We start from the raw sequence: 57,671 nt of genomic DNA on the forward strand, positions 1-57,671 counted from the left end.
CACGATCAGCAGCATCAAGATCAGCGAACTGATGATCAGATCGCGCTGCTGCAACGCCAGATCGCCGGATGGCGACATAAGCACCGTATGGCATCCCGAAAGCGGGACAAGGCCAAGCAGGAGCAGTCTTCGGAGAGCCTTCATGGACATAACCGGCGACGCAACTGAAAAAGGAAAGGGGTACTGCTTGCGGGAACAAGGTACGCCGAACTGCAGGCCACGTGCAATTGTTCTGATCACTTTCGCGTGCAACAACCAACTCTGCACGTTCCCACCGGACGCAAATATGTAAAAAAAGCGCACGGTTTGTACGATTCTCGCATTCGATCGCAAAGTCACGCGACATTTTGCCCTCCTTTGCGCGCGGCACAGCAAAGCTATCGCGGCGACTCTAGCCATCACGCTGCGACAGTGCCATGCTGTACCTGCCGCACCCTCCCTTGACCGAGCAACGACGATGTCGACGACGTTTGAGGATCAGCGCGAACCGGGCGATTTCAGCCATGAAGACATTGGCCGTATCCACGCCCAGGCCAAGGTGGCGCCGGGCGAGATCGCCATCGGCGTGGTAATCGGGCGGACGTCCGAATACTTCGATTTCTTCGTCTTCGGCATCGCCTGCGTGCTGGTATTCCCGACGGTATTCTTCCCCTTCGAGAGCCGCCTCGACGGCATGCTGCTGTCCTTCGCGATCTTCTCCCTGGCGTTCATCGCCCGTCCGTTCGGCACCACACTGTTCATGACGGCCCAGCGGCGCTGGAGCCGCGGCACCAAGCTCACCATTGCGCTGTTCCTGCTCGGTAGCGCCACCGCGGGCATGGCCTTCCTGCCCGGCTATGGCGTGATCGGCAGCTGGGCCATCGGCCTGCTCGCCTTCTTCCGTTTCCTGCAGGGTATTGCGCTGGGCGGATCGTGGGATGGCCTGCCTTCCCTGCTTGCCCTCAACACGCCACCGGAGCGACGTGGCTGGTACGCGATGCTGGGACAACTCAGCGCACCGATCGGCTTCATGATCGCCAGTGCATTGTTTCTGTTCCTGCATGCGGAACTCGCCCAAGACGATTTTATTGACTGGGGCTGGCGCTATCCGTTCTTCGTCGCCTTCGCCATCAACGTCGTAGCGTTGTTCGCGCGCCTGCGTCTGGTCGTCACCGAGGAATACACGCGCGCCATGGAAGAGCGCGAGCTGGAGCCGATCGGCATCATTCCGATGATCGAGCGACAAGGCTACAACATCTTCGTCGGCGCCTTTGCCGCGTTGGCGAGCTATGCGTTATTCCATCTGGTCTCGATCTTTCCACTGTCGTGGATCACGCTCGGCACGACACAATCGGTCAACGAAGTACTGGCAGTACAAATCGTCGGTGCGGTTGCCGGCATTTTCGGCATCATTGCATCCGGCATCGTCGCTGATCGCATCGGCCGGCGTACAACGCTGGGAACCGCCGCAGCGCTGATCGGTGTCTTTGCGCTGTTCGCGCCATGGTTGCTTGGCGGCGGCAAGGCTGCACAAGATGCCTTCATCCTGATCGGATTCCTGTTGCTCGGTTTCTCTTACGGGCAGGCAGCAGGCAGTGTGACCTCAAACTTTGAAATACATCTTCGCTATACCGGCGCGGCCTTGACCTCCGATTTCGCCTGGCTCATCGGTGCGGGATTCGCGCCACTCGTGGCGCTTGGCCTGTCTGCGCGCTTCGGCCTCGTTGCGGTAAGCGTGTACCTGCTCTCAGGCGTCGCATGCACGTTGCTCGCGCTGCGCGTAAATCGGGCGCTGGCGGCAAAGGAATAAGCACGTTGCCCGGTCGTTATGTAGTCGCCTGCATAGCCCATCGAACGCTGCTTCTCATCAGAATGTGATGCCTATGTGAAGACGTCTGGACGGCCAAATCTGGCCGTCTGCACTATTCATGCGCACTTTTGCGCGTATGCTAAACGCAGACTGGGTGGGGAGCGGAGCATGGATGAGGTATCCGTCGACAACCGTCGTCGCTGGGAAACCTGGGTATTCGTATTCCTGACCGTGGTACTCGCTCCGGTCGTCGCGGTTCTTTTTGTTAGCGCCTGGGGATTCACAGTGTGGATCTGGCAGATGTTCAACGGACCACCCGGTCCGGTGGGACATTGAGCCATGGACAACCTCAAGGCACGCCGCGCCTTCTTGTTTGGCCGCCGTGCTGCGACAGCAGCGGTACGGCCGCCGTGGTCGTTGCCCGAACAAGATTTCCTTGATCGCTGCACGCGCTGCAACGACTGCGTAAGAGCCTGCCCCACTCACATCATCGTCATCGGCGACGGTGGCTTTCCAGTCGTCGATTTCTCCCGTGGCGAATGCACCTTCTGCGGCAACTGCGCGAGCGCCTGCACCGCGGGTGCTGTTGATGCCGGTGATCAGACACCATGGCATCTGCAAATAACCGTCAGCAAACAGTGTCTCGCCAAGCACGACATTTTTTGCATGGCCTGCGTCGATGCCTGCCCAGAGCAAGCCATTCGCCTGCACTACGCCGCCTCGGTACCGACTCCGGAAATCGACACCTCACGTTGCACCGGTTGCGGCGCATGTATCGCGATCTGCCCGCCTCAGGCCATTTCCCTTCACCCTAGTGAAACGGTGACCACGCCATGAGCAAGGAATGGCATATCACCAGTTTTATCGTCACCGCGCGTCCCGAGCGGATCGCCGCAGTCATGGATGCTGCACTGAAACTCCCGCAGACCGAACTCGCCGTGCAGGAAGGTGCCCGGATGGTGCTGGTCATGGAAGGTGAACACCGCGGCGACATCATGGATCGCGTCGATACGCTGCGCGATCTCGAAGGAGTCATCACCGTCAATCTCGTTTATCACCACGTTGAAGACAAAGATTCTCTGGAAGAGGAGCTGCATGATGAGCGTCACACGACGTGAATTCGTCAAGCTGACCGCCGCCACCACCGCCGCTGCCGCCGCCGGCATTGCGTTTCCGGCGGGCGCACAGTTGGCGAATCCGGAGTCATCCACATTGCAGTGGGCCAAAGCGCCCTGTCGCTTTTGCGGAACCGGCTGTGGTGTCAATGTCGCCGTCAAAGATGGCCGCGTGGTCGCCACGCATGGCGATGAACTATGCGAAGTCAATCGCGGCATCAACTGCGTGAAGGGCTACTTCCTCTCCAAGATCATGTATGGCAAGGATCGACTGACCAAACCGCTGCTGCGTAAAAAGAATGGCATCTACGACAAGCATGGCGATTTCGTCGAAGTGAGCTGGGACGAAGCCTTCGACCTGATGGCCGAAAAGTGCAAGCAGGTACTCAAGGACAAAGGTCCCACGGCTATCGGCATGTTCGGCTCCGGACAATGGACGATCTGGGAGGGCTATGCCGGCAACAAGCTGATGAAGGCCGGCTTCCGCTCCAACAATATCGACCCCAATGCGCGTCACTGCATGGCCTCGGCCGTCATGGGCTTCATGCGCACGTTCGGCGCGGACGAGCCGATGGGTTGCTACAACGACATCGAAGCCGCCGACGCCTTCGTGCTATGGGGCTCGAACATGGCGGAGATGCACCCCATCCTGTGGACACGCGTGACCGATCGGCGTCTGTCCAATCCCAAGGTAAAGGTGGCTGTGCTTTCCACCTTCCAGCATCGTTCGTTCGACCTTGCCGACATTCCGATCGTGTTTACGCCGCAAACCGATCTGATCATCCTCAATTACATCGCCAACACCATCATCAGCAGCGGGCGCGTCAACCAGGACTTCGTCGGCAAGCACGTGCGCTTCATGCTCGGCAACACCGACATCGGCTACGGACTGCGCCCTGACAATCCGCTGGAGCTGAAGGCCAAGAACGCCAAAGATCCAGGCGGCGGCCAGCCGATGACATACGAGCAATTCGCTGAGTTCGTCAAACCGTACACGCTTGAATATGCCTCCAAACACGCCAACGTGGACGAAGCCTGGCTCAAGCAACTGGCTGAGCTGTATGCCGATCCCAACATCAAGGTGACGAGCTTCTGGACCATGGGTTTCAATCAACACACGCGCGGCGTGTGGGCCAACAACATGGTCTACAACATCCATTTGCTGACCGGGAAAATCGCCACGCCGGGCAACAGTCCATTCTCACTGACCGGCCAGCCTTCCGCCTGCGGCACCGCACGCGAAGTCGGGACGTTCTCACACCGACTGCCCGCTGATCTGGTCGTTACCAATCCGAAGCATCGCGAGGAAGCCGAACACATCTGGAAACTGCCGGCGGGCACGATCATCGGTGAAGTGGGTTATCACGCCGTGCAGCAGAATCGCATGCTCAAGGACGGCAAGCTCAACTGGTACTGGGTGCAGTGCAATAACAACATGCAGGCGGCAGCCAACCTGGACGAGGAAACCTATCCCGGCTATCGCAATCCCGACTGCTTCGTGATTGTCTCCGACGCCTACCCCACCGTGACCTGCGAAGCGGCAGACTTGGTGCTCCCTGCTGCCATGTGGGTGGAAAAAGAAGGCGCTTACGGCAACGCCGAGCGCCGCACGCAATTCTGGCATCAGATGGTGCAGGCACCTGATGACGCGCGCTCGGATCTTTGGCAACTCGTCGAATTTTCCAAGCGCTTCAAGATCGAGGACGTCTGGCCGGAAGAGTTGATTGCCAAGATGCCGGAAGTCCGCGGCAAGACGCTCTACGACGTGCTGTATCGCAACGGTAATGTCGACAAATTCCCGTTGGAGCAATGCGACCCGGCTTATGCCAACAACGAAGCCAAAGCCTTCGGCTTCTATATTCAGAAAGGACTGTTCGAGGAATACGCTGCATTCGGCCGCGGCCACGGCCACGACCTGGCACCATTCGACATGTACCACAAAGCGCACGGCTTACGCTGGCCGGTGGTCAACGGCAAGGAAACGTTGTGGCGCTACAAGGAGGGCAGCGACCCTTACGTCAAACCGGGTACTGACTGGGATTTCTACGGCAATCCTGATGGCAAAGCCGTGATCTGGGCATTGCCTTACGAACCGCCCGCCGAATCGCCCGATGCGGAGTACGACCTGTGGCTGAGCACCGGGCGCGTGCTGGAGCACTGGCACTCCGGTTCGATGACCATGCGCGTGCCGGAGCTTTACAAGTCCTTTCCATCGGCAGTGTGCTTCATGCATCCGGACGATGCGCAGAAGCGTGGACTGCGACGCGGCGATGAGGTGCGCATCGTTTCACGGCGCGGCGAGATGTTATCTCGCGTAGAAACACGCGGACGTGATCGCGTCCCGGTCGGCCTGGTATTCGTACCCTGGTTCGATGCGGCCCAGTTGATCAACAAGGCCACGCTCGACGCGACCGATCCCATCTCCAAACAGACCGACTACAAGAAGTGCGCCGTTAAAGTCCTTAAAGTCTGAGGAACATGCCATGCGTAGTGCGCTGTTCTGGATCATCGCCGTGTTTCTCGTTGGCACGTTGATCGTGGTCACGATGCTACCTCACATCCATCACGAGGAGACCGCGACGCAAAGTCCGCCCGCTTCCGCACAAAGCGCACCGGTGGCGAGGCAAGTGGCGTCGAGAGCGACCGTGCCACCGGAAACCAATACCCCGGTTGCTACCAACCTCGACGCATTGCGCCGCGGCATCCCGATCAACCAGGAAGCTATGCCACTGCCAATGGCAGCTGTCGAAAACAACGACGTGCCGCGCGAACGCAACTATCCGATGCAGCCACCCACCATTCCGCACAGCATCGACAATTATCAGGTGGACAAGAACTACAACCGCTGCCTGATGTGTCACACGCGTGCCAACGCTGCAAAATTCAACGCACCCGCCATCGCCGCTTCGCACTATGTAACGCGCGAGGGCCAGGTACTCGCACAAATCTCGCCGCGCCGTTATTTCTGCACGCAATGCCATGTCCCACAGACCAACGCCAAGCCTCTGGTAGGTAACACCTATCAATACGACACCGCGGTGATTCAGGCCGCCGCCAAGAACGGGCAATGAGGCACCGACATGCGCGCCTTCCTCCGCAAATGCTGGCAGATCCTTTCCACGCCAAGCCTCCATTTCAGCCTTGGTTTTCTTACCTTGTGCGGTTTCGTCGCAGGCATCCTGTTCTGGGGCGCCTTCAATACGGCGCTCGAATACTCCACGACCGAAAAATTCTGCGTCTCCTGCCATGAAATGCATGACAACGTGTATCAGGATCTGAAAACGACCATCCACTGGTCCAACCGGTCCGGCGTTCGCGCCACCTGCGGCGACTGCCACGTACCACACGCATGGACACCAAAAATTGCCCGCAAGATGCAGGCATCCAAGGAGGTGTGGGGATGGCTGTTCGGCACCATCGATACGCGGCAGAAATTCCTCGACAACCGGCTGGAACTGGCCGAGCACGAATGGGCACGACTGAAGGCCAACGATTCGCTGGAATGCCGCAACTGCCACAACTTTGCTTCGATGGACTTCACCCGGCAAAGTCCGCGCGCTGCGGCGATTCACAAGGCGGCGCTGTCAGGCCCCAATCACCAGACCTGTATCGATTGCCATAAGGGCATTGCGCATCGATTACCGGACATGACGGGCATACCGCAAGGCTTTACCCCTCAGGTCGAGTAGCGCATGCTTTCTATCCGGAAGCGGCCTCGCCACGAGATAGTTATGCCTGATGAAATGCACGCCCTCGTCGTCATGGGCGTTTCCGGTTGCGGCAAATCGACCGTGGCTTCGGCCATCTGCTCACGCACTCATGCGTCCCTGATCGAAGGCGACGACTTTCATCCCGCACAGAATGTCGAAAAGATGCGCGCGGGCATTCCGCTCACGGACAACGACAGGCAGGGTTGGCTGGAACGATTGGTGCGCGAAGCCAGTCATCGACTGGTCGCCGCGGAGCGTGTCGTACTGACATGCTCCGCGCTCAAACGTGACTATCGTGAGACGCTGCGGCGAGGCATTCCCGAACTCGGCTTCCTGTTTTTGGAACTAAGCGAGGCTGAAGCAACGCAGCGCGTAGCCAGCCGCGCAGGACATTTCATGCCTGCCACGTTGGTGAAGAGCCAATTCCGCGATTTGGAACCACCCCGCCACGAAGCGCAGGTACTTACCGTTTCTGCGACCCGGTCACTCGCCAGCATCGTCGATGACGTCGTCCAATGGTGGCCGCTGCCGGAAAACCGTTGAGGCTACGGTTGCGTACATGCCTGTCGATGGCGCATCGGCCAAGGCACCCATTTCAGATTGACGCCAAACGTGCCCAGCACGATCAACGCCAGGCCCGCCATCTGCAACGGCACCAGGCGGTGCCCGTAGATCAGGTAATCCAGCAATAGCGCAACCATCGGATACACGAAGGCCATCACCGCTATCGTCACCACCGGCAGACGCGGATAGGACGAATAGAACAGCACATACACGATGCCGCTGTGAATCACGCCCAGCCCCACCAGCCATCCCCAGTGCCAACCCGCATGGAACACATCCGGACTGGAAAAGCCTGCCAACATCGCCACACCCACCCAGCACTGGATCATCACCAGCGCGAATGGGCGCTTCTTGCCTACCTGCCGGGACATCAGCAATGACGCCCCACACAGCACTGCTGACAACAAAGTCAAACCGATGCCGGTGAGGTAATTCGCATCGGCGTTGCGCCATATGCGCAAAGGATCGGCTGAACAAACGACACCCGCAAAGCCGATCAACGTCCAAAGCAGATCGGCGGGGCGCGTGCGCTCGCCCTGCAGCAACGCCGCCAATATCAGCATGACGAACGGAAAAAAGTGATAGACCATCGTCGCCACGCCGATCGACGAACGCGCCATACCGGCAAACAGCGCCACCCAGTTCAGCACCAGCAACACGCCACTGAGCAAGGCTCCGCGCAGCAGCACGCGATCCTGCAAGACGCCACGCAAATGCCCTCGCGCCAATCCCCAGGCAAGCAGAAACAAGCCGCCGAACAGGCAACGATAGAACACGGCGGTGACCGCATCTTCACCGCTTTCGTGGACGAACACACCCACGGAACCAATCAATAGCTCGCCAAGCAGCAAGGTGCCTAGCGCTGTGCGGCTGCCTTCCTGGGCCGATACCTGCGTCATGGTGCTTCCTCTCTCCGATGGGAGGCCAGCCTAGAACGGCCCACACAACCATGACAGATGCAGATAAGATCGATTTCGACCGATACAGATGGAATGCCGTCGTGCTGCTCTACGAACAACTGGCCAGCCAATTGCGCGAGCAGATTGCCCAAGGTGCGCTTCGTGCCGGAGAGCGATTGCCATCGATCCGGCAACTGGCGCGCAGTCACGGTGTAAGCACTGCAACCGCCGTGCAAGCGTGCCTGCAACTGGAACGCGAAGGCCTGGCTCAGGCACGGCCGCGCTCCGGTTACTTTGTGCGCGCAGCCACACCGCAAACGCCCAGCTTACGGCCCCCACGGCGGCGCACGCCGGCTACGGTCAGCAATCCCATGCTGCAAGACGTGTTGGACATGCTTGCGCGCAGCGACTTGCTTCCTCTGCACAGTGCGACAGCGGCGCCAGAACTCCTTCCGCAATCAGCACTCACCGCTTCACTCTCGCATTGCCTGCGGCACGCACCAGCGGCAGCATTGGATTACGCCCCGCCACAAGGCCACCCCGCATTGCACCGCATGATCGCGCAGCGCTACGCGCAACTGGGCGTATCCGTGTCACCCGACGAAATCATCATCACCGCCGGCGCGATGGAAGCCATCAGCCTTGCCTTGCGGACAGTGACCACTCCCGGCGATGTGGTGCTGGTGGAATCGCCGACGTATCACGGCATTCTGCAGGCGATTGCGGCACTGCAACTGAAGGTACTGGAAGTGCCCAATGTGCCGGGCGGTGGGATCGATGTAGCGCGACTCGATCAGCGGCTGCAGCAGAACACAGTACGTGCCGCCGTGCTGGTACCCAACTTCAATAATCCACTTGGCAGCTTGACTGATGACGCTGCCAAACAGGCCATCCTCGCGAGTTGCGCAAAGCACAAAACCATCGTTATCGAAGACGATATCTACGGCGAATTGTCCTGGTCCGGACAACGACCATCACCCATGCGGCGCTGGGACCGGCACGGCAACGTCATCACCTGCAGTTCGTTCTCGAAAATTCTTTCGCCAGGATTGCGCATCGGCTGGCTGGTCGGATCGGAGTGGACCGATGCGTTACTGCGAGCCAAGTATTTCTCTACCGTCGGCGGTGCGAGCCTTCCGCAACTGGCACTTGTCCATTATTTGCAACGCCACGACCTGGAACGTCATCTGCGCCGTTTGCGCATGGCGCTGGCTGACAACGGGCAACGTCTGCATGAAGCCATCGAGCGTTATTGGCCCAAGGAAACCCGTGCATGCACACCGCGCGGTGGTCTTTCGCTTTGGACGCAGTTGCCACCGGATACAGATGTTGGTGCGCTGTTCGAGACAGCGCTCGCCGAAGGCATTGGTACCTCACCAGGCATGTTGTTTTCCAGTCGTGGCGATTACGCCGACTGCCTGCGCCTGAGTTGCGGATTGCCGTGGAGCGATAAACTTGATCGCGCCTTGCAACGGCTTGGACGACTGGCTCGCGACAAGCGCATTCATCGGTGATGCCTTGCAACATGAAAAATGCGGCAGCGATCAAACTTTGATGTGCACGAATCGTGAAGAACAAAAATAATTGTTCGAGGAAATTTGCACGTCATAAAAATGGCACAGAGGCTCCCTATCGTCGCTCGAACAAACCCATTCGAGCGCGAGGATCCCATGGTCGAGATGAATCGCCGTAAATTTCTTACGTTGTCGATCAAAGCTGCGGCTGTGGGTGCAACCGGGTATGCGCTAGGCGGAACCATCAAGCCGGCGCAAGCGGCAAGTGCTGAAACAACAAGTGGCCTGACGAACATCAAGCACGTCGTGATTCTCATGCAGGAGAATCGTAGCTTCGATCATTATTTTGGCACGCTGCAGGGTGTGCGCGGCTTCGCGGATAAAGCAGGCATCACGCTTTCGGGCGGGTACTCGGTATTCAATCAACCCAACGGGACATCGCGCCAATATCCGTGGGCGTTCAACACCACTTCGCCGGAGCTTGGCGAGAGCGGCGAAGTCCTTACCCAATGCGACGGCAGCCTGGATCATTCATGGGCAACCCAACACAGCGCATGGGATGACGGAAAAATGGATGGCTGGGTCGCCGCCAAAGCCAGCGTGCGCACGCTTGGCTATCTCACACGCCAGGACATTCCGTACCATTACGCGCTCGCCGATGCCTACACCATCTGCGACCACTATTTCTCCTCCATCCTCAGCTCGACCGGTCCCAATCGCACCTATCTATGGGGCGGCATGATCGATCCGACCGGCCAGAATGGCGGACCCGCTTACGACGGCGGTTCCGAGTCCGGCCTCACCTGGGAGACCTATGCGGAAGAACTGCAGGCCGCCGGCGTGACGTGGAAGGTGTACCAGAACGCATCGGACAACTTCGGCGACAATGGTCTGGCCTATTTCACGCAATTCGCGGATGCGTCGACATCCAGTCCGCTGTATCAGCAGGGCATGGCATCGGTCCCCGATACGACCGGTTCTACACCCAGCGATATCGCTTTGGCCATCCAGAACGATGTCGTCAACGGCACGCTGCCGCAAGTGAGCTGGATCGTGGCCAGCCAGGATTATTCCGAGCATCCTGATGCGCCGCCGGAAAACGGCGAGTACTTCATGAACCTGGTGATGCAGGCGTTGGCGGCAAACGCGGATGTGTTCAATTCCACGGTGCTTATTCTTAATTACGATGAAAACGACGGCTTCTTCGATCACGTTCCGCCGCCGATTCCGCCCAGCGGCACCGCCAACGAATTCATCACCGTAGACGGATCCTCTCAGCCGATTGGCATGGGCTTTCGCGTACCGATGATCATCTGCTCGCCCTGGACGCGCGGCGGCGTGGTGGATTCGCAAATCTACGATCACACCTCGGTGATCCAGTTCCTGGAAAGCTGGACCACGGCCCTGGGTACACCAGCGTTGTCTTCTTACATCAGTGCGTGGCGGCGACAAGTGGCGGGTGACCTGACGGGTGCGTTCAACTTTGCCAATCCCGTCTATGGACTGCCGACGAATCTGCCGGCGGCCACCGCGACCATCAACCGCGAAACCACCTGCGATCTGATGCCCAATCCCACGGACGGCAATGCCTCCAACAGCCTTCCGGCGCAGGAAACCGGTACGCGCACGGCGTGTGCCCTGCCCTATCAGCCCGATGCGAATATCTCTTCGATCCAATACGGTTCGGATGGCCAGATCTTGATCTGGATCGAGATGCTCAACGTTGGCAGCATCGCTGCGAGCGCGGTGCCGATGGCGATCTACGCCAACGCCTATCGCAGTGGCGGCCCGTGGCAATACACGGTTGGCGCATACAGCAATGGAAGCAATGGCTCGGTCAGCGACTTCTTCAACGTCGGCAGCGGCTACGGCAGTGGCAGCTACGACCTGACGGTGACCGGCCCGAATCGCTTCCTGCGCCGTTTTACCGGTAATCTGAACAACTCAGGCAAGAGCTGCAGCATCACCTCGTCGTACGCTAACGATCCGGTCTCCAGCCAGTTGGCCATCTATTTCGCTTTGGCCAACGGTGGCAGCGAAGCGGTCACCTTCACCATCACTGCCAACAACTACACCAGCGAAGGACCGTGGACCTATACGGTTGCAGCAGGCGCCACGACCAATACCTACTTCTCCGCCGTCGCCAACACCAACGGTTGGTACGACTTCACCATCACCCTCAGTGGGGACTCGAGCTGGATCCGTCGTTATACGGGACATCTGGAGAATGGTGCTGCATCGGTTACCGGTTGATCCGCAGCGAGTATTAACGCAGAAGAAAAAGCCACGTCGGATCATTGTCCGACGTGGCCAACTCAATGGTAATGCCTCAGTTGATGTAAACCGGATTGCCGACCAACAGCAGTTCACCTGCTGCCCCGCGCACATTGGCGCGTATCCAGTGCCGCTTACCGTCACTTGGCCAGCTAAAGGACTGAGTTAGTGAGCCATGCACCGCAAGATTTGCGTCCGGTTGCCACGGCTTGCCATCCACGATCATTTCCACGCGACTGCCTTCCGGCGCCGACGCCTTGACAGTCAAACGCGTGTACTGACCGGATGGAACGGTCATCGCATCGCCCATTTCAGCCGTTTCGTGCCCTGCACTCGCAGTGAGATCGAGAAACCGGTCGCGCGTGCCCTGTACATCGATGAACACATGCCCCGCGCGTATGCCGGCAAGAATGGCCGGCATGGAAAGCTCGCTGGCGTGCACCACCGTGGTGGGTGTGCCGACCAGATTGCCCACGACTTGCTTGGCATCATGATTGTCACTGCCACCCACACCTGTCAGCCGATAGCCTTGATCGAGCAGATGCTGCCAGAACGGAATGCCAGACGTGGGAAGCATTGCGTCGACGCCATTCACCGCCTCGATGGCTTGCACCAGATGCATATCCACCGGTTTGGCCGATGCCCAGCCGCACCCCATGCAGCCTTCGTCGTCTGCCAGAAGAGGATGATTGATGGAAATCAGACCGTGCAGCGCTGCGGCCTCGCGCAGCAAGGTATTCCAATCCGGCACGGATGCACTGCCGACACGGAAATCCACCGGTTCATCAGAACCAAACAGATTGGCATGCCCGGTGAATGTCGTGAACTCACGTGCAGGCATCAGCAATAGCTGGTCGTAATAGGGCTGCAGTTCCCGGATATCATTGGCCTGCGATACCGCGTTGTGATCGCTCAATGCAATGAAGTCGAGCCCCCGTTGGAGTGCGGCATCGATGGTGAGGTACAAGGGACAAGGTACGCGCTGCTTGCCACTTTGGCTGGCACAGGTGCCGTCGCTATGCGCGCCATGCATATGCAGATCGCCACGATACCAACCGGCCTCCTTGCGCAAAGGCGGATTCAGCACTTCGGGCAACCATGCGGGATCACCTGGATGGCCGAACCAGATCTTCGCCGTGTAATCGGCCGTCACGTTCGGCCGAATGTTGGGAATACCAAGCAGCAACGTCCAGCGGCCAGGACGAATCGCACCGGGCAAGAAGGATGGCGTAGCATCCGTCGCACTGATTGTAAAAATCTGTTTGCTTCCGCCACTCCAACCGCGGAATCCATCCTGTCCGTGGAATCCATCCGGCCCAAGCAGCCCCAGATCAATGGTGGTGCGCTGATCACGGCCGGTATAGGCAAACTGGATCGTGATACGGTTGACGTTGGCCGGCACGTCGAAGACGACGGGGCGGTAGGTGTGATTGTCCTGGGAATGAATCTGGCCTTTTAAAGTGAGATTCGGCGCAGTGTCATCCGCATGGACGACACTCGTACTCCACAGAAACAAAATCATAAGCACCAGAAACGGAATAGAGCCGAGTCGAACGCGGGTTTTCATGGGATCGATTCACTTCAGGATTTGAGGCCGAGTCACAGCGCTCTCCACCTTGCCATCACGCACTTGCTGGATGACGGCAGGGTGAATGCCTGCGTGATAAATGGGCACGCCGCCATCAGAACCGATACATCACCGATGCTCTAAACGAGCGACCCAACAAGGGCCGCGCGATAAACACCGTATCTCCCGCATCGCTGCTCTTCAACTCACCCGATCGTGGGTTGCCTTCGGTCAGGCCCAATGAGTTGGTGATGTTGTCGGCATACAGAAAGAACGACAGGTCCGGCGTGGCCTGGTAGCGTGCACTGAACCCCAGTGTGGTGTATTGCGGCAAAATCACCGAATTGGCGGTATCGGAGAAACGTCTGCCTTCGTACTCAAAAGCTGCCTGCAGACGAAGCTTGTTATTGAGCAAATTGACACCCGGGACGATGCGTGCACTCTTCCTCGGCACGCGGATAAGCTGGTCGTCGTCATAATCGTTCAGCACCGGCTCGCCCGCCGTGATGGTCGTATAGCGCAGACCCTTGTAGCGAGGATCCTGCAGCGTGGCGCTGTACTGAATATCGAACCACTTGGAGGGATAAACCGTGCCCTCAAGTTCCAGGCCGTAGGTTTCGGTATTCGCATACCCCGTCTCCGCAGTCGATGCGCCGGACGTGGGATTGAACACGTAGTTGCTGAAGCTAACGTCGTTGTATCGGGTGTAGAAGAACGTTTCGTATGTTTCGATGTATTCGTTGGCAAACTTGTAGCCCACTTCCGGCAATATCATCGTCTGCGTGATCGGCGTAGCCGTCGGCGTGGTGATGTACGAACTCAGGTTCGGCAGACGAAAGGTGGACGTATAGCGCGCGAAGACGCCCTGATGGTCGCTGAACTGGTAATTCGCACCCAGCGTCCACCCCAGCTTGTTGAAGCTATGGTCGTAGTCGGCATACTGACCACTTCCAGTGAGAATGTCGGAGCTCCATGGTGTACCGAGGTTGACGGTGGTCGGAAGCTCGGTCCATCCGGTGGTGTTTACACGCTCCCAGCGTGCACCGCCGTCAATGCGCAGCGCATCGGTCACCTGCCACTCATCTGAGAAGTAGAACGCATCGGTGTTGGAAGTGCCGGATGAGTGCGCCCACTCATAGCCATTGTTGTAGATACCGTTATCCGTGAGCATGCCGATCGGCGCACCCTCCGCGTTCACCGCCACCAAATTCAGCAGTTTGGCGTTATCGGAGGTATCCAGCAGGACAGTGGAAGAGAAGCGATCGAAGCTTTGGTCGAAATAGGCGTGGTAATAGCCAAACGTTACATCGTGTGTCTGGTCGCCGAATTCGAACTTGCGCATCAGACGGGTATCGCTGGTGATCTCGTGCATCGGCATGGTGATGCCACGCAGGCCGCCGAGAATCACCAGTCCGTTGCCATTCTGGTTGGCGTTATTGAACACCGCACCGGTATTCACGTATTGCAACTGCATGCCCGCGGCATTGGGGTAGTACTTCAAAAGCTGCGATTGTGCTGATGCCAGAAACGCCGACGCCGTTTCGATGGCGTTCGGATAAACGCCGTTGCGAATCGTATCGGTGTCGCTGTAACGCAGATCTTCCGACAGCTTCCAGTCGTCCCACAGGTTGTAGTCGAACTTCACCGTGAACTGTGTGCGCTTTACGTCAGTACCAAGGCTGTCGTTGAAGTCATAATTGCTCCCATTGCCCTGCTGAAGCTGCATGTGCTCCGTTTCCGGGCCGGCCACCGTGCCGTAATTACCGTTGAAACCAGGCACAGCCACAAGATCACCGCTCGAATTTCGGTACATCGGAATGCCAAGATCGAAGCCAACCTTGTCGTCCATGTGCTTCACATCGAAGCTGATATCACCGTTCTCGAACTGCTTGGACAGCGTCGCGCGCAACTGCCCGCCGTCATCATTGGTGAAGCCCGGCTTGCGAATACCGTCATCGGTGCGCCAGAAACCACCGGTGCTAAACTTCCAACCATCGCCGATCGGTGTGCCATACCAGAAGTCCAGGCGATTTAATCCATAGTTGCCGACCGTGTATTTGATGAGGCCGTCGGGCATGTCATCGACCTGGCGCGGAATGAAGTTGATCGCGCCAGCCGGAGCATTCGAATAGAAGATGGATGACGGACCGCCGCGCACCACTTCGATGTGGTCGATCGTTTCATCCAGCCGGAAGGCCTGGTCGGCATTGAGATAGCCAAGCGCTGGATCGTGTTGCACGGGGATGCCGTCTTCAAGCAGGTTCACCGAGCCATAACCATCGACGGGAATACCACGCGCGCGGATGTTTCCACTCGCTTCGCCGCCCGATGACTCCACCCAGAAGCCCGGTACGGATTTCACTGCTTCGGTAACACTGGTTGGCGCCTGCATGCGCAGGCGATCTTCATCGATCGTGGTGACCGAGTAACTGGTCTGGGCGCGAGTGCGCACGTCCACACCGGATCGCGCCGTTACCACAACGCTGGCAAGGTCTTTGGCCGTCTTGCCGCCAGCAGGTGAAACCGAACTGCCATTGGTCACATCAGAGGTTGCACTACCGGCCGTCGCCGCCGCAGCGGAGGCCGAAGTACCCGCATTGGCTGCTACGTTTCCCGGGATGATCGTTACGGTATCCGGCGCTATGAAGCGATAGGTGAGACCCGTGCCCGCCAGCAGTTGGCGCAACTGCTGTTCCGCCGACAGCCCTGCCTGAGCACCCGGGCTGCGGACACTATCGGCAATCTCGGAACCGTAGACGATCTGCACACCTGCTTCGTGCGAGAAATTTTCCAGTGCCTTGGCAAGCGGCATCGGCGCGATGGCGACGGTGTGCGTGGCGGACGTGGCCTGAGCGAGTACGGACAACGGCGTACCCACGCCCAGCACGAGAGCGATATGAAGTGCCAAACGATTTCGCATGAAAGGAAAAACCCTTGAAAGATGACCCCAAAAAGCAGACGCGAATCGCCGGCCCTTATCTTTGAAGAGTCCCTTTATGCGGAACCGGGCACCACTAATTTCATGAAATTTTTATTACAGGCTTCCGGTTCTCGTATCCGTCTTCTGCGAAGCAGAAACGATGCGAATGCGATTTCCTGCGTCAATGATGCGAACATCCGGCAATGTGGACAGGTATGCCAGGAACCCTTGCTGATTGTTCGCACGAAAAACGCCACTGATGCGCTTCTCGGCAATGCGGTCATTCTCGATCACCAGCGGCTTGCTGGTGTAAGCATTGAAACGGCGCGCCACGTCACCGATGGCTTCGTGTTGAAAGCTGATCTCCGAAGGCAGCCACGCCGTGACTTGTTCGGGTTGCACCGTACGGGCAAGGCTCACGCCCGACGCATCAAGCTCAACCTGTTGCCCTGCTGTCAGATCAGCCACGGGATCACCGAGCGGTGGCAGGCCCTCGCTCTTTGATGCGCCATGCTGTGCGTTCAGCACACGCACGCGGCCGCTGATCACGGTCAGCGTATCGCCATCGGTACTTCGCTTGACGTCGAAGATGGTGCCGATGTCTTGTAACACGTGTCCACCAACGTCGACGACCATGGGACGGGTGTGATCCTTGCCCATATCGAACAACACGTGCCCGCTAAGCACCGCGATACGCCGGTAATGCGCGTCGAAGCGCACATCGATGCGGCTGTTGTGGTCGAGCTGAATGAGCGTGCCGTCCGAAAGCGTCAGCGAACGCACCCCATTGGCGTCGCCGGTATAACTCTGTGCGTAAACCCGCTGGGACGGCACCTGGGCCAGATGCCAGTGTGCAACGCCTAACCACGCCAGGACAAAGGTAGCCGCCATGCCAACAAGGCCGGCAAGCAGACGTCCGCTGCGAACGCGAATCGCCGCCTGCGGTGGCAGTTCCTTCGGCACACCCCTTCCCATCCGTGGAAACATCACGATCGGGTTACTGTGCCGTGTTTGCTCTACCAACTCGGCGGTCGTCAGCTTCTCGAGTGCAGCCGCCGCCTTCATGTCGCCGTTCATCTGCACGATCGCAAAGTATTCGGCCACGTGCTTGGGGGACGCACGAAGCCAGTTCATGAACTCGACACGCTGGCGCTCGCTCAGCGGTTCTTGCTGCTCGATATACCAAGCTGCCGCCTGATCCGTAATGCGATGGGCCTGCCGTACAGCATCCAGATGCGTCAATTCACTCATAATCGGCCATCCTCTTCCGACACGCGGCCAGTCCTTTAATGATGTACTTTTTGACCATGCTGGTCGAAATCGACATCTGTTCGGCAATTTCCCGATACGACAGCTCATCACGGTAATGCATGATCAGTACGGCTTTGCACTTCGGTGGCAGGCGATCAATAAGGTCGCCGACATGCCGTCGGCGCGACTCACTGTCCATCTCCGCCTCGATATTGGTAGGCGCCACCAGGTGCTCGACCACTTGCTCGAGCTCATCACTGCCTAGCGGTTGCTGCTGACGCAGCACAGCGTGCTCCTTCACGAGATTGGCCGCCACCGTAAACAGATAGGCTTCAGGACTGAGGATATTGGCAGCATCGACGGGATCGATGCGCAACATACGCAGATAAACCTCCTGCACGAGGTCCTGCGCATCGCATCGATGTGCACCTCGCCGCACAAAATAGCTGCTCAGCGTCGCGCGCTTCTCTGCGAACAACGCCGACCATCTTGCATGCTTTTCACGCATCCAGGCTCCTTCGACCGTGATGGCCAGAACGGGCTACGGCAACTCGGAAGGTTGCAAAGACTATGGCTGTTCTGTGACGTTTTCGTGTAATGCTCTGCGGATGGCGCCAGACTTCGCCATCGACTCTCAGGGCCGCATCGCATTGAAAGGAATGCAGATCCGCGGCATATCGTTGCCATGCGGCTCGACAAAATGCTCCAGCCAGTGCGGAAACAGCACCAACAATCCTGCCGAAGGCCGCAGCTGGATGTCCTTGTAAGCGTTCGCCCCGCCACCTTTGGCGTACGAGTTCAACACGCCCTGGCGGGGATCCTTGAACACCAGCGCCCCTGAACCTTCTGGCACCTGCAAATAGAACGTGCCACTCAGGAGGGCACCTTCATGCATATGTTGGAAGTTGAAACCGCCGCGATCGTGGATATTGGCCCACGACTGCACGTCGAACGCCGGCGTACCCATGCCCATATCCATGAATGCCTGCGTGCAATAACTCCGTATGTCTCGGAGCAGCTCAACGAAGACTGGCTGCTGCAAAACCGCGTTGTCGACACTGTTCCATCCGCCTCGATTGGTTCGCCCCGCGGGCACCGGAGCCGCTGCCCGCAACGCTTGAATCGCCTCTACCCATGACACGAATCGCGGCGCAAGATGCGTGAGCGGCACTTGCCAGATTCGGGTGGGGAACAGGTCGAAGGCCTGGGCAGGCCGCAATGTCGACGAAGATGCCTTCGCGTCCTCGCCCATCGTTACCGTGTACGTCTCGTTCATGCCTTACGCTTGATACATATGATCCCATTTCACTATAGCGACGGAATATGACAGTTCGCGCAAGTTCGAATGGTTACATATGCCGTCATTTCCTTGGCAGTCAAAATCAGGGCTCGATAGCACGCAACTGAAATGCCGCTTGAGAGTGTCGTGGCTACGTTTATCTGTCACCCCCTTAAGGACGCACCGCGACAACCTCGATCTCCACCAGTGCCGACGGGCTCACCAGCGCCGCCACCTGCACTGCCGAACGCGCGGGAAGATTAGGTTGATCCTTGGTACCGAAGAACTGCGTATAACCGGTCATGAAGCCTTCGAAGTCGAGTTTGTTGTCTTTGTTCTTGTCTGCCACCAGGAACACATTCATCTTTACTACGTCACCCAAGCTCAGGTGCATGCCGTCGAGCTGCTTCTTGATGTTTTCCAGCGCGCCGACGGTCTGAGCCTTGGTATCCAATGTGTCGGCTGAAGCAGCACCCGTGCCTTTGGCATTCTTGGGCATGCTGGCCATCTGGCCGCTAAGGAACACCAGCGATTTGCCTGCCGGCACTTCCACGGCAGCGGAAATTGGAAAATTGCTGTTAGGCAATTTGTAGCGAGTGACGTCCTGAGAGTGAATGGCGAAAGGTACCAACCATAGTGCGTACATGGCGAGCTTGCGCATGGCGTTCTCCTTGTATCGTGAAGGGTGGGAAAGCGTCAGTGAGTGGCGGCATGCAAGGCCGCGACATCTGCCGCGGTCAAGGTATCGGCATAATGATTGCCGAAATGTGTACGGATGTAATTGATGACTTCGGCGACCTGTTCATCAGACAGCTCGGCGCTGCGCATGAACTTCGCCTCCTCATCTTCACGCTCATTGGTCATGAAAGACGGCATGTCGTGCCGACCATAGAGCACGGTCGCTGCCATATAGGAGGCCGACGCGAGCTTGGGATTACCGGCGAAGGCCGGATAACGGCCAGCCCCTTCCGCACCCTTTCCATCTGGCATGTGGCAGCCCTGGCAAATGTGTGTGTAAACCTGCTCGCCGGTGGCCGTCTTGAGCGTGGCGAAATTGTAGATGCCTGCGCTATCGGCCATCACAGTCCCAGGAAAGCCCGCACCGAACAACAGTGTGGCGCCAAGCAGGAGTCTGTACAGTGGAGTAGGCATCCTGCTCATGCTTTTGCTCCGGTTGCGATGGCTTTCTGATGCAGTCGACTGATGGCGTTCAAGGATGACGTGACAGCGCCTTCCTGCCAGGCTGGGATATAAGAGGCATGTTCGCCAGCCAGCACAATGCGCCCATCGATCTGGCACAGATTGTTGTAGTGCTTCTGGCGCGCCTCGTCCGTCCACAACCCAAAGCAGCCGAGCGTGAATGGCGAACGATGCCAGGCCATGGCGACGCCGTTATCGAATTCCTTGGCGTATTGCGGATGAATCTGGCTCCCGTATGCCACAGCGGTCTTTACACGCTCAGCCGGTGATATGGCTGTGAATTCGGTGGCGTTCATACCCCAGATGTACGCACCGAGCAATACGCCCTTGCCACGGCTGAAAAAGCCGGTACTTGGATAACCGATATTCGTGATCGGAAGGTCCGTATAAGTAATGCCGCCGTAAATCTGTTCGTCTTCCTCCCAGAACCGCCGCTTGAACTGCAAGCCAACCTTGATGGCGGCCGCATAAGGCACCGCCGCAATCGCATCGGCCATCGGCGTGCCGACATTCATCGGGATCTGGCTAAGAACCGATAGCGGAATAGTGTTGACGCACCAATCCGCACGCGCGCTGAACCTGCTATCAGGCTTGGTGGTGTCTTCGTAGGTGACGGTGACACCCGATGCGTCCTGATGGATGTCGATGACTTTCGCGTTGTAGCGGATCAGCGTTCCCAACTCGCGTGCAAAGGCTTTGCCGATCTGCCCCATGCCGCCAACGGGCTGGAACAGTGTGGTTTGCATATCGTAGTCGTCGCCTGCATTGATCATCGCCCATAGATCGGAATCAAGCAGGTCTCCGAGGGCGATCGGTTCTGACGGCACAGCTAACGGATCGAGGCTACCGCCGGGATCGATGTCATAACCACGGCGTTCACTGCTGGTGCGACTTCTCACATAGGCATAATTTTTATCCAGCGCGCCTGTCGTGCGCAGTGACATGAGCAGCTTTTCCTGATCTTCTTTCGTAACCCACCCGTCGAGCTTGTGACTCTGTGTGACCTTGGCCAGCAATTCGGCCACGTGGCCGTTGTAGTCGGCGTGCACGTGGCGGAAGCGTTGTGGTTTGCCACCAAATGCTTTGCTGCTGTGTACATAGGCGTTGTTATTCACCTGCACGAAGGGTTCCAGCGGGACACCGAGCAGCGTGCAGTAATGAAGGATGCCCTGATGGTGATAGGGAAGACGCCACGGACCGGGATTGATATAAAGCCCGGCATCGAATTGACAGCGTTGAGTGAACCCACCGAGTTCGGTATAGCTGTCTCCACCGTGGATGCTCCAATTACGTCCGCCAGCGCGAGCGTTGTATTCAAGCAATTGCACCTTGTAGCCGGCGGCGCGCAATTCATAGGCAGCCACCATACCGGCGATGCCAGCACCAAGCACCAGTACCGAGGCACCTCTGGGTGCGCCCTGCAGACGAATCGGCTTTTTGAAATTCGATTCCGCCGCAAAACCCAGGCTGCTCATGGCCTGGTACATCACCGCGCTACCCGCCGTCACGCCAATCATGCGTAACAGCTCGCGACGCGTCATCGTGTTGTTGTTATCCAAATTCATCTCACCGACCTCGCAGATAAAGGGCAGTCCGGCGAACCGGGCTGCCCCGGCAGGTAATGCTTGTACGTTAGAAGCAGCCTTCGCCGTCAGAATTGATAACTGGCGCGCAAGTAGTAATACCCGCCGTCATAGCCGAATTGCGAAGACTGGGTGTCATACAGCTGGCCTTCCAATGCCGTGACATACGGAATCCTGGACGGATACCGGTCAAACGCATTGTTGGCACCTAACGCCACTTGCAGCTTTGGGGTGATGTTGTAGTGGACGTCGAAATCGGTGGTGTAAATGGGTGCATTGCGCCAGGGATAAAAGGTGTTTGGCACCACCGATTCCGGACCGACTACGTACGACAACTGATCGGTCGTAGCACCCCAGCGCGTTTCATGCACGCTCACACCCCACTTGCCCTTACTCCAGGTGCCACCAACAATCACCTTGCTCTTGGGTGTGGTCGACGTCAGATAATCGATTTGCTGGATATTGAGGATGGGTTCGCCATCCTGCGTCACCAGATGCGTCACTCGGGTCGTATTGAGGTTCGCCGACAGATCCCAGTCCACCTTGCCGAAAGAACCGAAATCGGTGTGGTAAACACTGGTCAGATCAAGACCGCGGGTGCGTGTGTTGGCACCGTTCGTGAAATACCAGACGCTAGCGAGTCCCGTGTCTGGATTGGCCTGGGCAGCTGAGACGACATAGGGCGGCACAGGAAAGCCGGCGGCCGTCATCGCATCGACAGCTGGGAGACCATACACCGTTCCGCCCGCGACGATGCGGTTGCGGATATTGATCTGATAAGCATCGACGGTGATGTTCAAGTTCTGCAGTGGATTGAGCACCAAACCAAGGTTGAGGTTGGTTGCTTTTTCCGGTTTCAATGGCTGAGCACCGAGCGCGGCGGCGCCGGCTGAGTCAGAAGGCAACTGAGCCGAAGCACTATCGGGCGTCACAGCAAGTGAGGAGAAATGCTCTTCGGCCAGTGATGGTGCATGGAAGCCGGTGCTGGCACTGGCGCGTACAGCAATCTGCGGTGTGAAATCGTAGCGCGTGGAGATTTTGGCGTTTCTGGTGTTGCCCGCATCGCTGTAATGTTCATAACGCCCGGCCACATCCGCCTGCCACTTGTCCGTGATGTGTGTGGACAAGTCGATGTAAACGGCAGACACGGTGCGCGACCACTCGCCGGCGTTGTAAGGATTGAAACCGGCTTCCGACGAGGCACCACCATCTTCATACGAATACACATCGCCCGGCTGGATCTGGAAGGTGTCACGCCGCGCTTCGAAACCAAAAGCGAAGTTCAACGGCTGAGCAAACGCGGAAAGCTGGAACGGCCGTGAGAAATCAAGGTTGCCCGTGAGCTGCGAATTGCTGGTGGCGCCAATGTCGAATGAGGTCGGCGAATCCGTCAGCGATGGATTGACCGAATGGACCAGCCCAAGGTTGTCGCGATCGCCGCCGTAAGTCGTGCTCAGATCCACGCTCCAGCCGTGGAAATCGTCGTCTTTCACGCCACCGGTAATCGAATAGTCGTTTTCGTCGATCGTGAAGATGGGCGTGAAGCCATCCGGGTAAACCTCGGGATCGACATAAGGCGGGCGATAGTTCTCGTAAGACTCGGCATAGCGATGGCCGAATGTACCGAAGGCATACGCCTCGATGTTATCGGTGAAGTCATAACCCGCATTGAAGCCGACGAGCTGCCGCGTGCTGGCTGTATCGCTCGACCACGGGTTTTTGTAGGCGGGGCCGATCGGGTACGGCGACGCGTATCCGTTCGCATTCACATACGCGACGGCGGCAGGAGCGCCCTCACCATACAGTCCATCCGCATAGTCCGGCCCGGTGCGTATGGCGTGGTTGATGCGATCGTATTCCGCGCTTAGATCCAGATATCCGTTACCGCCAAGACTCAGTCCGATGCTTGCCGTCTCGGTATTCTTGAAGCCGTCGCCCTTGTATGTCTGCCCACTGGTGCTGGATAACGATCCGCCACTGGCCCGGGTTTTAAGAATGATGTTGATGACACCCGCGATGGCATCCGAGCCATACTGCGCCGCAGCGCCATCGCGCAGGATTTCGATGTGATCGATCAGGTCGGTGGGAATCATGTCGATGTCCACGCCGGTCGAACCCTGATCCAAGCCTGGATCCTGCACGATGTTCGCCGAACCGTGGCGACGTTTGCCATTGACCAACACCAACACGTGGTCAGGGCTTAGACCATCCAGCTGAAGTTCGTCGGTGAACTCCGCATTGTCTGCGCCGTAACTTGTGTGGGAAATCGACGGCGAAAGCTGGACGAGTGCATCGCGCAAATTGGCTTGGCCGGTGGCCTGCAACGTTGCACCACTGATGACGGTCACCGGGGTCGTACTTTGACCCACCGTCGTTTCGATACGCCCACCGGTGACAACGACCGCGTCCAACTGTGATGCATTGGCAGCATTAGGCGCTGCGGTCGTATTCGTGTTTGTCGTTGTATCCGTGGAAGTGGTTGTGCCGGAAGTCGAGGCTGTGGTGGTAGCGGTTGTATCGTCAGCCCAACTAGGAATGGCAGCCAGCACAAGATTCATCGAAAGCAGGGACAGCACTGCGGCTGCTAGTGGACGTCGTGTAAGGCGTACTTTCATAGATCCCCCGATCAATTAATTACGGCAAGGAGCGCCCCTCCAATGGACTTGGCTTTTTCAATTCCTTATGCGAGTGATGTCAGGTGACTTGGCCGGAATTCCCCCCTCGGGATCCCGGCAAATCCAAACTACATTCCCATATTGCAGTGCGTCAATACTTCGGGGGATTCTGCGACACTTTTGTCATATGGCCGAAAATTTGATTATTTTTGGCCTCAAATGGTGCAACTTTTTGATCGTTTTATATTCGGTTTTTAATTAAAAAAAACAATGAATTGAAGGCATATTGAAGAGCCCGTGAGCGAAAGTGGGGAAACGATAGCGACAAAAAGGGGAATCCCCGTGCCCATCATGTTGCTTTGCAATATCTCTCGAACGACAGAGCATGCTTGCAAACGCGGCGGCTAACCATCCGGACACCCGGCGAGGTCATCGCCTAATACCCTATGCGGGTGCACTGGATCGTCAGATGACCGTGCAGTCATCTGCTCGCGCCACTCAAAAGGGAATGGCACGCCATGTGTCATGACACCGATCGGTGCTTTGGGTAATCGATTGCGCTATGACGGCGTCCGTGGCCGGCCATTCGACGCGCAGCCCTCGAGGTAACGCCGCCCATGCGACACTTGGACTAACGTTCCACGCTCGTCGGAAACGTTGTTAGCTGGTTGGAACGTTTATCAGGGCTTACCAGAAATACAAGTGGCGCCACACGTTATTCAACCGTCACGGATTTCGCCAGATTGCGCGGCTGATCCACATCCGTGCCGCGCAGAACGGCGACGTGGTACGCGAGCAATTGCAGCGGCACGGTGAATACAGCCGGCGCGATGAATTCACCGCCAGCATCGATGCGCAGGATGACGCCGCGGGTGGCGTTGCCATCGATATGCGCAGTGGTGTCGGCGAACACGATCAATTCACCGCCACGTGCACGCACTTCCTGCAGGTTGGATTTGAGTTTGTCGAGCAACGGGCCATTCGGTGCTACGGCAATCACCGGCATGTCTTCGTCGACCAGGGCCAATGGACCGTGTTTCAGTTCGCCCGCTGGATACGCCTCAGCGTGGATATAAGAGATTTCCTTGAGCTTGAGCGAGCCTTCCAATGCCACTGGATAGTGCGCGCCACGACCGAGGAACAAGGCGTGGTGACGATGCACGAAGCGTTCGGCAAGTTCGATGATCTGTGGCTCGAGTTTGAGCGCGTCATCGATCGAACGCGGCATGTGGAGCAACTGTGCGCACAGGTCGTTGTACCGTGCAGTGTCCAGTCCACGCTGTTTGGCCAGATGCAGCGTCAGCAGGGCCAACGCGGAGAGCTGGGTGGTGAAAGCCTTGGTAGATGCCACGCCAATTTCGGGGCCGGCGCGGGTCATCAGTTTCAGATCGGCTTCGCGCACCACGGATGATTCGGGCACGTTGCAGATGGCCAGCGTGCCGAGGTAGCCGCGGCGGCGCGATTCGCGCATCGCGGCCAAGGTGTCGGCGGTTTCGCCGGACTGCGAGATGGCGATGAACAGCGTGCCTTCCGGTACCACGGCTTCGCGGTAGCGGTATTCGCTGGCCACTTCCACGCTCACCGGCAGGCGCGCGTATTCTTCGATCCAGTATTTGGCGACCATGCCCGCGTGATAGCTGGTGCCGCACGCGATGATGTGCAGGCCTTTCACTTTCGCCAACAGTTCGTCGCCGTTTACGCCGAAGATGTTCGGCAATACGCCTTGCGCGTTGATGCGCGCCTCGAGCGTGTCGGAGACGGCGCGCGGCTGCTCGAAGATTTCTTTCTGCATGTAGTGACGGTATTCACCACGCTCCACGGCGTCGGCAGAAAGTTCACTTTCATGCATCGCGCGTTCTACAGCGTTGCCATCAAGCGTATAGATCTTCGCATTTTCACGGGTAATTTCGACGACATCGTCATCGTCGAGATAGATGATTTTGTTGGTGACCTGGATCAGCGCCTGCGCATCCGAGCCGAGGAAGTGTTCGCCGATGCCCACCCCGACCAGCAACGGCGCACCGCGACGCGCACCTACGACGCGGCCAGGCTCATCGCGGCTTATCACGGCGATGGCATAGGCACCTTCGAGCTCACGAACCGTAGCGAGCACGGCTTCTCGCAGCTTCATACCTTTGGAAAGATTCACTTCGATCAGTGCCGCCATCACTTCCGTATCGGTTTCGGAGGTGAAGACATAACCTTTGCTTTGCAGCTCGGTGCGCAGCGAGGCGTAGTTCTCGATGATGCCGTTGTGCACGATGGTCACGCGGCCGATCATGTGCGGATGCGCATTGACCTCGTTGGGCACGCCGTGCGTGGCCCAGCGGGTGTGCGCAATGCCGGTGCTGCCGGGAAGTGGATCGGCCAGGTACAAGGCTTCCATCTCGCGCACCTTGCCTTTGGCACGCACGCGGCGTACTTGGCCGCCTTCCAGCACGGCCAGACCGGCTGAATCGTAGCCGCGGTATTCGAGTGCTTTCAGGCCGGCGATCAACAGCGGAGCGACGTCACGTTGGGCAACGGCGGCGACGATTCCACACATGGCGGTGATTCCTTTACGACGGGCAGTGCGAAGACTTGGCTTCGATGTAGCCGACGACTGTGCCGGTTTGCCGTTTCGACAAGCTTTCTTGTCAGAGGTTCATGCTTGGAAATCCGGGAGCGCCGAGCCTCAGCTCAGCGCTCCCAAGTATTAATGAACCTTGCGGCGCAGGTAATTGAGCAGATCGATGCGTGTGATCAGACCAAGGAACTGTTCGCCATCCATCACAATGGCGACGTGGCCGCTATCGAACACCGGCAGCAACGATTGGATCGGTGAACGCACATCCAGCATTTGCAGGTCGCTGATCATGGCGCTGGATACGGAGTCGCGGAAGCGCGCTTCATCGGCATGCACGTGCATCAGCACGTCCGATTCGTCGAGGATGCCGACCAGGCGGCTGCCGTCCATCACCGGCAGCTGCGACACGTCGTAAAGCTTCATGCGCGTATAGGCGGTCATCAGCAGTTCGTTCGGGCCGACGACCACGGTGTCGCGTTGCGCGAACGGGCGCAGCAGAAGATCGCGCAGATCGCCGTGCTGTTCGCGGTCGATGAAGCCGTTATCGAGCATCCAGTAATCGTTGTACATCTTCGACAGATACTTGTTGCCCGTGTCGCAGACCAGCGTAACCACGCGCTTGGGTTCGCCCTGTTCGCGGCAATACTTCAGCGCCGCTGCCAGCAAGGTGCCGGTGGATGAACCCCCCAGCACACCTTCCTTCGCCAGCAGTTCGCGTGCGGCGAGGAAGCTTTCCTTGTCGGAAATGGCGTAGGCCTTTTTCACGCGGGTGAAGTCGCTGATGCTTGGCAGGAAATCTTCGCCGATGCCTTCGACCATCCAGCTGCTGGACTTGGTCGAGAGCACACCCTCGTTGATGTACTGCGCCAGGATCGAACCCACCGGATCAGCCAGCACCAACTCGGTGTTCGGCGACGCTTCTGCAAAATATTTGGATAAGCCGCTGAGCGTGCCGGAGGAGCCGCAACCGACGACGACCGCATCCACCTTGCCATCCATCTGACTAAGGATTTCCGGGCCGGTGGTTTCGATGTGTGCCTTGGGGTTGTCCGGATTGCCGAACTGGTTGATGAAGTACGCGCCGGGCGTCTCGCGCGCGAGGCGCTCGGCCATGTCCTGGTAATACTCCGGATGACCCTTGGCCACATCCGAGCGCGTCAGCACCACTTCGGCGCCCATCGCTTTGAGGTTGAAGATCTTCTCGCGGCTCATCTTGTCGGGCACTACCAGGATCAGATGGTAGCCCTTGGCCTGTGCGACCAGCGCCAGGCCAAGGCCGGTGTTGCCGGCGGTGCCTTCCACTAGCGTGGCACCGGGCTTGATCCTGCCGGCCTTTTCGGCGCCTTCGATCATCGACAGGCCAATACGGTCCTTGATCGAGCCACCCGGGTTGGCGCTTTCCAGCTTCAGGAACAACTCACAGCGCCCCGTGTCCAGGCGCTGCGCGCGCACCATGGGGGTGTTCCCGATCAGCTCGAGGACGCTTGTGTTGACCGTCATGAAAACTCCGTGGCGATGGCTTGGGTGGCGATATGAAGGGTAATCATAACGGGAACGGGGCGTCGCTGGCCGTTGCCGGAGCATCCCACGGTCACGTTTCCAGCCGACGACGCGTCCAAAGACCGCCAAAAACGGAACGGCCCCGGCAGCTTTCGCCCCGGGGCCGTGTATCACGTCAAAACCAGCAGATTAGTTGATGCGCTGTGATCGGCTGTCCCACATCCGCTGTAGCTTTTCCTTGGCGTAAAGCTTTTCCTTTTTCATTCCAAGAAGCGTTACATCGTCGATGGGAAGCACGCCGATTTCGGCATCGTGCACCTTGCTGTCGAGTTGCTTGTGATGCTGATAGAGCCGGCGAAATTCTGCATCGGCCTTCATAAAAGCCTCGACAGCACTGGGCTGCTGATCTTCGAACATGATTCAACCTCCTCGCGGTAAGACTGCGGACACAACAACGACGTCCGCGAACAGAAGCAAATCGCACGCATGACCACATCCCACGCCCTGGAAGCAGGGCACGGAATCAAGAAAGTGGAGGGATATGCGCATGATTCAGTCGATAGGCCGCGACAGCTGAGGGGCCGCGGCAACTTTGACCCTACTCCGCGTCAGCAGGGGCCGCAAGGACCCCTCCGGAAGGCGCATGGCAGCGCGGCTGGTCGTCAAAAACCTGTGAAACTGCCCACGCGTAACCTGCATAGCTCCGTCCCCTGCATGGGCAAGGGAGGGATTGTTGGATGAGGTTGTCTGAGCTTGTGCCGCGAGCTTATGGGCCACCCCGCCCTTCCCTACGTCACGTAGGGAGGGCGTTGATCCGAGCACATTTAGATGTGCGGCTCAATTCGCCAATCAATTGCCGCCCGGCGACGACTGGCTTTCCTGCAGCGCCTTGGCTGCCTGCGCGGCCTTGGTTGCCAGTGCGGCCTGGCGCTTGGCGGCATTGGCGAGCCTGCTCTGGGCCGCCGCCAGCTTGCGAGCCTGGTCGGCTTCCGCCTGGGCCTGGGCGGCCTGGGCAGCAGCCACCTGTCCCTGGGCTTCCAGGCGGGCGGCCTGTTGCTGGGATAACTGATACTGCATGCGCTGGATGTCCAGCTCCTGCTGCGCAGCGGTGGCATCGATGCGACTGCGGTCCAGTTGTAACTGGGCGTTTTCCTGGTCGAGCTGGTTGAACTGGCGCTGGGCCACCTGCAACTGGGCTTCGGCCTTCGCCTGATCCACACGGCGCTCCGCGATATAAAGCGCATGCGGCCGATCGTGCGAACTGGCCTGGGACAGCTGGCTGATCGCCTCGCGCGCCAGCGCCTGATCGGCCTGGGCGTAGTTGCCCAGGCTTGGATCGCTGGCCAGCTGATTCAAGGTATTGGAAAGTCGGTCGACATCCATATCGTCCTTGCGCGCCTGGACGGCCGCGCTGGCGAAGACAGCCAACAAGGAAATGGCAGTGATCGACAGATACTTTTTGGAAACAGGCTTTTTCACAACTGGCCTCCCTGGTTCTGCTGGCCAGAATCAGGCAGGGTCTGGAAGCCCTGCCCTTGTTGCTGGGGTTGCGGGTTGGGATTGCCCAGCACCGATGACGACGGCGCAGGCATATCCTGCTGCATGGGTGCCTGGGCTGGGAGCGGCGCGGGTGTCGTGCTGCTCGACGCCGGTACCGGCGAGGTGGACGACGAAGCCGGATTGCCGTCATCTGCCCCAGTGTCGTCGCCAGCGGCTTGCTGCTGCATGGCTGCCTGCTGGGCAGCTAGCTGGGCCTTCTGCTGCTGGTAATGCTGATCGTTTTCCGACTGCGCTTCAGCGTTCTGCGCACGCAACTGACTGTTTGCGTCCGTTTTGGACTGAATTTGGGCACGTGCCGCGGCAAGCAGCGCCCTGGTACGCGCAAGCGTGGCGTCAGCACGCGATTCGTCAGCCAGATCGGAGGCCAGCGCATACTTGCGGTCGGCCATGGCTGACTGCGCCTGCTGGAACTTGTCCTGCGCAAAGCCAAAATCGACGGGATCATAGGTATCGGCACCCGCGTCGCGGGCCGATTGCAGCTGGGACTGGGCCTGATTCATTGCGCCATCCGGTGGAGGTACGCTGGCACAGCCGCCAAGACTTAACGACACCGCCAACATCAACGCCGGAACCACCGCACGGGTACGCCGTTTGCGTACCAGCAGCGGGGAAAATGTGTGCACCATCACTCATTCCTCTCGGAGGATCACGGCGTATTGTGAGCGGGCATAATCCTTGAATGCAATGCGTAAAATATTGGGGTCTTCAGGATCCTCTGAGCAAACCTACGCAGGTGGCATGATGTCCAGAAGGCTCTCAGGGTGTGTTGCGCGGCACAGGGAAGGCTGGACGCCTTGGCAAGCTGCGCGGCGCAGCCTGAGAGCCTTCTGGACATCACCCCGTCATTTTAAATTTCTATACGCCGGGGCCGGCTCTGTCCGTCCGCATTCCTTCGGCCCATCGTCTCGACAGACAGCCAGTCTGCCTTCGCCGATGGTCCTGTGGCCTGCGAACGGACAGAGCCGGTGACACCTGCGTAGATTTGCTCAGAGGATCCTTTAGGTGGATATCGGTTACTTCCTCAAGTTGATGGTGGATAAGGGCGCGTCGGACATGTTTCTGACGACAGGAGCCCCGGTGAACATCAAGGTCGAGGGCAAGCTTTACCCGCTCGGCAACACCGGGCTACCCAGCGGCATGGTGAAAAAGATCGCCTATTCGCTGATGGACGAAGGCCAGGTGCCGCAATTCGAGCGTGACCTGGAACTCAATATGGCGCTGGCGGTCAAGGAAGCGGGCCGTTTCCGCATCAATGTCTTCAAGCAGCGTGGCGAAGTGGGCATGGTGATCCGCGCCATCAAGAGCGAGATCCCCAGCATCGACCAGCTGCAGCTGCCGGCGATTTTCCGCGAGCTGATCATGGAGCCGCGCGGACTGATCCTGGTGGTAGGCGCCACCGGTTCGGGCAAATCGACCACGCTGGCGGCGATGCTCGATCACCGCAACAGCAATACCCCAGGTCACATCCTCACCATCGAGGATCCGATCGAATACCTGCACCGTCACAAGAAGTCGATCGTCAACCAGCGCGAAGTCGGCCTGGACACGCACACCTATCACGAGGCCCTGCGCAACGCGATGCGCGAGGCGCCGGACGTGATCATGATCGGCGAAATCCGCGACACCGACACGATGGAAGCGGCCATCGCCTTCTCTGAAACCGGCCACTTGTGCCTGGCGACGCTGCACTCCAACAACGCCGACCAGACGCTGGAACGCATCCTCAACTTCTTCCCCGAGTCAGCACACAAGAACGTGCTGATGAACCTGGCCCTGAACCTGCGCGCGGTGATCAGCCAGCGTCTGGTCAGTGGCAAGGACGGCCGCCGCCTGCCAGCGGTGGAAGTGCTGCTCAACACGCCTTTCATCCGCGACATGATCCGCCGCGGCCAGATCCACGAAGTGAAGGAAGCCATGGATCGCAGCCTGCAGGAAGGCATGCAGACCTTCGATCAATCGCTGTACAAGCTCTACAAGAGCGGGCGCATCGAGCTGGAAGAAGCCTTGGCAAAGGCTGACTCGCGCGATGGCTTGGCGTTGAAGATCCGTCTTTCGGAAGGCGGCAATACCGAGAACGCCGAGCTGGCCGGCAACGATCCGTATGGGTTGGGGTTCTAGCAAATATCTCAGCCGTCATTCCCGCGAAAGCGGGAATCCATGAGTGCTTTTGCCCTAGATCAACATAGATTCCCGCTTTCGCGGGAATGACGGCCATAAGACAAGATTGGGTTACCCCAAGCATCACACCGAAGGCGAAGGCGCATCCGGCTGCTGCTCTGGCATCGCATCGTGGAATGCCTGCTGCGCCGCGCACGCAGCATCAATGCGCAGAATATTCGGATAATCACCCAGCGGCACCTTCCAGCGCCGCGCGTTGTACACCTGCGGCACCAGGCAAACATCGGCCATGCCGGGCGTATCGCCATGACAATAGCGGCCGGTGTACTTGCTCTTGGCCAGCATGGTTTCGAACGCGTGCAAGCCGGCGGACACCCAATGTCGCATCCACGCGGCTTTTTGCTCGTCGTCGGCACCAAATTGCGTGCCGATCTGCTGTAGCACGCGCAGGTTGCCAAGCGGATGGACATCGCACGCGATCACCTGCGACAGCGCACGCACATGCGCCTTGCCTGCCTGATCCGTCGGCAACAGGGGTGGCTGTGGATGGGTTTCATCCAGGTACTCCAGTATCGCCATCGACTGCGTCAACACCCGCTCGCCATCGACCAGGGTCGGTACCAGCTCCTGTGGATTGAGGGCCGCGTAGGCTGCCGAATGCTGCTCGCCACCGTCACGAACCAGGTGCACGGCACGCGTTTCGTAATGCAAACCCTTTAGATTCAGTGCAATACGGACGCGGAAGGCGGCGCTGGAACGCCAATAGCTATAAAGCACGAGATCGGATGCCATAAGCCTTTCCTTACTGGATAGACCACAAGTGTAAATCCAGGTCGTTTGCATCGCTGCGATGCGGGCGGGAAAATACACGGTTCCGGCCTTGTGGCCGATCCCTCAAGTTGCCAGGAGTTTTCCCGTGACCGTCACCCGCATGAGCGACCTCGACCTGCGCGGCAAGCGCGTGCTGATCCGCGAAGACCTGAATGTGCCGATCGAGAATGGTCGTATCACTTCCACCCAGCGCCTGGATGCCTCGCTGCCGACCATCAAGGCCGCTCGCGACGCCGGTGCCAAGGTGATGGTGATATCGCATCTGGGTCGCCCCAAGGAAGGCCAGTTCGATGCGGAATCCTCGCTGGCCCCGGTCGCAAAATGGCTGGGCGAGCATCTGGGTTCGCCGGTGCGCCTGGTCGCCGATTACCTCGACGGCGTCGAGGTCGCCGAAGGTGAAGTGGTGGTACTGGAAAACTGCCGCATGAATGTCGGCGAAGGCAAGGACGACGAAGCGCTCTCGAAGAAATATGCAGCACTGTGCGACGTTTTCGTGATGGACGCTTTCGGCACCGCGCATCGTGCGCAGGCCTCCACGCATGGCGTCATCAAGTTCGCACCGATCGCCGCCGCCGGTCCGTTGCTGTGCGATGAGCTGGATGCGCTCGGCAAGGCGCTGGAACATCCCGCCCATCCGCTGCTCGCCATCGTGGCCGGTTCCAAGGTTTCCACCAAGCTCACCCTGTTGGAGAACCTGATCGGCAAGGTGGATCAATTGATTGTCGGCGGCGGCATCGCCAACACCTTTATTGCTGCCGCCGGTCACTCGGTCGGCAACTCGCTATACGAACCGGATCTGATCCCTGCCGCCAAGAAAGTGCTGGCCGATGCCAAGCGCCGTGGCGCCGCTGTTCCGATGCCGGTGGACGTGGTGGTGGCACCGGAGTTCTCAGCGCACGCATCTGCCAGCGTCAAACCGATGGATCAGGTGAAAGAAGACGAGATGATCCTCGACATCGGTCCGGAGACCGCCAAGCTCTATGCCGAGCTGATCGCCAAGGCCGGCACGGTCGTGTGGAACGGCCCGGTGGGTGTGTTCGAATTCGACGCGTTCGGCAAAGGCACCGAAGTGCTGGCGCACGCCGTGGCCGATTCCAAGGCATTCTCGATCGCCGGTGGCGGTGACACGCTGGCCGCCGTGGACAAATACGGCATCGCAGACAAGGTTTCCTACATCTCTACCGGTGGCGGCGCGTTCCTGGAATTCCTGGAAGGCAAGGAACTGCCGGCAGTCACCGCACTCAAGGCGCGCGCGGCAAAGTAATGCTTTGCCTATTCGACCTTGACGGCACGCTGATCGATTCGGAATTGGGCGTTACCGCCTGCATCCGGCACGCGCTGACCCGACTCGACGTCTCAACGCCCGCCGATCTGCGCGAGTGGATCGGCCCGCCGCTACGGCAAAGTTTTGCACCGTTGCTGGATCACGACGAAACACGCATCGAAGCGGCCGTGCACTATTATCACGAGCGCTTCACCGAACTGGGCTGGCGCGAATACGCCATCTATCCCGGCATCGCGGACATGATCGCCAGCCTGCAAACGGCCGGCCATCAGCTCGCCATCGTCACCAGCAAACCGCATCGGCATGCACAGCCGATCGTCGATGAACTGCCCTTCGGCAATCATTTCGAGAAGCTTTACGGGCCGCATCCGTCCAGCTCGCATAGCGAGAAAGCATCCATGATTGCCGCGGCGCTGGCGGATTTCGGCGCGTCACCCAAACAGACCATCATGATTGGCGATCGGCGTTACGACATGGAAGGTGCGGTCGCCAATGGCGTAGCGGGTGTTGGCGTGTTGTGGGGGTTTGGTAGCCGCGAAGAATTGGAAGAAGCTGGGGCGCATGCGGTGATTGAGCATCCGGAGCGGTTGGGTGCTTTGTTGGCGGTTTGAATCAATAGGTCCCAACCCAAGCGTCGAATTTTGATCTTGCCTTACCGTCGTCCCGGCGCAGGCCGGGACCCAGTGACTTTTCCACACCAAAGACGCTGGGTCCCGGCCTGCGCCGGGACGACGGGTGAATTTACGGCGTAACTGAAACCCTACCACCCATCCTCACTCCACCCCGGCCTCACCCGAAACGCCACACTAATCCTGGGCCCTACCGGATACCGCAACTTCGGAATCCCATGGTCGTAGTTCAACTGCGCATTCCATCCCATCAACAGCAAGCTGCCTGCTTCCAGCTCCAGCTCGGTCTTCAAATGCGGTGGCGTCTTACGACGAATCACCATGGTTCGCGTCGCACCCAGCGATAGCAAGACAATCGGTTGATGCGGCACCAGTTCGTGCAGTTTGTCGTTATGCGGCGCCACGCTGTCGTGTTCGTCGCGATAGAAATTCAGGCCGATGCTGTTGAAGGGTGCACGGAACTGCGCTTTGGCGATGCCAAGCGCGGCGCCAAGCACTTTGGGTAAGGATGGATCGTCAGCGGCATAGTGGCCGTGCAGACGCGGCACACCGACCATGCGCTCGTACATCATGCGCGAACTTTCATGCCAATCGACGCCTTGCAGTAAAGCCGCAAACCAGCTGGCTGCCAAATCAGGTGCGATCACGCCTGGCTGATATGTAATCGGTCCGGTTGTTTCATCGGCAATCCTTTGCACATTCGGTTCAAAAAGCAACGCTTGCATAATCTGCCCCGCCGTTGAGCAACCACTTCAATGAAAATCCCGTGAGCGCGCATCCAGTTCGCTAAGCATGCCGCTGACATCATGCAAGCGCCGCGCAATCAGATGGCTGACACCATCGACAGCTTCCCATCGCCCTTCGACTGCCAGCAGACGTGCTTCCAGATAAGGTCCGCGCTGCTGTTGCGCGACGTGATTCCAAACCACAACATTCACGTAACCGAATTCGTCTTCGATGGTGATGAAAGTGACGCCGCTGGCTGTCTGGGGGCGCTGCCGCTGGGTGACCAGGCCAACGGTGCGCACCCGCGTTTCATGCGGAAGCTGCTGCAGGCTGCGCGAATCGATGAAACGCGCGGCGTGCAGGCGGCGGCGCAGCAACTTCAGCGGATGCGCACCGAGCGTAAGCCCGCTGTGAGCGTAATCGGCCATCAGGTTTTCCACCGGCGTGGGCAACGGCAAGACGATGTCTTGCTCGCGTGGACTTTCACGACCGAACAGCGGTAGTTGTGATTCCACGCCAGAGGTCAGCCACAAGGCACGATGACGATGCCCTGCCAGCCCGCGCAGCACACCCGCGTCGGCCAGCAAATCCTGATGCCGCGCATCCAGGTTGGCGCGCGTGCAGAGATCTACCACATCGCTGAATGGCTGCATCTTGCGCGCATTCGCGATTCGCTGCGCCACCTCTTCGCTACAGCCGCGTAATTGCCGCAGGCCAAGTCGTAGCGCCAACTCGCCCTCACTGCGCGGATCGCTTTCCAGCGTGCAATCCCATTCGCTATAACGCACATCCATCGGCAGTACGCGAACGCCGTGCCGCTGCAAGTCCTGCACGATCTGGCTTGCGCTGTAGAAGCCCATCGGCTGCGCATTGAGTAAGGCACAGGCATACGCAGCCGGCTCATGGCATTTCAACCAGCTGCTGACATAGGCGAGGTTGGCAAAGCTGGCGGCGTGGCTTTCCGGGAAGCCGTAACTGCCGAAGCCTTTGATCTGCTCGAAAATCTGCGCAGCGAATTCAGCGCTGAGATTATTTTTCAGCATGCCGCGGGTCAGTTTCTCCCGATGCACCTCCATGTCACCATGACGCTTCCATGCGGCCATCGAGCGACGCAGCTGGTCCGCTTCACCTGGCGTATAGTCGGCCGCCACCACGGCCAGCCTCATCACCTGTTCCTGAAACAGCGGCACGCCCTTGGTGCGTTCGAGCACGGGCCGCAACGCTTCAGACGGATATTCGATAGGTTCCTCACCATGACGCCGCCGCAGATAAGGATGCACCATGCCACCCTGGATCGGTCCCGGACGCACGATGGCGATCTGGATCACCAGATCGTAGTAATCAGCCGGCCTTAGCCGCGGCAGCATCGACATCTGCGCACGGCTTTCAATTTGGAACACGCCAATGGTGTCGGCGCGCCGGATCATTTCGTAGGTACGTTTGTCGTCGTGTTCGATCGTGGCAATCGTCCATCTCTTGCCACGATGCTCATCCACCATGTCAAAACACTTGCGTAGACAGGTCAGCATACCCAGGGCAAGACAATCGACCTTCAGCAGCCCCATGGTGTCCAGATCATCCTTGTCCCACTGGATGATGGTGCGATCAGCCATGGCTGCGTTTTCCACCGGCACCAGTTCGTGCAGCGGCGCATTGGCGATGACAAAGCCTCCGACATGCTGACTCAGATGTCGCGGCATGCCGATCAGCTGTGCAGTCAGCCACAACACCTTGTGCAGCACGGGAGCATCCGGATCGAAACCCTGCTCACGTAGCTGTGCATCCAGCGACTCCTCGCCATCCCACCACGCCAGGATGCGGCTGAGCTTTTCGATCTGGTCTTCCGGGAGATCCAGCGCCTTTGCCACGTCACGCACGGCGCTCTTTCCACGATAGCTGATGACCGTCGCGGCCAGCGCAGCGCGCGTACGACCGTATTTACGGTAGATGTATTGGATGACTTCCTCACGCCGCTCGTGCTCGAAGTCGATGTCGATATCCGGTGGCTCGTTGCGCTCCTCGGAAATAAAGCGCTCTACCAGCAGATCGACTTTCTCCGGATCAGCATGCATCACACCAAGCGTGTAGCAGACGATGGAGTTGGCGGCCGAGCCACGTCCCTGACACAAGATGCCTTCGCCTTGAGCGAAATGCACAATGTCGTACACGGTAAGGAAATACGCTGCGTAGTTTTTCGTTTCGATCAAACGCAGTTCGGTCTCGATTTTCTTCTTGATGTCGTCACGCACGCCGTTCGGCCAGCGCCACGCCACACCTTTGACGACCAACTCACGCAACCACTGCATCGGGGTATAGCCGTCCGGCACCAGTTCGGCTGGGTATTCGTATTTCAACTCGCTCAAATGAAAGCTACAGCGCCGGGCAACGCGCACGCTCTCGGCCAACCAGGCCTCCGGATAGATACTCTGCAATACGGAGCGACGGCGAAGATGGCGTTCGCCGTTGCGAAACAGCACGGCGCCGGCTTCGGCAAGCCTCAGGCGATGACGGATGGCGGTCATCGTATGCTGCAGCGGCAATCGGCGCCGCACATGCATGTGTACGTCGCCGGCAGCCACCCGTGGCAATTGCAGGCGTTCGCCCAAGCTGTCCAGTTCGGTGATCCGTGCGTCGTCATCCACATCACGGTGCAACTCCACTGCCAGCCATGCGCGGGAATCGAACGTACGCTTCACCCATGCACCCTGCTCCGGATCCGGTTCACGCTCTGGTATCCACAACACCAGCGTGCCGGGCGCACCGCCTTCGAGATCCGACCGGAACAGGCGATAGCTGCCTTTGGTCGAGGCACGCCGCCCTTGCGTGATCAGGCGGCACAGCGAGATGTAACCCTGCTTCGTTTCCGCCAGCAGCACCAGCTTGGGGCCATCGGAAAGCTGAATCTCCGTACCGACGATCAACGGCAGCTTCGTATCGCGAGATGCTTCCAACGCGCGCACGATGCCGGCAAGCGAACACTCATCCGTGATCGCCAGGGCGGTATAACCACACTCGTTAGCACGCTCGAACAATTCGCGCGCGCTGGATGCGCCGCGCTGGAACGAGAAATCAGAAAGGCAATGCAGTTCGGCGTAGTCCGTCATGCGAACCACCCGTGCAGCATCCAGCCAGATCGTTCACCCGGTGCGCAGAATGCCCAGGCACGCTGTCCCATCGAGGTCTCGACGACGTAATAATCACGTCGCGCATCACCGCCATCCCACCAGCCGGTTTCCAGTCGTTCCGGACCTGAAATTACACGCAACGCACCACGCAATGGCATTGGCCGCGTCAACAACCAGGTGGGCCGTGGACGCGGTTCGAGCAGTACATCGTCCTGCACGGCCACGCGCTGTGAATGTTCGGGACGTGGATCGGCGGTGGCACCCCATCGATACACGGCACCATCGCCAAGCCGCGCGCGCAGACGTTCGCGCAGTTGTTCGAAAGGCAGGGCATGCGCAGGTCGCTCATCGAACAGGTCACGACCGGTCGGCGCGAAGGTAGGTAAATCATCGGCCATCAAGCGCAGGGCAAGCACCGGTGCAGGCAATGACACTTGCTCCAGACGCCCGCGCGCAGCATCGAACAGCACATCAGCATCGCGCTCCGGCGAAAGCATGCCGACGGAGACATCCGTCGCAGCGAGATCACGATGCACGAGCTTCAAGACAAACCGTTGCACACCACCGTCGCGGCCAGACAGGTACGCGGCGAGATCGCCGGTCATACGTTTCAGCGGGAAAACCAGCGCGGCCAGATTTTCCACTTCGTGCGAAAGCTCGATGATCCAGTCCACGGCATCGGGCGGCACATACAGATCGAGCCCGGCAGGCAGATCACCGGTCAGACGATCCATCGCCTGTAGCAGTTCGGCACCAAAGCGGCGCTGCAAACCATCGCGCGGCATGCGCAGGAGTTGTCCGAGACGACGCACACCCATGCGTGGCAATGCGTCCACCGCCCGTGCCGGCAAACGGCTCTTGCCCAGGGGGACGTCATCGAGCAGGCGCCGCATGCTTTCGTGACTGAGCGCTGTTTGTCCGTCGCTAACGCCTGCCATGACATAAGCGCCGTGTGGTGTCGGTGCAGCAGCGATGCGGTAACGAAAGCCCAACGCGGTTATATCCTCGCGCAGGCGCTGCTCCATCACTAACCACGATCCGAACAAGCTTTGGCTCTTGCTGACTTCAAGCACGATGGCATGCGGCAACAGCGCTACCTGTGAGCTGTAGCGATAGGCCACGCTGGCGAGAAATTGTTGCCAGCGCGCAACATCGGCTGCGTCGTAAGGAGCGGCTTCGAACTGTGCCAGTAGCGCCTGTGCTGCTGTCAGGCGCTGACCGATGCGCAAACCCGCTGCGTGAGCAGACGCATTGACCGCCACCACGACGCGCGCGTTGACCGGACCATCCACCAGCACCAGCGGACTGTTATCGGCGCGGCGGCGGAGGACACCATCCAGTGCCAATTGCGGCAGCAGCAAGCAGGCCCAGAGCATTTAGGGATGCTCTGGATGGGCCTGCGCAGGCGTCACCGTGGCTGTCCGTTCGCAGACCACAGGACCATCGGCGAAGGCAGACTGGCCGTCTGTCGAGACGATGGGCCGAAGGGATGCGGACGGACAGCCACGGCCACTACGTATTGAAATTAAAAATGACGGGGTGATTTCCAGGAGGCTCGCAGGCTGCGTCGCGTGGCTTGAAAAGGCACCCGGCTTTCCCTGTGCCACGCAACACAGCCTGCGAGCCTCCTGGAAATCATGCCGCCTACGCAGACCCATCCAGAGCATCCCTAAGCCCTCACGCGGCCGGCTTCTTTCGCAAAGGATTCCCGTGAAGGCCGAAATCCACAGCGCCATGCATACGCTGATGAACCGCATGCACAGCTGCCAATGGACTCCGGCCTTCACCGGGAAGACGTTGAACACGGTCGAAAGGAATCGCTTGCGCTGGCGCGTTGCCGCCGCGGCATTTGCGTATCCAGATGGAAGTGAGTGGCGCATCCGCCAGCTCCAGCCGCAATGAAGCCGGCGAGGCATTGGCCAGATGCCTGCGATCACGGAACACGAACGCCAACGCGCGTCCCGCATCCGCCGCTACTTGCAAGCGGCGCAGGCTGCGATCGTCCGCTTGCTGCGGCCACGCGAGCACCGCCGCGCAGCTGCCGGAGCGCAGGCATTGCTCCGTCGCCCACAGCACATGCTTTTCGTCAGCGTCGACGATTTCCAGCTGCTGCAGGTTCACGCCTTGCTGCCGCCAGCCCATGGCACACGGCGCATAAGGCGGCGCAATCAACACGACAGGACGTTTGCTCTGTGTGAGGCGCGCCAGGGTTGGCAGCACCAAGTGCAATTCACCGATGCCGTCGGCCGGTAGCAGGATTTCCGTCAATGCGGCGTCCGGCCAACCGCGCGTCGGCAACGCCGCATCAAGTGCTGCCCAGCCGGTCGGCTGCTCACCTTCCACCAGCGGCGCGGCGCGTCCGCGCCAGACTTGCCGGGCATCCAGCAGATTTGATAGGGCGACTACGGCGCCCATCAAACGCCTCTCACCAGACCTGCAAACAATCCTTCGATCGCAAAGTCTTCGGTGGGATCCGGATCAATCGGTTGATAACCGGGACTGTTGGGCAGCAGGCGGATCACATCGCCCTGCCAGTACAGACGTTTGATAGTGAAACGCTCACCTTCTACGCGCGCTGCCACCACTTGTCCGTGGCGTGCAACCGGTGTGGCATGCACGGCAACCAGATCGCCGTCGAGAATGCCTTCATCGCGCATCGAATCACCGATCACGCGCACCAGATAATCCGGCTGCAGGCGAAACAGCCAGCGCGACACATGCAAGCTGCGCTCGATCCGCGACTCGGAAAAGATCGGCTCGCCCGCCGCGATCCGGCCGATCAACGGCAGCTCCAGCGTGTCGGCCGCGAGCGGGTCGGATTCCTGTATCAGGCGGATGCCACGCGTCCGGTTGGGCTCGATCACCAGCCGGCCCTTCGCCTCCAGCGAGCGCACATGCTTGAGCACCGCGCTGACATTGGGCAAACCCATCGCCTGGCCGATTTCCTCCAGCGTGGGCGCTTCGCCGTCACGTTCCAGGCGAGCCCGGATGAAGGCGAGGATGTTGGACTGGCGGCTGGTGAGCTGGAGGGTCATGGCCAGTCTATTTTCACCTTTTTTGGTGAAAATGAAATACCCGGCAAGACACAAAAAATATCAAAGAATAATCAGATACTTACCGATCCACTGGCATCCGCTACAGCCTATCGGCCGGACTGACGGGTGACGATTCCCCCATCACGACACGATTGCGTCCGCCGGTTTTGGCACGGTAGAGCGCCGCATCGGCACGCCGAACCAGATCCACACCGATGCGGTCGCCTGGATTTAGCCACGTCACGCCGATCGAGCAGGTGATATGCAATGTCGCGCCTTCAACGCTGATCGGATTGCCAGCAATGGCTTGGCGGAATGCTTCGAAGGGCACCGGATCATCTGGCATCGTGCCCGGCAGCACGGCCAGAAATTCTTCGCCACCGCAGCGGCCGAGAGTGGCTTCGGCCGGCAATGCTTTGCGCAGATGCGAAGCGACTTCGATCAACACCGCGTCGCCAGCCAGATGACCGTGGTGATCATTGATGTCTTTGAAGAGATCGAGATCGATCAGCGCCAAGGCCAGCGGTTGGCCACATGCCTGCGCATCGACAACGGCCTTGGCAAGTATCTCGAAGATACGAGCCCGATTGGGCAAGCCGGTCAATGTGTCGTGGTTGGCCTGATGCCACAGGGCGACACGCGTTTCCTCCAGCGCCCTCTTGTCCACTTCCAGTTCGTGCGTGCGCTGCGCTACCAGTTGTTCGAGCTTGCGTGCACGTGCATGTAAATGCCGCGTGCGCAGCAACCAGGTCAACGCTATGCCCAGCACCAGCAGCAGACATCCACCCACGATCGCCGGCGTTCGCCGCCACCACGGCGGCACGATGGTCAACGGCAATTGCACGACAGGCGATAGCTGACCGCTGTCTGGATCGTAGGCGGCGACTTCAAATACAAAGTCGCCGGGCGGGAGCGGCGGATAGTCGATCTGCGTCCGATCCGAGTTCACCCATTGCTGTTCGAGGCCTCGCAGCCGATAGCGGAATTGCAAATTGCTGCGCGTGGGGGCACCTACGGTAGCGAGGTGCACAGTCAGCGCTTTCGCCGGTGCGAAATCGAAGCGGTAACTGGATGATGATACTTGCGGCACACCGCCGAGGATCAGCTCGCTGATAACGACTCGCAATGATTCAGACGCCACCAGCGAGGCAGGATCCAGAATGTGTGAGATGCCGTTACTGGTGCCGATCCATACCGAACCGTCCGCATCTTCAAAAAAAGCATATTCGGCGACGTCGTCCCAGATCAATCCATCGTCTTCGGTCAGGCGACGCCAGCGCTGGCCATTGAAGAACTCCACACCATCGGTGCCACCGATCCACAGCCAGCCACGCCGGTCATGTCGGATGAAGTAGATGCGCGAGTTGTCGAGAAGATCATTGTCGACGTGCTGCAGGCTCAAGCTTTTGCCATCTGTGACGCGGCCATGCCACAGACCATCGAAATCACCGCTCAGATAAAAATCGCCGCTGGAAAGCACATCCAGGTGCTTAAAGCCGACATCGGACGGCGTGCCCGTGACACGGATATGCGTCCACCGGCCATGGTCAAAAAGGAACAGTCCGGCGTCACCGGTGAACCAGATTCGGCCCTGCGTATCTTCTTTTGCATCTTTGAATACGCTGTCGGGAACCACGCCTTCGCCAGCACGTTGGAATGTGTGGCCGTCATAGACATACAGCCCGCGCTCCGTGCAAAACCACTCCCGCCCCTGACTATCGAAAAACGCGGCGGGAACATAAGCCGGCGAATGAGCAAGTTCTTCGGTTCCACCATCGCTGACGCGATAACGCAGCAGCTCGCCCGAATAGTAGGTGGCGAGCATGTCGCCATTAGGCAACGCGTGCAGCGCGATGGTTTCCTGTGCCAGTGGCGGCGCCTTCAAGGGCCAGCGCGCAAGACGCGTGGCGCCGGGCGCCAGTACGCTGCCGCCTAGTTCGTCACCCAGCCACAACGTGCCATCACTGGCGCGTGCGAGGGACCAAGTCGGGCTGCTATCCAGGCCTTGCGCGATCTGCCAGCTCTGAATCTGATCGTAGCCGCGCCATTGCAGCACGCCACGCCCGTAAGTACCGATCCACAGCACGTGGTCGCGGTCGTACAACAGCGCATCGATGCCGATATCAGGCAAACCATTGCTGGCGTCGAAGATGCTCCAACTGCGGCCATCCCAGCGAGCCAGACCATTGTTGGCACGAGTGAGCAAGCGTCCCTGATCATCCTCGACCATGTCCAGATAAGCCGTCACTACGCGTGCACCCGACAGATCGTGATTGGCAAACGTGTTGCTGCCAGGCGCCAGCGTGCGGATGTGAAGAGGGCTACGAGCCCATAAAGTACCGTCGCGGGCAAGAAGGTAAGAAGTCCAGGTGTCTGGCGGAATACCCTGACCTTCGCCCCACACCTGCAAATGATCGCCGGTCAGCTGGCAGAGGGATTTGCCACAGCCGAACCACAACGTGTGTCCCTCGGCAAATACGCTGTTGATATCGGCAAGCGCTGGCGTCACACGCCATGCCGCGTCGTCGAAGCGTGGTTGCATGCGCCACCCTGCTCCGTCGGGCTCGATCACCCACAGCCGGTGCTCACTCACTGCGTACAAACGGCCGTCCAGATCAGCAAGCGTGGCACCCGGATCGATCTGCAGCGGATGCGGTTGGCCTGCGGCCAGCGCAAAGCGTTCGCCATCGCCTACATAGAGTCCGGTACGCGTGCCCACCCACAGTCGGCCCGAGCCATCCTGATGCAGGGCATCAATAAAACTGCCGCGCAAGCCGTTCGAAGCACCGATGCGCTGGAATTCGTGGCCGTCAAAACGAAACAGCCCATACTCTGTGCAGGTGTAGACGAAACCTCGGCGATCTTGCAGCAGACAGTTGTCTTCCAGACTTCCCAGTCCCTGAGCCTGGGTGAACGAGGCAAGGCTGGCAGCCTGTCCATGCGCGAGCGACATCAGGCCCAGTGCGACCACCGCAGCGACCATAGCCGTCAAGGCGCGCCAGCGATGCCGTGATCCATCCATCAAGCCATCTGACACTGCCTTCAACGCGCGAGCCCCTGTTCGCTTTACGCTGCCAATCCCGACATCCCCGTTACTGATCCACACACGCACCGCGCCAGTGCAGGCAAAGCTTGATGCAAGTCAGCAACCACCCTTTTCAGCCGAATCCATCATAAGGCAATACGAATCGGCGCACTTGAAGCACGCTAAGACACACCTACGGCAGGCCACCGATACATCCGGCGATTTCACGCCCCGGCCGGAAAAGGGATTCTCTGGATCAGGCAGCGCGGCGCCTTTCCCACCACTGCCAAAGCCCATACACCGGCACGCCACAGGCGATGATCACCAGGCTCATGCCGGCATCGCCGGGCGTATCGATGGCCGTGGCGACGATCACACCCAGTACGGTGCAAACGAAGATAAAAGGCAGCGCCGGATACAGCGGCACCCGGTACGGCAGTGGCTGATCGGCGAAACGACGGCGGTACCAGAACAGCGTCGCGATGCCGAACGCATGGCCAAGCCACTCACCCACCGTGGTGTAGTTCAGCAGCTGACCGAAAGTACCGGACAAAGTCAGCACGATGGCCCAGATGCCCAGCACAGCCAACGCCACTTGCGGAGCACGCCAGCGCGAATCGATCTGGCCGACCGCGCGGAAGAACATGCGATCGGCACCCATCGTCTGCAACACACGCGCACCGCCGGCAATGGCAATGCTGCAATAGCCGAAGGTGGAACAGGCAATGCCGATGGCCATGACGGTAGCGCCGTGCGCACCGAATACGTGGCTCATCACATCGGCTGCCGGTGCGATGCTCGCCGCCAGTCCCGCGTGCCCGAGGCCGACCAGATACGCGATATTCACCAACAGATAGCACAACACCACGCCGATCATGCCCAGCGCCAGCGCACGCGGCAGCGTTCGCTGCGGGTCGCGCACTTCGCCAGCCATATCGTTGAGGTAATGAAAGCCGCCATAGGCGAACAGCACCGGCAACAAGGCGCCGATCCACGCACCGGGCGGCACCGGATGCGCCGTATCCACTTCCGCGATGCTGCCCAGATGTCCGTGCGCCAACGCCAATCCCACCACGATCAGCATGGTGATCGCCGCCAGCTTCAGCACAGTGAACAGGTTCTGCATCCACGCGCCCGCACGGATACCGAAGAAATTCACGCCGACGATGAAGGCGATCGCCCCCACCGCCAGCGGCTTCACCCACAAGCCCGGTAGGCCCGCCGCACGGCAAGCGTAATCGGCGAAAGTGGTGGCTACGGCCGCTACGCTGCCCGGATAGTTGATCAGGGCCATGGTCCAGCCGAACAGGAAGGCTGGCAGCGGACCAAAGGCCTCGCGCAGATAGATGTAGATACCGCCCGCCTGCGGCCGCCTCGCACCGAGTTCGGCGTAGCAGAGCACACCCGCCAGCGTGAGCAGGCCACCTATCGCCCACAAGGCCAGCACGGGCAAGCCGGACGAGGTGCGCTCGGCCACGGTGGCCGGCGTGCGGAAGATACCGCCGCCGATCACGCCGCCAATGACAATCGCCGCGCCGTCCCAGACGCCGAGCCGCCGAAGATAGGAGTTGGAGTTGGTTTCGGTCATAGATGCCGACAGTAACCTGAGTCGGCATCGAATGTCTGGTGACCTATGCCCTATGGCATGTCATCCGAGGCTCAATGGATTGAGCTTGTGAGACATCGCCCATCCGTCGTCCCGGCCTGCGCCGGGACGACGGATAACCGTTATTTGCGCAATAGCGTGAGCACCGCTTCGGCCGCCGCCACCGATGACGCCGGATTCTGCCCGGTAATCAGATTGCCTTCGGTAATCGCATACGACTGCCAATCTGCTTTCTTGGAGTAATGCCCGCCACTCGCCTTGAGCATGTCCTCGACCAGGAACGGCACGATATCCGTGAGCCCAACGGCGGCTTCTTCGCTATTGCTGAAACCCGTCACCGGCTTGCCCTTCACCAGCGGCTGGCCATCCTTGCCGCGTGTATGGCGAAACACAGCCGGCGCATGGCAGACCGCGCCCACCGGCTTGCCGGCTGCGTAAGTGCGCTCGACCAGCGCGATCGAATCCTTGTCTTCGGCCAGATCCCACAACGGCCCATGGCCGCCCGGATAAAACACGGCGTCGTATTCGCCCTTGGCGGCATCGGCAAGCTTGAGTGTAGAGGCCAGCACTTTGGTGGCCGCAGCGTCGGCACGGAAACGACGAGTGGCTTCGGTTTGCGCATCCGGCGCATCGCTCTTGGGATCGAGCGGCGGCTGTCCACCCTTGGGCGAGGCCAGCACGATCTCTACGCCGGCGTCCTTGAACGCGTAGTACGGCGCGGCAAATTCTTCCAACCAGAAACCGGTCTTGTGGCCGGTGTTGCCGAGCTGGTCGTGGGAGGTAAGAACCATCAGGATTTTCATTGATCACTCCGCAGTAAGAGGCGCGTCACAGGCGCAGCGCCATGGCGAACGATGTGCGGATGCCCGCTCCGTGTTCAACACTGTTACGAAACAACGGGGAGCAATAGGCAAGCATTCCCTCGCATCATGCACGGATTGCCGATTTTGCCCGGCATCACCGTTAAACCATGTGAAATGACTTAAGTCACATTGACGCCGCAGACGCAGGCTCGGGATACTTCGGTGTGTCACGCGCCATGACCTGTTTCGCTGGCGCATCGGTTCCGAGGGGTGCTGCGACGGACGTCATGTCCGCCACGCTCGGTCATACCGACCTTCACCATGATCAAGGGCGCCCACCTCAGTGACTGGAGGTGTACCCATGTCTGTGTCTCATCCTGGCTTTCGCGTTGCCATTGCTACGTGCGCGCAATTTCCGTCCGTCTATGCGGACGATGCATATTTTGTTTCCGTGTTGGAACGCCTCGGTGTCAAGCCGGTGGTCTGCATCTGGAACAATCCATCGGTGGACTGGACTGCGTTCGACGCCGTGCTGGTCCGCACCGTATGGGATTATTTTCAGCACTACACCGCATTTCTCGCGTGGCTGGATACGCTCGATCGGCTCGACGTACCCGCTATCAACGACACGCGTCTGATTCGATGGAACATCAACAAGCGGTATCTGCTCGATATCGAGCAGGCTGGTGTGCCGATCATTCCCACTCGCATCGTGCCAGCGGGACGCTTGCCGGAAGCCTTGTCGCCCGCGGCCAAAGGCGAACTGGTGATCAAGCCGAGCGTCAGCGGCGGGGCCTGGCATACGGTTCGAGGCACACCCGGCGATGCCGCATTCGACCACGCCGTGGCGCAATTGCCGAAGGATCTCGAGTTCCTGGTGCAGCCCTTCGTGCCTGAAATTGCCAGCCATGGCGAATGGTCCCTGCTCTACTTCGCCGGCGCTTACAGCCACGCGGTGATCAAGCATCCTGCTTCCGGCGATTACCGGGTGCAGGAGCAACATGGCGGCGTGGCCAAGCAGGCCATTCCCGATGCCGCCATCGTGCATGCGGCGGACAAGGCCTTGGCAGCGGTCGCAACGTTAGGCCATCACGAGCAAGCCTATGCACGCGTGGATGGCGTGATGGTCGGCGGCCAATTCCGGATCATGGAGCTGGAATTGGTCGAACCGCTGCTGCACTTGGCCATCAAGCCGGAGGCTGCCGAGCGTTTCGCCGCGCATGTGGTAGAACGCCTGCGCGAGCTGGGCAGCCGGCATAGCGCTGCAACATCCGGCAGCACGTCCTAGAATCGACTTGTCATCCCTCCCTATGCACACCTGTGCCCGCCACGCCGCCACGCAAAATCCTGCATGTGGACATGGACGCGTTCTACGCGTCGGTGGAGCAGCGCGACGATCCGTCGTTGCGCGGCAAGCCTGTCGTGGTGGCGTGGCGTGGCGCGCGTTCGGTGGTGTGCGCGGCCAGTTATGAAGCACGCAAGTTCGGCGTGCGTTCGGCCATGCCGGCGGTGCGCGCCGAGCGGCTTTGTCCGCAGGCGATTTTCGTGCCGCCGGATTTCACCCGCTACAAGGCGGTATCACGGAAGGTGCGCGAGATCTTTGCGCGACACACGGATCTGATCGAACCGCTTTCACTCGATGAAGCGTATCTCGACGTCACCTTCACCAAGACCGAGCTGCCTTCCGCTACCGCAACGGCCGAAGCCATTCGCACAGCGATCCGCGAGGAAACGCAGCTCACCGCGTCTGCGGGCGTTGCGCCGAACAAGTTCCTGGCCAAGATCGCTTCGGACTGGAACAAACCCGACGGCTTGTTCGTCATACGTCCGCATCAGGTGATGGCGTTTCTCGCGCCGTTGCCAGTGGGACGTCTACCCGGTGTAGGTAAAGTGATGGAGTCGAAGTTGGAAGCGCTCCATATCAAGACCGTCAGCGATCTGCGCGAATTGCCGCTGGCTGAGCTTGAACAACGCTTTGGCCGCTGGGGTCGCCGATTGCACGAATTGTCGTTGGGTATGGATGACCACCCAGTGCAACCGAACCAGCTCACTTTGCAGGTCTCGTCCGAAGATACCTTCGAGCACGATCTCACCCTGGACGAATTGGAACCGCATATTCGACGCCTTGCGGAAAAAACCTGGGCGGCGCATCAACGCGAGGTACAACACGGTCGTATCGCGCGCACTGTCGTACTGAAACTCAAGACCGCTGACTTCCACACGCTGACCCGCAGCCTTACGCTCGCTTCGCCACCACGATCGGCGCAAGAACTGGCCGACTTGGCCTGCGCATTGCGCAGTCGGGTGGAACGCCCTGCGGACAGTCGTTACCGGTTGGTTGGGGTGGGACTGTCCGGATTCGTGGACCAGGATAGTTTCATCATACAAAGCGATCTATTCGACAACGCAACGGCGCATCCGACATGAAGACATGCTTGCATACACTGGCAACGCTCGTCCTGACACTGGCCACGATGCTCTGCGCCGTCCCAACCCATGCAGAAGATGGCTACGACTTGTGGTTGCGCTATCACCTGTTGGCACCGGAGCAGGCAAAGCTCTACCGTGATCATGCTACCGAGATCATCATCGGCTCGGCGACACCGACCCAGATCGTCACCCGCGACGAATTGCAGCGCGGCTTGCATGGATTGCTCGGCAACACATTGCCTCTGTCTGATACCGTCACCCACGATGGCGCCATCATTGTCGGCACATCGGCATCCTCGCCGCTTATTGCAAAACTCCAGTTGGATACGCAAAGCATCGGTAACGAAGGCTATGTGATTCGCAGCGTCGTGCTGGATGGTCATACGGCCACTGCCATTGTCGGCCGTAGCGATATTGGCGCGCTGTATGGAGCCTTTCATTTCCTGCGCCTGCTGCAGACCGGTCAACCGATCGATCATCTTGACCTGCACGAATCACCGCGCATAACACTGCGCGTGCTCGATCACTGGGATTATCTCAACGGCCAGGTCGAACGCGGCTATGCGGGCACCTCGATCTGGGATTGGTGGAAGCTTCCGGACTGGCGTGCGCCACGTTATACCGACTACGCACGAGCAAATGCCTCGATTGGCATCAATGGCACCGTGCTCAACGATGTCGTCTCCGGCGCGACGATATTGACACCCGTCTATCTGGAAAAGGTTGCGGCGCTGGCTGACGTGTTTCGCCCGTACGGCATCCGCGTGTATCTCAGCGTGCGTTTCAGCGCACCCATCGAAATCGGTGGCCTGAAAACCGCTGATCCATTGGATCCGCAAGTACAAGCCTGGTGGCGCGCCAAGGCGGACGAGATCTACAAGCTGATTCCTGACTTCGGCGGTTTTTTGGTGAAAGCCGATTCGGAGGGCCAACCCGGCCCGAAGGATTACCACCGCACCCATGCCGACGGCGCGAACATGTTCGCCGACGTACTGGCGCCACACGGCGGCGTGGTGATGTGGCGAACCTTCGTTTATTCGCAGGCGAGCGCAGACGATCGCGCCAAGCAGGCGTATGAAGAATTCAAGCCGCTGGACGGCCAGTTCCATGCGAACGTACTGCTGCAAACCAAGAACGGCCCCATCGACTTCCAACCCAGGGAGCCGTTCCATCCCCTCTTCGGCGCGATGCCTAAAACACCGCTGATGATGGAGTTCGAGATCACCAAGGAATATCTCGGCTTCGCCACACATCTGGTCTATCTGGGACCACTTTACGAAGAAGTGCTGTCGTCTGACACCATGGTTCGCGGCAAAGGCTCCACCGTAGCCAAAGTGATCGACGGTTCACTGGAAGGCCACACCCTGTCCGGCATGGCGGGCGATGCGAACATCGGCACCGATCGCAACTGGTGCGGCTCGGATTTCAATCAGGCCAACTGGTATGTGTTCGGACGGCTGGCCTGGAATCCCACGCTATCGTCGCGCACCATCGCTGAAGAATGGGTGCGAATGACCTTCACCAACAACGAGGCATTCGTGAAGCCTGTCGTCGACATGATGATGGGCTCGCGCGAAGCGGCGGTCGACTACATGACGCCGCTCGGCCTGCTGCACCTGATGGGGCCCGGCCATCATTACGGTCCCGCGCCGTGGGATGCCAGTGAGTCGGAAGCGGATTGGCGGCCTGTCTACTATCACCGCGCCGATCACCTGGGCATCGGCTTCGATCGCACCAGCAACGGTAGTAACGCCGTCGCCCAATACGCACCGCCTATTGCCGCGCAATTCAATGATGTGAAGCAGACGCCCGAACGCTTTCTGCTCTATTTTCATCACGTCCCCTGGGATTACCGCATGCGCTCGGGTCAGACGCTGTGGTACGAGCTGGTCGCGCACTACACACGAGGTGTGGACGACGTGAAACAGATGCAGGAAACCTGGCGCCATCTGGATGGCTATATCGATGAGGAGCGTTATCAACAAGTCGCCGCGTTCCTCGCCATCCAGGAAAAGGAGGCGCAGTGGTGGCGCGACGCGTGCATCGCCTATTTCCAGAGCATTTCCGGCCTGCCGTTGCCGCCGGGTTATGCGCCGCCACAGCGATCGCTCAAATACTATGAGTCGCTTTCATTTCCCTACGTACCGGGCTTCTCGTCATGGTGAAGGGCCTTCCGGTATAAAGTAGCTGCGATCCCTCGCCAAGGAGTTTTCCATGCATGTGGATATACCGAAGCTTCCGATGGATTCGTTCAAAGATCTCGCCAAGCACTATCTGATGATTGTGCTGGGCATCCTGACCGCGCTGGGATTGGAGGCGTGGATTGAACACGCGCATCACGTGCATGCGGCGGAAGCAGCCAGCGCCCAGATCGAGGCGGAGATCCATGACAACCGGATAGCGATCCAGGCCGCTCTCGACAACGCCCAGGCGCGCACAAATCTTCTCGCGAAGGTCCGCGATGACCTGATCCAAGACATCAAGTCGAACGCGACCGATACCATCATCATTCAGCACATTCATGCCGAAGCGCCCGATGGACTCTATCTGGATTGGCGCTGGCCGACACTGCGCCACGAAGCCTGGGACGTCGCGGTAGCCAATCAATCTGCCGGATGGATCGATAACGACAAGCTGCATCGTTACGCCAAGGTCTACGCCGCCCAGAACACGCGAGCCATGCTGGCGACAACAGAGATCCAATTGGTCCTGGATGGGCCTCGCATGCTCAATGCCATCGTCGACCTGGAAACCGGTGATTTACAGCCACGCGAATTGCTTCACAGCGTCAATCAAATGTGGGGCGCCCAGCGTGACGGCAGTCAAAATTTGATCTTGCTTGCCAAGACCATTGACGATGCGATGGGCAATCAGGCGGCTTCGCACTAGCAAAGCGCACCCGGCACATTGAGCCGCAGACTGGGTTACCTCGCATAAAAAAGACCCGGATCGCTCCGGGTCTTTTTGCGCCAAGAACCTTATTTCTTCTTGGGCATGTACAGATCGGTGATGGTGCCTTCGTAGGCTTCGGCCGCCATGCCCACCGATTCGCTCAAAGTCGGATGCGGGTGGATGGTGAGGCCAATGTCGGCAGCTTCTGCACCCATCTCGATGGCGAGAGCAACTTCGGAGATGAGGTCACCCGCATGCGGACCGACGATGCCGCCGCCGACCACGCGATGGGTTTCCTCATCGAACAGCAGCTTGGTGAAGCCTTCAGTACGGTCGATGCCAATGGCGCGGCCGCTGGCCACCCACGGGAATTTGCCGACGCCAATCTTCAGGCCCTTTTCCTTCGCTTCACGCTCGGTCACGCCGACCCAGGCGATTTCCGGATCGGTGTAGGCCACCGACGGAATCACGCGCGCATCGAAGTGACTCTTCTGACCAGCAACCACTTCCGCAGCAACTTTGGCTTCGTGCGTGGCCTTGTGCGCCAGCATCGGCTGACCGACCAGATCGCCGATGGCGAAGATGTGCGGCACGTTGGTGCGCATCTGCGTGTCGACGTTGATGAAGCCGCGTTCGGTCACCACCACGCCAGCCTTGTCCGCGCCGATCTTGTTGCCGTTCGCTGAGCGGCCCACCGACACCAGTACGCGATCGAACACGCTGGTTTCGGGAATGCTCTCGCCTTCGTAGCTGACTTCGATGCCCTTTTTGGTGGCCTTGGCATCAACCACCTTGGTCTTGAGATGCACGCCCTTGAGCTTGCTACCCAGACGCTTGGCCAGCGGCTTGATCAGATCGGCATCGGCACCGGGAATGATCTGGTCCATGAACTCGACCACGGTCACTTCACTGCCGAGTCCGGAATACACCGTGGCCATTTCCAGGCCGATGATGCCGCCGCCCACTACCAGCAGCTTGGCCGGCACGTCTTTCAGTTCCAGTGCGCCTGTGGAATCCATGATGCGGTCATCGTCCCACGGGAACGCGGGCAGCTTCACTGACTGCGAACCGGCGGCGATGATGGCGTATTCGAAACGCAGCAGCTTTTTGCCTTCTGCGGTGTCGATTTCCATCTCATTCGGCGACACGAATGTGCCGACACCCTGCACGGTACGCACCTTGCGCTGCCTGGCCATGCTGGCGAGACCGCCGGTGAGTTGGCCGACCACCTTGGTCTTGAAGCCGCGCAGCTTGTCGATGTCGATCTTCGGCTTGCCGAAGCTGACGCCGTGCGCGGCCATGGCTTCGGCTTCATCGATCACCGCAGCAGCGTGCAGCAGTGCCTTGGACGGAATGCAGCCCACGTTGAGGCAAACGCCGCCGAGCGAGGCGTAGCGTTCCACCAGCACGGTGTCGACGCCGAGATCAGCGGCGCGGAAAGCAGCCGTATAGCCGCCTGGACCGGAGCCGAGCACGACCAGCTTGCATTCGATGTCTGCGGTTTTTCCTGATGACGCTGCCGCTTGCGGCGCCTTCGCTTCCTCTCCCCTCAGGGGCACGCGGGGAGGGGCCACGGATGGCCCCGGCTCTGAGGAGCGAGGAGAGGATTGAGGTGAGGGGGCCGGGCTTGCGGAAGTGTTCGGCGAGGTTGACCCCTCACCCCGGAGGGGAGAGGGAGATGGGGCTGCGGCATCGCCTGCCACTTCCAGCACAACAATCACGGCGCCTTCGGAAACCTCATCGCCCACTTTGAGCTTGAGTTCCTTGATCACGCCGGCCGCGCTGGAGGGGATCTCCATCGTCGCCTTGTCGGATTCCAGCGTGATGAGGCTTTGTTCCTTCGTCACGGTGTCGCCGACTTTCACCATCACCTCGATCACCGGCACATTGTCGTGACCGCCGATATCGGGGACTTTTACTTCAATCGTATTGGCCATGATCGTCTCCCCGTCAGAGCAGCAGACGACGAATGTCGCTGAGCTGGTTGGCGAGGAACGAAGCGAAGCGCGCGGCGAGCGCGCCGTCGATCACGCGATGGTCATAGCTGAGCGACAGCGGCAGGATCAGGCGCGGTGCGAATTCCTTACCGTTCCACACCGGCTTGGTCTGCGCCTTGGACACGCCGAGGATCGCCACTTCCGGCGCATTGACGATCGGCGTGAACGCCGTGCCGCCAATGCCGCCGAGCGAGGAAATGGAGAAGCAGCCGCCGGACATATCGTTCGGGCCGAGCTTCTTCTCACGCGCCTTCTTGGAGATCTCGCCCAGTTCTGTCGCCAGATCCAGCAAGCCCTTCTTGTCGCAGTCGCGGATGACCGGCACGACGAGGCCATCGGGCGTATCGACCGCAATGCCGACGTGGAAGTACTTCTTGAGGATGAGCTTCTCGCCGCTCTCGTCGAGCGAGGCGTTGAAGGTCGGGAATTTCTTCAGCGCTGCGACCACCGCCTTGATCTGGAATACCAGCGGAGTGATCTTCAGATCCTTGTTCTCCTCGCCGAGCTTCTTGCGGAAGGCTTCCAGCTCGGTGATGTCAGCATCTTCATGCTGGGTGACGTGCGGGATCATCGCCCAGTTGCGCGCGAGATTGGCGCCGGAAATCTTCTGGATGCGCGACAGCTGCTTTTCTTCGATTTCACCGAACTTAGTGAAGTCGACCTTCGGCCACGGCAGCAGGTTCAGGCCACCCACCGCAGCGCCACCAGAAACCGGACGCGCGCCGGAAGCGAGGGCATGTTTGACGTAGGCCGTGATGTCCTCACGCATGATGCGGCCACTGCGGCCACTGCCCTTCACCTGGTGAACATCCACGCCCAGCTCGCGCGCAAAGGCGCGGATGGCCGGAGTGGCGTACGGAGCGTCGCCGGGCATGACCAGCTTGGCGTCGAACGGCGGACGGGCCTGCGGCGCCACATCACCTTCCGGGGCATTGCCGGGAAGTACGCTGCGGCCGCCGAGCGGCGCGGGTTCTTCCTTGACCTGGGGGGCTGCGGCAGGCGCGGGGGCCGGTGCAGGAGCCGGTGCTTCGGCCTTGGCTGGCGCGGCGGGGCTGGGGGCGGCAGCACCGCTGGTAGCTTCGATGATGGCGATCAGGGCGCCTTCGGAAACTTCGTCACCCACCTTGAGTTTCAGTTCCTTGACCACGCCCGCAAACGGTGCGGGCACTTCCATCGTGGCTTTGTCGGATTCCAGGGTGATCAGGCTTTGGTCCTTCTCGACCGTGTCACCGGGTTTGACCAGCACTTCGATGACGGGGACATCCGCGTGTCCGCCAATATCAGGAACGCGGGCTTCTTTAAGGTCGGCCATGATTTCTCCTGCAGAGCGAAGGCGGCCGCGCTGGGGAGGCGGGGCGGCCGCAAGGCTTCCATCATAGCAATCGGCACTCGTTACGGACATGCCAAATAGCGCTTAGCGCGCCATGCGCATACGTATGCGGGGGATTTTCCCTACTCAGGGTTTGGCACGTGACGCACTGACAAAGTGTATTTCGCACCAGGGAGGTGGATGCCCATGCCCTCGGCATCGAATCTCAGTTATGCAAGCCGGCATAAAAAAAGTGCCCGGAAGGGAGCCGGGCACGTGACTGTCCCACCATGCCGGGGAAGCATGGTGTTGGGAGGGGTCTTACCGCTGGGCGTATTGACCTGCCTTATTGGAACTATCCATGTCCAGAGAGAGCAATTGCAGGCGCCCGCCATCGGAAAGGCGAAACCGGAACTGCTGCTGTAATTGATCGAGCGCACTCAGGCGCGGGCACAAGGCTTCGGCGCGCTGGTCGAGTTTTTCGGCCGGCTCCTGCACGGCTTTGTCGAGGGTGACATCCAGCGCATTGGCGCGCGCTTCGAGTGCCGCGACCCGGCTCGAATCACCGCTCAACGCATCGCTGACCGCATCCCCGGCGATGCCGCCAACGAGAATGGCCACGGTCTTGCCAAGATCTTCGCCAAAGAGCTGGCTGTCATCACCCGCTGCCCACAGGCCCTGGCCCAGCGTCCTGTCGACCTCATGCATGGCCTCGTCCCGGCGATCGTGCAGGGTCTGCAACATGCGTGCGCGATCGTCACTGTTGTCGGACAGCGTGGCGACCACCGTGCTCAACGCCGCATAGCCGATATCCACACCATCGCGAGCGATGTCTGTCATCGCCGGCACCAATTCGCGCACTTGCTGCTCGTAGGCGCGCAAACGCACCGCATCATCCGCAGAAACCGCCACAGGGTGGCCATCTACACGCAGTTGGCCATCGTGCATGAAAACTTTGGCCGGATGCCCTTCACTGCGCGTGAAGGCAATGCCATCGGGCTGCACCTGCACGTCGTATTCGCTGTCGTAGTCGCATTGAAGATGGTGCCTGTTGCCCTCTGCGGCATAGGCGCTGCCCGCGACAAGCAAGCCAAGCATCCACACACATGAAATGAGATGACGACGCATGGGTTACTCCCTCCCCGTGGCTTCCAGCAGACTGATCGTTGCGGTTTGGATGCCATCCGATACGCATAGGGTTTAACACCGGCACCATCGGCGGCATGGGCCGTACGTCATCCCGTGCCATCGGTCATACCGGCGCTGTTTGCAGCTATGGCGCAGCGCACATAGGCAAACCGTGCGGCCCGCGATAAGTTGGTTCCTTGGGTCGCGTTCAGGGGCGTTGTTCATGCAATCCACCGATGTCATCGTGGTCGGCGGCGGTCTTGCCGGCCTGGCCGCCGCCACCGAGCTGACCGATGCCGGCCGGCGCGTGCTGGTGGTCGAACAGGAACCGGAACAAAGCCTTGGCGGCCAGGCGCATTGGTCCTTTGGTGGCCTGTTTTTCGTCGACTCCCCGGAACAACGTCGCATGGGGGTACGCGACTCACACGCGCTGGCCCTGTCCGACTGGATGGGCACGGCTGCGTTCGATCGCCCGGAAGATCACCATCCGCGGCAGTGGGCCGAAGCATATGTGGATTTTGCATCGGGCGAAAAGCGCGCCTGGCTGCATGACATGGGCATGCGCTGGTTTCCGGTAGTGGGCTGGGCTGAGCGCGGTGGCTATGGCGCGATCGGTCACGGCAATTCCGTGCCGCGCTTCCACGTCACCTGGGGCACCGGTCCCGGCGTGCTGGAACCGTTCTTGCGCCGGGCACGCGCTGCGCAGGAAAAGGGGTTGCTGCAGTTTGCGTTTCGCCATCGCGTCGATGGTCTGATCGTCGAGAACGGCAACGTCGTCGGCGTACATGGGGCGCGCTTGGCGAATGATCCGGCGGAACGCGGCAAA

45 protein-coding genes and 1 pseudogene (2 of these 46 only partly in view) are annotated in these 57,671 nt (G+C 59.5%); 18 read left to right on the forward strand and 28 right to left on the reverse strand.

Features of this window, described 5'->3' with window-relative positions; genetic code table 11:
* Positions 1-150: the 5' portion of a ubiquinol oxidase subunit II gene (cyoA, locus tag ISN74_RS16945; protein WP_268235712.1), read on the reverse strand. The gene continues 822 nt to the left of window position 1, outside the view; 150 of the gene's 972 nt are visible here — the first part of the coding sequence; the start codon lies at positions 148-150; its stop codon lies off the left edge, out of view.
* Between the two features lie 307 nt (positions 151-457).
* Here cyoA and ISN74_RS16950 point away from each other — a divergent pair, with 307 nt between their 5' ends.
* The 8 genes from ISN74_RS16950 to ISN74_RS16985 all read left to right on the forward strand — a co-directional run bounded on the left by ISN74_RS16950 (position 458) and on the right by ISN74_RS16985 (position 7,157).
* Entirely contained in the window at positions 458-1,789 is a 1,332-nt protein-coding gene (locus tag ISN74_RS16950) for an MFS transporter (protein WP_188800336.1), read from the forward strand.
* Between the two features lie 168 nt (positions 1,790-1,957).
* Positions 1,958-2,125, forward strand: coding sequence for a nitrate reductase (locus ISN74_RS16955; RefSeq protein WP_188800337.1), 168 nt, complete (start codon positions 1,958-1,960; stop codon positions 2,123-2,125).
* Positions 2,126-2,128: 3 nt separating this feature from the next.
* The gene (napF, locus tag ISN74_RS16960; protein WP_188800338.1) at positions 2,129-2,626 is read left to right on the forward strand and encodes a ferredoxin-type protein NapF; all 498 of its coding nucleotides are present in this window, start codon (positions 2,129-2,131) and stop codon (positions 2,624-2,626) included.
* Complete coding sequence (locus ISN74_RS16965; protein WP_188800339.1) at positions 2,623-2,907, forward strand: chaperone NapD; 285 nt, start codon at positions 2,623-2,625, stop codon at positions 2,905-2,907. The genes napF and ISN74_RS16965 overlap by 4 nt, the downstream gene beginning before the upstream one ends.
* Complete coding sequence (gene napA / locus ISN74_RS16970; protein WP_188800340.1) at positions 2,888-5,377, forward strand: nitrate reductase catalytic subunit NapA; 2,490 nt, start codon at positions 2,888-2,890, stop codon at positions 5,375-5,377. The genes ISN74_RS16965 and napA overlap by 20 nt, the downstream gene beginning before the upstream one ends.
* Before the next feature lie 10 nt (positions 5,378-5,387).
* A complete protein-coding gene (locus ISN74_RS16975) occupies positions 5,388-5,975 on the forward strand; it encodes a nitrate reductase cytochrome c-type subunit (protein WP_229679335.1) in 588 nt (195 codons plus the stop codon).
* Between the two features lie 9 nt (positions 5,976-5,984).
* Positions 5,985-6,593: a NapC/NirT family cytochrome c gene (locus ISN74_RS16980; protein ID WP_188800341.1), complete on the forward strand. Its 609-nt coding sequence runs from the start codon at positions 5,985-5,987 to the stop codon at positions 6,591-6,593.
* Between the two features lie 42 nt (positions 6,594-6,635).
* Positions 6,636-7,157 carry a gluconokinase gene (locus tag ISN74_RS16985; RefSeq protein WP_188800342.1) on the forward strand — a complete coding sequence of 174 codons (522 nt, stop codon included), beginning with the start codon at positions 6,636-6,638 and terminating at the stop codon, positions 7,155-7,157.
* A gap of 2 nt (positions 7,158-7,159) precedes the next feature.
* Here the strand turns inward: ISN74_RS16985 and ISN74_RS16990 are convergent, their stop codons facing one another.
* Positions 7,160-8,077 carry a DMT family transporter gene (locus ISN74_RS16990; protein ID WP_188800343.1) on the reverse strand — a complete coding sequence of 306 codons (918 nt, stop codon included), beginning with the start codon at positions 8,075-8,077 and terminating at the stop codon, positions 7,160-7,162.
* Between the two features lie 101 nt (positions 8,078-8,178).
* On the opposite strand from ISN74_RS16990, the gene ISN74_RS16995 reads away from it, so the two are divergent.
* Positions 8,179-9,591, forward strand: coding sequence for an aminotransferase-like domain-containing protein (locus tag ISN74_RS16995; RefSeq protein WP_188800733.1), 1,413 nt, complete (start codon positions 8,179-8,181; stop codon positions 9,589-9,591).
* A 165-nt stretch (positions 9,592-9,756) separates the two neighbouring features.
* Complete coding sequence (locus ISN74_RS17000) at positions 9,757-11,844, forward strand: phosphocholine-specific phospholipase C (protein WP_203546636.1); 2,088 nt, start codon at positions 9,757-9,759, stop codon at positions 11,842-11,844.
* A 76-nt stretch (positions 11,845-11,920) separates the two neighbouring features.
* Here the strand turns inward: ISN74_RS17000 and ISN74_RS17005 are convergent, their stop codons facing one another.
* From ISN74_RS17005 to ISN74_RS17070, 14 genes are all read right to left on the reverse strand, one after another.
* Positions 11,921-13,432 (reverse strand): CehA/McbA family metallohydrolase, encoded by a 1,512-nt coding sequence (locus ISN74_RS17005; RefSeq protein ID WP_188800345.1) that lies wholly within the window; start codon positions 13,430-13,432, stop codon positions 11,921-11,923.
* Positions 13,433-13,547: 115 nt separating this feature from the next.
* On the reverse strand, positions 13,548-16,352 hold the full coding sequence (locus ISN74_RS17010) for a TonB-dependent receptor (RefSeq protein WP_188800346.1): 2,805 nt from the start codon (positions 16,350-16,352) through the stop codon (positions 13,548-13,550).
* A gap of 114 nt (positions 16,353-16,466) precedes the next feature.
* Positions 16,467-17,603: a FecR family protein gene (locus ISN74_RS17015; protein ID WP_188800347.1), complete on the reverse strand. Its 1,137-nt coding sequence runs from the start codon at positions 17,601-17,603 to the stop codon at positions 16,467-16,469.
* On the reverse strand, positions 17,596-18,111 hold the full coding sequence (locus tag ISN74_RS17020) for an RNA polymerase sigma factor (protein WP_188800348.1): 516 nt from the start codon (positions 18,109-18,111) through the stop codon (positions 17,596-17,598). Before ISN74_RS17020 ends, ISN74_RS17015 begins: the two co-directional genes overlap by 8 nt.
* A gap of 126 nt (positions 18,112-18,237) precedes the next feature.
* Positions 18,238-18,879, reverse strand: coding sequence for a TIGR02466 family protein (locus tag ISN74_RS17025; protein ID WP_188800349.1), 642 nt, complete (start codon positions 18,877-18,879; stop codon positions 18,238-18,240).
* Between the two features lie 175 nt (positions 18,880-19,054).
* Positions 19,055-19,543: a RidA family protein gene (locus tag ISN74_RS17030; protein WP_188800350.1), complete on the reverse strand. Its 489-nt coding sequence runs from the start codon at positions 19,541-19,543 to the stop codon at positions 19,055-19,057.
* A gap of 35 nt (positions 19,544-19,578) precedes the next feature.
* Positions 19,579-20,043, reverse strand: coding sequence for a c-type cytochrome (locus tag ISN74_RS17035; protein ID WP_188800351.1), 465 nt, complete (start codon positions 20,041-20,043; stop codon positions 19,579-19,581).
* Positions 20,040-21,647: a flavin monoamine oxidase family protein gene (locus tag ISN74_RS17040; RefSeq protein ID WP_425488853.1), complete on the reverse strand. Its 1,608-nt coding sequence runs from the start codon at positions 21,645-21,647 to the stop codon at positions 20,040-20,042. Before ISN74_RS17040 ends, ISN74_RS17035 begins: the two co-directional genes overlap by 4 nt.
* A gap of 86 nt (positions 21,648-21,733) precedes the next feature.
* Positions 21,734-24,280 (reverse strand): TonB-dependent receptor plug domain-containing protein, encoded by a 2,547-nt coding sequence (locus ISN74_RS17045; protein ID WP_188800352.1) that lies wholly within the window; start codon positions 24,278-24,280, stop codon positions 21,734-21,736.
* A gap of 715 nt (positions 24,281-24,995) precedes the next feature.
* Positions 24,996-26,825, reverse strand: coding sequence for a glutamine--fructose-6-phosphate transaminase (isomerizing) (glmS, locus tag ISN74_RS17050; RefSeq protein WP_188800353.1), 1,830 nt, complete (start codon positions 26,823-26,825; stop codon positions 24,996-24,998).
* A gap of 150 nt (positions 26,826-26,975) precedes the next feature.
* Positions 26,976-28,346, reverse strand: a complete 1,371-nt coding sequence (locus ISN74_RS17055) for a pyridoxal-phosphate dependent enzyme (protein WP_188800354.1) — start codon at positions 28,344-28,346, stop codon at positions 26,976-26,978.
* 189 nt (positions 28,347-28,535) lie between these two features.
* Positions 28,536-28,763 carry an HP1242/YdcH family protein gene (locus tag ISN74_RS17060; protein WP_188800355.1) on the reverse strand — a complete coding sequence of 76 codons (228 nt, stop codon included), beginning with the start codon at positions 28,761-28,763 and terminating at the stop codon, positions 28,536-28,538.
* Between the two features lie 432 nt (positions 28,764-29,195).
* Complete coding sequence (locus tag ISN74_RS17065) at positions 29,196-29,825, reverse strand: hypothetical protein (protein ID WP_188800356.1); 630 nt, start codon at positions 29,823-29,825, stop codon at positions 29,196-29,198.
* A complete protein-coding gene (locus ISN74_RS17070) occupies positions 29,822-30,532 on the reverse strand; it encodes a DUF4398 domain-containing protein (protein WP_188800357.1) in 711 nt (236 codons plus the stop codon). The genes ISN74_RS17065 and ISN74_RS17070 overlap by 4 nt, the downstream gene beginning before the upstream one ends.
* 376 nt (positions 30,533-30,908) lie before the next feature.
* On the opposite strand from ISN74_RS17070, the gene ISN74_RS17075 reads away from it, so the two are divergent.
* Positions 30,909-32,024, forward strand: coding sequence for a PilT/PilU family type 4a pilus ATPase (locus tag ISN74_RS17075; RefSeq protein WP_275411488.1), 1,116 nt, complete (start codon positions 30,909-30,911; stop codon positions 32,022-32,024).
* Between the two features lie 123 nt (positions 32,025-32,147).
* Here ISN74_RS17075 and maiA read toward each other — a convergent pair whose 3' ends face one another.
* On the reverse strand, positions 32,148-32,816 hold the full coding sequence (gene maiA, locus ISN74_RS17080) for a maleylacetoacetate isomerase (protein ID WP_188800358.1): 669 nt from the start codon (positions 32,814-32,816) through the stop codon (positions 32,148-32,150).
* Positions 32,817-32,955: 139 nt separating this feature from the next.
* On the opposite strand from maiA, the gene ISN74_RS17085 reads away from it, so the two are divergent.
* Positions 32,956-34,119 (forward strand): phosphoglycerate kinase, encoded by a 1,164-nt coding sequence (locus tag ISN74_RS17085; protein ID WP_425488856.1) that lies wholly within the window; start codon positions 32,956-32,958, stop codon positions 34,117-34,119.
* Entirely contained in the window at positions 34,119-34,751 is a 633-nt protein-coding gene (locus ISN74_RS17090) for an HAD hydrolase-like protein (protein WP_188800360.1), read from the forward strand. The genes ISN74_RS17085 and ISN74_RS17090 overlap by 1 nt, the downstream gene beginning before the upstream one ends.
* Positions 34,752-34,900: 149 nt before the next feature.
* Here ISN74_RS17090 and ISN74_RS17095 read toward each other — a convergent pair whose 3' ends face one another.
* From ISN74_RS17095 to ISN74_RS17130, 8 genes and pseudogenes are all read right to left on the reverse strand, one after another.
* Entirely contained in the window at positions 34,901-35,494 is a 594-nt protein-coding gene (locus ISN74_RS17095; RefSeq protein ID WP_188800361.1) for an alpha-ketoglutarate-dependent dioxygenase AlkB, read from the reverse strand.
* Between the two features lie 27 nt (positions 35,495-35,521).
* Positions 35,522-38,599: an error-prone DNA polymerase gene (locus ISN74_RS17100; protein ID WP_188800362.1), complete on the reverse strand. Its 3,078-nt coding sequence runs from the start codon at positions 38,597-38,599 to the stop codon at positions 35,522-35,524.
* Complete coding sequence (locus tag ISN74_RS17105; protein ID WP_188800363.1) at positions 38,596-39,996, reverse strand: Y-family DNA polymerase; 1,401 nt, start codon at positions 39,994-39,996, stop codon at positions 38,596-38,598. Before ISN74_RS17105 ends, ISN74_RS17100 begins: the two co-directional genes overlap by 4 nt.
* Before the next feature lie 427 nt (positions 39,997-40,423).
* A pseudogene (imuA, locus tag ISN74_RS17110) lies at positions 40,424-41,035 on the reverse strand (translesion DNA synthesis-associated protein ImuA); the annotation flags it as partial.
* Entirely contained in the window at positions 41,035-41,655 is a 621-nt protein-coding gene (lexA, locus tag ISN74_RS17115) for a transcriptional repressor LexA (protein WP_188800365.1), read from the reverse strand. The pseudogene imuA and the gene lexA, both read right to left, overlap by 1 nt.
* A 100-nt stretch (positions 41,656-41,755) precedes the next feature.
* A complete protein-coding gene (locus tag ISN74_RS17120) occupies positions 41,756-44,692 on the reverse strand; it encodes a ligand-binding sensor domain-containing diguanylate cyclase (protein ID WP_229679386.1) in 2,937 nt (978 codons plus the stop codon).
* A gap of 244 nt (positions 44,693-44,936) precedes the next feature.
* Complete coding sequence (locus tag ISN74_RS17125) at positions 44,937-46,268, reverse strand: APC family permease (RefSeq protein WP_188800367.1); 1,332 nt, start codon at positions 46,266-46,268, stop codon at positions 44,937-44,939.
* Positions 46,269-46,408: 140 nt separating this feature from the next.
* A complete protein-coding gene (locus ISN74_RS17130) occupies positions 46,409-47,089 on the reverse strand; it encodes a type 1 glutamine amidotransferase domain-containing protein (RefSeq protein WP_188800368.1) in 681 nt (226 codons plus the stop codon).
* Positions 47,090-47,450: 361 nt separating this feature from the next.
* Between ISN74_RS17130 and ISN74_RS17135 the strand changes: the two genes are divergently transcribed.
* Genes ISN74_RS17135 through ISN74_RS17150 form a run of 4 tightly spaced genes read left to right on the forward strand, consistent with a single transcriptional unit; the run spans position 47,451 to position 52,408 of the window.
* The gene (locus ISN74_RS17135) at positions 47,451-48,377 is read left to right on the forward strand and encodes an ATP-grasp domain-containing protein (protein ID WP_188800369.1); all 927 of its coding nucleotides are present in this window, start codon (positions 47,451-47,453) and stop codon (positions 48,375-48,377) included.
* A gap of 32 nt (positions 48,378-48,409) precedes the next feature.
* Positions 48,410-49,516, forward strand: a complete 1,107-nt coding sequence (gene dinB, locus ISN74_RS17140; protein ID WP_268235713.1) for a DNA polymerase IV — start codon at positions 48,410-48,412, stop codon at positions 49,514-49,516.
* Complete coding sequence (locus tag ISN74_RS17145; protein ID WP_188800371.1) at positions 49,513-51,684, forward strand: alpha-glucuronidase family glycosyl hydrolase; 2,172 nt, start codon at positions 49,513-49,515, stop codon at positions 51,682-51,684. Before dinB ends, ISN74_RS17145 begins: the two co-directional genes overlap by 4 nt.
* 49 nt (positions 51,685-51,733) lie before the next feature.
* Positions 51,734-52,408 (forward strand): hypothetical protein, encoded by a 675-nt coding sequence (locus ISN74_RS17150; RefSeq protein ID WP_188800372.1) that lies wholly within the window; start codon positions 51,734-51,736, stop codon positions 52,406-52,408.
* An 89-nt stretch (positions 52,409-52,497) separates the two neighbouring features.
* Here ISN74_RS17150 and lpdA read toward each other — a convergent pair whose 3' ends face one another.
* The 3 genes from lpdA to ISN74_RS17165 all read right to left on the reverse strand — a co-directional run bounded on the left by lpdA (position 52,498) and on the right by ISN74_RS17165 (position 56,845).
* Positions 52,498-54,348, reverse strand: coding sequence for a dihydrolipoyl dehydrogenase (lpdA, locus tag ISN74_RS17155; protein ID WP_188800373.1), 1,851 nt, complete (start codon positions 54,346-54,348; stop codon positions 52,498-52,500).
* A 13-nt stretch (positions 54,349-54,361) separates the two neighbouring features.
* Positions 54,362-55,720 (reverse strand): dihydrolipoyllysine-residue acetyltransferase, encoded by a 1,359-nt coding sequence (gene aceF, locus ISN74_RS17160; protein WP_229679337.1) that lies wholly within the window; start codon positions 55,718-55,720, stop codon positions 54,362-54,364.
* A 318-nt stretch (positions 55,721-56,038) separates the two neighbouring features.
* On the reverse strand, positions 56,039-56,845 hold the full coding sequence (locus ISN74_RS17165; protein WP_188800375.1) for a DUF2884 family protein: 807 nt from the start codon (positions 56,843-56,845) through the stop codon (positions 56,039-56,041).
* Between the two features lie 223 nt (positions 56,846-57,068).
* On the opposite strand from ISN74_RS17165, the gene ISN74_RS17170 reads away from it, so the two are divergent.
* A protein-coding gene (locus ISN74_RS17170) for an FAD-binding dehydrogenase (protein ID WP_188800376.1) crosses the window boundary here: on the forward strand, positions 57,069-57,671 show its start. 1,053 nt of this gene lie beyond the right edge of the window; only the first 603 of its 1,656 coding nucleotides appear in the window; the start codon lies at positions 57,069-57,071; the stop codon falls past the right edge of the window.

The organism is Dyella caseinilytica (genome assembly GCF_016865235.1).
GTDB classification, from domain to species: Bacteria; Pseudomonadota; Gammaproteobacteria; order Xanthomonadales; family Rhodanobacteraceae; genus Dyella_B; species Dyella_B caseinilytica.

Coding starts and splice junctions, on each gene's coding strand:
- ISN74_RS16950 (WP_188800336.1), top strand. CDS start 458: ATGTCGACGACGTTTGAGGATCAGCGCGAACCGGGCGATTTCAGCCAT.
- ISN74_RS16955 (WP_188800337.1), top strand. CDS start 1,958: ATGGATGAGGTATCCGTCGACAACCGTCGTCGCTGGGAAACCTGGGTA.
- napF (WP_188800338.1), top strand. CDS start 2,129: ATGGACAACCTCAAGGCACGCCGCGCCTTCTTGTTTGGCCGCCGTGCT.
- ISN74_RS16965 (WP_188800339.1), top strand. CDS start 2,623: ATGAGCAAGGAATGGCATATCACCAGTTTTATCGTCACCGCGCGTCCC.
- napA (WP_188800340.1), top strand. CDS start 2,888: ATGAGCGTCACACGACGTGAATTCGTCAAGCTGACCGCCGCCACCACC.
- ISN74_RS16975 (WP_229679335.1), top strand. CDS start 5,388: ATGCGTAGTGCGCTGTTCTGGATCATCGCCGTGTTTCTCGTTGGCACG.
- ISN74_RS16980 (WP_188800341.1), top strand. CDS start 5,985: ATGCGCGCCTTCCTCCGCAAATGCTGGCAGATCCTTTCCACGCCAAGC.
- ISN74_RS16985 (WP_188800342.1), top strand. CDS start 6,636: ATGCCTGATGAAATGCACGCCCTCGTCGTCATGGGCGTTTCCGGTTGC.
- ISN74_RS16990 (WP_188800343.1), bottom strand. CDS start 8,077: ATGACGCAGGTATCGGCCCAGGAAGGCAGCCGCACAGCGCTAGGCACC.
- ISN74_RS17000 (WP_203546636.1), top strand. CDS start 9,757: ATGAATCGCCGTAAATTTCTTACGTTGTCGATCAAAGCTGCGGCTGTG.
- ISN74_RS17005 (WP_188800345.1), bottom strand. CDS start 13,432: ATGAAAACCCGCGTTCGACTCGGCTCTATTCCGTTTCTGGTGCTTATG.
- ISN74_RS17010 (WP_188800346.1), bottom strand. CDS start 16,352: ATGCGAAATCGTTTGGCACTTCATATCGCTCTCGTGCTGGGCGTGGGT.
- ISN74_RS17015 (WP_188800347.1), bottom strand. CDS start 17,603: ATGAGTGAATTGACGCATCTGGATGCTGTACGGCAGGCCCATCGCATT.
- ISN74_RS17020 (WP_188800348.1), bottom strand. CDS start 18,111: ATGCGTGAAAAGCATGCAAGATGGTCGGCGTTGTTCGCAGAGAAGCGC.
- ISN74_RS17025 (WP_188800349.1), bottom strand. CDS start 18,879: ATGAACGAGACGTACACGGTAACGATGGGCGAGGACGCGAAGGCATCT.
- ISN74_RS17030 (WP_188800350.1), bottom strand. CDS start 19,543: ATGCGCAAGCTCGCCATGTACGCACTATGGTTGGTACCTTTCGCCATT.
- ISN74_RS17035 (WP_188800351.1), bottom strand. CDS start 20,043: ATGAGCAGGATGCCTACTCCACTGTACAGACTCCTGCTTGGCGCCACA.
- ISN74_RS17040 (WP_425488853.1), bottom strand. CDS start 21,647: ATGAATTTGGATAACAACAACACGATGACGCGTCGCGAGCTGTTACGC.
- ISN74_RS17045 (WP_188800352.1), bottom strand. CDS start 24,280: ATGAAAGTACGCCTTACACGACGTCCACTAGCAGCCGCAGTGCTGTCC.
- glmS (WP_188800353.1), bottom strand. CDS start 26,825: ATGTGTGGAATCGTCGCCGCCGTTGCCCAACGTGACGTCGCTCCGCTG.
- ISN74_RS17055 (WP_188800354.1), bottom strand. CDS start 28,346: ATGACGGTCAACACAAGCGTCCTCGAGCTGATCGGGAACACCCCCATG.
- ISN74_RS17060 (WP_188800355.1), bottom strand. CDS start 28,763: ATGTTCGAAGATCAGCAGCCCAGTGCTGTCGAGGCTTTTATGAAGGCC.
- ISN74_RS17070 (WP_188800357.1), bottom strand. CDS start 30,532: ATGGTGCACACATTTTCCCCGCTGCTGGTACGCAAACGGCGTACCCGT.
- maiA (WP_188800358.1), bottom strand. CDS start 32,816: ATGGCATCCGATCTCGTGCTTTATAGCTATTGGCGTTCCAGCGCCGCC.
- ISN74_RS17085 (WP_425488856.1), top strand. CDS start 32,956: ATGAGCGACCTCGACCTGCGCGGCAAGCGCGTGCTGATCCGCGAAGAC.
- ISN74_RS17090 (WP_188800360.1), top strand. CDS start 34,119: ATGCTTTGCCTATTCGACCTTGACGGCACGCTGATCGATTCGGAATTG.
- ISN74_RS17095 (WP_188800361.1), bottom strand. CDS start 35,494: ATGCAAGCGTTGCTTTTTGAACCGAATGTGCAAAGGATTGCCGATGAA.
- ISN74_RS17100 (WP_188800362.1), bottom strand. CDS start 38,599: ATGACGGACTACGCCGAACTGCATTGCCTTTCTGATTTCTCGTTCCAG.
- ISN74_RS17105 (WP_188800363.1), bottom strand. CDS start 39,996: ATGCTCTGGGCCTGCTTGCTGCTGCCGCAATTGGCACTGGATGGTGTC.
- lexA (WP_188800365.1), bottom strand. CDS start 41,655: ATGACCCTCCAGCTCACCAGCCGCCAGTCCAACATCCTCGCCTTCATC.
- ISN74_RS17125 (WP_188800367.1), bottom strand. CDS start 46,268: ATGACCGAAACCAACTCCAACTCCTATCTTCGGCGGCTCGGCGTCTGG.
- ISN74_RS17130 (WP_188800368.1), bottom strand. CDS start 47,089: ATGAAAATCCTGATGGTTCTTACCTCCCACGACCAGCTCGGCAACACC.
- ISN74_RS17135 (WP_188800369.1), top strand. CDS start 47,451: ATGTCTGTGTCTCATCCTGGCTTTCGCGTTGCCATTGCTACGTGCGCG.
- ISN74_RS17145 (WP_188800371.1), top strand. CDS start 49,513: ATGAAGACATGCTTGCATACACTGGCAACGCTCGTCCTGACACTGGCC.
- ISN74_RS17150 (WP_188800372.1), top strand. CDS start 51,734: ATGCATGTGGATATACCGAAGCTTCCGATGGATTCGTTCAAAGATCTC.
- lpdA (WP_188800373.1), bottom strand. CDS start 54,348: ATGGCCAATACGATTGAAGTAAAAGTCCCCGATATCGGCGGTCACGAC.
- aceF (WP_229679337.1), bottom strand. CDS start 55,720: ATGGCCGACCTTAAAGAAGCCCGCGTTCCTGATATTGGCGGACACGCG.
- ISN74_RS17165 (WP_188800375.1), bottom strand. CDS start 56,845: ATGCGTCGTCATCTCATTTCATGTGTGTGGATGCTTGGCTTGCTTGTC.